The 55,679-nt window shown below is 62.4% G+C and carries 53 protein-coding genes (2 of these 53 only partly in view); 20 read left to right on the top strand and 33 right to left on the bottom strand.

What is annotated here, in order from left to right:
* From pdxA to GQ59_RS10175, 6 genes are all read right to left on the bottom strand, one after another.
* Window positions 1–237, bottom strand: the 5' portion of a protein-coding gene (gene pdxA / locus GQ59_RS10200; RefSeq protein WP_037080759.1) for a 4-hydroxythreonine-4-phosphate dehydrogenase PdxA. 780 nt of this gene lie to the left of the window's left edge; 237 of the gene's 1,017 nt are visible here — the first part of the coding sequence; its start codon is at window positions 235–237; the stop codon falls past the left edge of the window.
* 44 nt (window positions 238–281) lie between these two features.
* Window positions 282–1,226 carry a SurA N-terminal domain-containing protein gene (locus GQ59_RS10195; protein WP_152564292.1) on the bottom strand — a complete coding sequence of 315 codons (945 nt, stop codon included), beginning with the start codon at window positions 1,224–1,226 and terminating at the stop codon, window positions 282–284.
* Window positions 1,227–1,359: 133 nt separating this feature from the next.
* Window positions 1,360–3,687: an LPS-assembly protein LptD gene (locus GQ59_RS10190; RefSeq protein WP_037080757.1), complete on the bottom strand. Its 2,328-nt coding sequence runs from the start codon at window positions 3,685–3,687 to the stop codon at window positions 1,360–1,362.
* Window positions 3,687–4,775 carry an LPS export ABC transporter permease LptG gene (gene lptG / locus GQ59_RS10185; RefSeq protein ID WP_037080756.1) on the bottom strand — a complete coding sequence of 363 codons (1,089 nt, stop codon included), beginning with the start codon at window positions 4,773–4,775 and terminating at the stop codon, window positions 3,687–3,689. Before lptG ends, GQ59_RS10190 begins: the two co-directional genes overlap by 1 nt.
* Window positions 4,772–5,947, bottom strand: a complete 1,176-nt coding sequence (gene lptF / locus GQ59_RS10180) for an LPS export ABC transporter permease LptF (protein ID WP_037080753.1) — start codon at window positions 5,945–5,947, stop codon at window positions 4,772–4,774. Before lptF ends, lptG begins: the two co-directional genes overlap by 4 nt.
* A 114-nt stretch (window positions 5,948–6,061) precedes the next feature.
* Window positions 6,062–6,853: a phosphatase PAP2 family protein gene (locus tag GQ59_RS10175; protein ID WP_037080751.1), complete on the bottom strand. Its 792-nt coding sequence runs from the start codon at window positions 6,851–6,853 to the stop codon at window positions 6,062–6,064.
* Window positions 6,854–7,085: 232 nt separating this feature from the next.
* On the opposite strand from GQ59_RS10175, the gene GQ59_RS10170 reads away from it, so the two are divergent.
* Together GQ59_RS10170 and GQ59_RS10165 are read left to right on the top strand one after the other, a co-directional pair.
* On the top strand, window positions 7,086–8,579 hold the full coding sequence (locus GQ59_RS10170) for a leucyl aminopeptidase (RefSeq protein ID WP_037080749.1): 1,494 nt from the start codon (window positions 7,086–7,088) through the stop codon (window positions 8,577–8,579).
* A gap of 47 nt (window positions 8,580–8,626) precedes the next feature.
* Window positions 8,627–9,076 carry a DNA polymerase III subunit chi gene (locus GQ59_RS10165; RefSeq protein WP_037080747.1) on the top strand — a complete coding sequence of 150 codons (450 nt, stop codon included), beginning with the start codon at window positions 8,627–8,629 and terminating at the stop codon, window positions 9,074–9,076.
* 18 nt (window positions 9,077–9,094) lie between these two features.
* On the opposite strand, the gene GQ59_RS10160 is transcribed toward GQ59_RS10165, so the two are convergent.
* From GQ59_RS10160 to GQ59_RS10140, 5 genes are all read right to left on the bottom strand, one after another.
* The gene (locus tag GQ59_RS10160; RefSeq protein WP_037080744.1) at window positions 9,095–9,946 is read right to left on the bottom strand and encodes a polysaccharide deacetylase family protein; all 852 of its coding nucleotides are present in this window, start codon (window positions 9,944–9,946) and stop codon (window positions 9,095–9,097) included.
* A 150-nt stretch (window positions 9,947–10,096) separates the two neighbouring features.
* Window positions 10,097–10,633 (bottom strand): TadE/TadG family type IV pilus assembly protein, encoded by a 537-nt coding sequence (locus GQ59_RS10155; RefSeq protein WP_051903892.1) that lies wholly within the window; start codon window positions 10,631–10,633, stop codon window positions 10,097–10,099.
* Window positions 10,634–10,698: 65 nt separating this feature from the next.
* A complete protein-coding gene (locus GQ59_RS10150) occupies window positions 10,699–11,208 on the bottom strand; it encodes a TadE/TadG family type IV pilus assembly protein (protein ID WP_162183294.1) in 510 nt (169 codons plus the stop codon).
* A gap of 9 nt (window positions 11,209–11,217) precedes the next feature.
* Window positions 11,218–12,576 carry a TadE/TadG family type IV pilus assembly protein gene (locus tag GQ59_RS10145; protein WP_037080741.1) on the bottom strand — a complete coding sequence of 453 codons (1,359 nt, stop codon included), beginning with the start codon at window positions 12,574–12,576 and terminating at the stop codon, window positions 11,218–11,220.
* A gap of 157 nt (window positions 12,577–12,733) precedes the next feature.
* Complete coding sequence (locus GQ59_RS10140; protein WP_037081130.1) at window positions 12,734–14,617, bottom strand: ATP-binding cassette domain-containing protein; 1,884 nt, start codon at window positions 14,615–14,617, stop codon at window positions 12,734–12,736.
* A gap of 168 nt (window positions 14,618–14,785) precedes the next feature.
* Here GQ59_RS10140 and GQ59_RS10135 point away from each other — a divergent pair, with 168 nt between their 5' ends.
* Window positions 14,786–15,673 carry a trypsin-like serine peptidase gene (locus tag GQ59_RS10135; RefSeq protein WP_037080739.1) on the top strand — a complete coding sequence of 296 codons (888 nt, stop codon included), beginning with the start codon at window positions 14,786–14,788 and terminating at the stop codon, window positions 15,671–15,673.
* A gap of 84 nt (window positions 15,674–15,757) precedes the next feature.
* Here GQ59_RS10135 and GQ59_RS31025 read toward each other — a convergent pair whose 3' ends face one another.
* Window positions 15,758–16,534, bottom strand: coding sequence for a Crp/Fnr family transcriptional regulator (locus GQ59_RS31025; protein ID WP_152564291.1), 777 nt, complete (start codon window positions 16,532–16,534; stop codon window positions 15,758–15,760).
* A 157-nt stretch (window positions 16,535–16,691) separates the two neighbouring features.
* Between GQ59_RS31025 and GQ59_RS10125 the strand changes: the two genes are divergently transcribed.
* The gene (locus tag GQ59_RS10125) at window positions 16,692–17,411 is read left to right on the top strand and encodes a hypothetical protein (protein WP_037080736.1); all 720 of its coding nucleotides are present in this window, start codon (window positions 16,692–16,694) and stop codon (window positions 17,409–17,411) included.
* 132 nt (window positions 17,412–17,543) lie between these two features.
* On the opposite strand, the gene GQ59_RS10120 is transcribed toward GQ59_RS10125, so the two are convergent.
* Window positions 17,544–18,578 (bottom strand): GGDEF domain-containing protein, encoded by a 1,035-nt coding sequence (locus GQ59_RS10120; protein ID WP_051903891.1) that lies wholly within the window; start codon window positions 18,576–18,578, stop codon window positions 17,544–17,546.
* A 218-nt stretch (window positions 18,579–18,796) separates the two neighbouring features.
* On the opposite strand from GQ59_RS10120, the gene GQ59_RS10115 reads away from it, so the two are divergent.
* Window positions 18,797–19,486 (top strand): glutathione S-transferase family protein, encoded by a 690-nt coding sequence (locus tag GQ59_RS10115; RefSeq protein WP_037081126.1) that lies wholly within the window; start codon window positions 18,797–18,799, stop codon window positions 19,484–19,486.
* 97 nt (window positions 19,487–19,583) lie between these two features.
* Window positions 19,584–20,006: a nucleoside-diphosphate kinase gene (ndk, locus tag GQ59_RS10110; protein WP_007769585.1), complete on the top strand. Its 423-nt coding sequence runs from the start codon at window positions 19,584–19,586 to the stop codon at window positions 20,004–20,006.
* 91 nt (window positions 20,007–20,097) lie between these two features.
* Here the strand turns inward: ndk and GQ59_RS10105 are convergent, their stop codons facing one another.
* Both GQ59_RS10105 and GQ59_RS10100 read right to left on the bottom strand, forming a co-directional pair.
* Window positions 20,098–20,598, bottom strand: a complete 501-nt coding sequence (locus tag GQ59_RS10105) for a hypothetical protein (protein ID WP_037080734.1) — start codon at window positions 20,596–20,598, stop codon at window positions 20,098–20,100.
* The gene (locus tag GQ59_RS10100) at window positions 20,595–21,143 is read right to left on the bottom strand and encodes a CGNR zinc finger domain-containing protein (protein ID WP_037080732.1); all 549 of its coding nucleotides are present in this window, start codon (window positions 21,141–21,143) and stop codon (window positions 20,595–20,597) included. The genes GQ59_RS10105 and GQ59_RS10100 overlap by 4 nt, the downstream gene beginning before the upstream one ends.
* A 63-nt stretch (window positions 21,144–21,206) precedes the next feature.
* Between GQ59_RS10100 and GQ59_RS10095 the strand changes: the two genes are divergently transcribed.
* Window positions 21,207–22,103 (top strand): branched-chain amino acid ABC transporter permease, encoded by an 897-nt coding sequence (locus tag GQ59_RS10095; protein ID WP_037080730.1) that lies wholly within the window; start codon window positions 21,207–21,209, stop codon window positions 22,101–22,103.
* Here the strand turns inward: GQ59_RS10095 and GQ59_RS10090 are convergent, their stop codons facing one another.
* The 5 genes from GQ59_RS10090 to GQ59_RS31815 form a co-directional block, all read right to left on the bottom strand.
* Window positions 22,104–22,562: a molybdenum cofactor biosynthesis protein MoaE gene (locus tag GQ59_RS10090; RefSeq protein WP_037080728.1), complete on the bottom strand. Its 459-nt coding sequence runs from the start codon at window positions 22,560–22,562 to the stop codon at window positions 22,104–22,106.
* A gap of 70 nt (window positions 22,563–22,632) precedes the next feature.
* Entirely contained in the window at window positions 22,633–22,890 is a 258-nt protein-coding gene (gene moaD, locus GQ59_RS10085) for a molybdopterin converting factor subunit 1 (protein WP_037080725.1), read from the bottom strand.
* Complete coding sequence (pgsA, locus tag GQ59_RS10080) at window positions 22,887–23,474, bottom strand: CDP-diacylglycerol--glycerol-3-phosphate 3-phosphatidyltransferase (RefSeq protein ID WP_037080723.1); 588 nt, start codon at window positions 23,472–23,474, stop codon at window positions 22,887–22,889. Before pgsA ends, moaD begins: the two co-directional genes overlap by 4 nt.
* Before the next feature lie 97 nt (window positions 23,475–23,571).
* A complete protein-coding gene (uvrC, locus tag GQ59_RS10075; protein WP_037080721.1) occupies window positions 23,572–25,611 on the bottom strand; it encodes an excinuclease ABC subunit UvrC in 2,040 nt (679 codons plus the stop codon).
* Window positions 25,608–25,991: a hypothetical protein gene (locus tag GQ59_RS31815; protein ID WP_152564290.1), complete on the bottom strand. Its 384-nt coding sequence runs from the start codon at window positions 25,989–25,991 to the stop codon at window positions 25,608–25,610. Before GQ59_RS31815 ends, uvrC begins: the two co-directional genes overlap by 4 nt.
* 303 nt (window positions 25,992–26,294) lie before the next feature.
* Here GQ59_RS31815 and GQ59_RS10070 point away from each other — a divergent pair, with 303 nt between their 5' ends.
* Window positions 26,295–26,930 carry an outer membrane protein gene (locus GQ59_RS10070; RefSeq protein ID WP_037080719.1) on the top strand — a complete coding sequence of 212 codons (636 nt, stop codon included), beginning with the start codon at window positions 26,295–26,297 and terminating at the stop codon, window positions 26,928–26,930.
* A gap of 58 nt (window positions 26,931–26,988) precedes the next feature.
* On the opposite strand, the gene GQ59_RS10065 is transcribed toward GQ59_RS10070, so the two are convergent.
* The 3 genes from GQ59_RS10065 to GQ59_RS10055 are packed head-to-tail and all read right to left on the bottom strand — an operon-like array spanning window position 26,989 to window position 29,203.
* Complete coding sequence (locus tag GQ59_RS10065; RefSeq protein WP_037081124.1) at window positions 26,989–27,585, bottom strand: glutathione S-transferase; 597 nt, start codon at window positions 27,583–27,585, stop codon at window positions 26,989–26,991.
* Window positions 27,586–27,608: 23 nt separating this feature from the next.
* On the bottom strand, window positions 27,609–28,274 hold the full coding sequence (locus GQ59_RS10060; protein ID WP_037081122.1) for a ribonuclease T2 family protein: 666 nt from the start codon (window positions 28,272–28,274) through the stop codon (window positions 27,609–27,611).
* Between the two features lie 50 nt (window positions 28,275–28,324).
* Window positions 28,325–29,203: a 23S rRNA (adenine(2030)-N(6))-methyltransferase RlmJ gene (locus tag GQ59_RS10055; protein WP_037080717.1), complete on the bottom strand. Its 879-nt coding sequence runs from the start codon at window positions 29,201–29,203 to the stop codon at window positions 28,325–28,327.
* Window positions 29,204–29,286: 83 nt separating this feature from the next.
* Here GQ59_RS10055 and GQ59_RS10050 point away from each other — a divergent pair, with 83 nt between their 5' ends.
* The 3 genes from GQ59_RS10050 to GQ59_RS10040 all read left to right on the top strand — a co-directional run bounded on the left by GQ59_RS10050 (window position 29,287) and on the right by GQ59_RS10040 (window position 33,360).
* Window positions 29,287–31,425 carry a molybdopterin-containing oxidoreductase family protein gene (locus tag GQ59_RS10050; RefSeq protein WP_037080716.1) on the top strand — a complete coding sequence of 713 codons (2,139 nt, stop codon included), beginning with the start codon at window positions 29,287–29,289 and terminating at the stop codon, window positions 31,423–31,425.
* Complete coding sequence (locus GQ59_RS10045) at window positions 31,422–32,015, top strand: NUDIX domain-containing protein (protein ID WP_037080715.1); 594 nt, start codon at window positions 31,422–31,424, stop codon at window positions 32,013–32,015. Before GQ59_RS10050 ends, GQ59_RS10045 begins: the two co-directional genes overlap by 4 nt.
* Before the next feature lie 175 nt (window positions 32,016–32,190).
* A complete protein-coding gene (locus tag GQ59_RS10040) occupies window positions 32,191–33,360 on the top strand; it encodes an alpha-D-ribose 1-methylphosphonate 5-triphosphate diphosphatase (protein ID WP_037080713.1) in 1,170 nt (389 codons plus the stop codon).
* Between the two features lie 3 nt (window positions 33,361–33,363).
* Here the strand turns inward: GQ59_RS10040 and purN are convergent, their stop codons facing one another.
* Window positions 33,364–34,047 (bottom strand): phosphoribosylglycinamide formyltransferase, encoded by a 684-nt coding sequence (gene purN, locus GQ59_RS10035; protein WP_037080711.1) that lies wholly within the window; start codon window positions 34,045–34,047, stop codon window positions 33,364–33,366.
* Entirely contained in the window at window positions 34,044–35,117 is a 1,074-nt protein-coding gene (gene purM / locus GQ59_RS10030) for a phosphoribosylformylglycinamidine cyclo-ligase (protein WP_037080710.1), read from the bottom strand. Before purM ends, purN begins: the two co-directional genes overlap by 4 nt.
* Before the next feature lie 178 nt (window positions 35,118–35,295).
* Here purM and GQ59_RS10025 point away from each other — a divergent pair, with 178 nt between their 5' ends.
* The 5 genes from GQ59_RS10025 (at window position 35,296) to GQ59_RS10005 (ending at window position 41,841) form a co-directional block, all read left to right on the top strand.
* A complete protein-coding gene (locus GQ59_RS10025) occupies window positions 35,296–36,489 on the top strand; it encodes an AI-2E family transporter (RefSeq protein WP_037080708.1) in 1,194 nt (397 codons plus the stop codon).
* Window positions 36,490–36,496: 7 nt separating this feature from the next.
* The gene (gene hdaA, locus GQ59_RS10020) at window positions 36,497–37,216 is read left to right on the top strand and encodes a DnaA regulatory inactivator HdaA (RefSeq protein ID WP_037080707.1); all 720 of its coding nucleotides are present in this window, start codon (window positions 36,497–36,499) and stop codon (window positions 37,214–37,216) included.
* 68 nt (window positions 37,217–37,284) lie between these two features.
* A complete protein-coding gene (locus tag GQ59_RS10015; protein WP_371411987.1) occupies window positions 37,285–39,486 on the top strand; it encodes an RNA degradosome polyphosphate kinase in 2,202 nt (733 codons plus the stop codon).
* A 5-nt stretch (window positions 39,487–39,491) separates the two neighbouring features.
* Window positions 39,492–41,012, top strand: coding sequence for an exopolyphosphatase (ppx, locus tag GQ59_RS10010; RefSeq protein ID WP_037080702.1), 1,521 nt, complete (start codon window positions 39,492–39,494; stop codon window positions 41,010–41,012).
* Between the two features lie 136 nt (window positions 41,013–41,148).
* The gene (locus tag GQ59_RS10005; RefSeq protein WP_037080701.1) at window positions 41,149–41,841 is read left to right on the top strand and encodes a DJ-1/PfpI family protein; all 693 of its coding nucleotides are present in this window, start codon (window positions 41,149–41,151) and stop codon (window positions 41,839–41,841) included.
* Window positions 41,842–42,038: 197 nt separating this feature from the next.
* Here the strand turns inward: GQ59_RS10005 and GQ59_RS10000 are convergent, their stop codons facing one another.
* Complete coding sequence (locus GQ59_RS10000; RefSeq protein WP_037080699.1) at window positions 42,039–43,397, bottom strand: esterase-like activity of phytase family protein; 1,359 nt, start codon at window positions 43,395–43,397, stop codon at window positions 42,039–42,041.
* Window positions 43,398–43,525: 128 nt separating this feature from the next.
* Window positions 43,526–44,446 carry an AraC family transcriptional regulator gene (locus GQ59_RS09995; RefSeq protein ID WP_244447943.1) on the bottom strand — a complete coding sequence of 307 codons (921 nt, stop codon included), beginning with the start codon at window positions 44,444–44,446 and terminating at the stop codon, window positions 43,526–43,528.
* On the opposite strand from GQ59_RS09995, the gene GQ59_RS09990 reads away from it, so the two are divergent.
* Complete coding sequence (locus tag GQ59_RS09990) at window positions 44,445–44,852, top strand: DUF2000 family protein (RefSeq protein ID WP_037080697.1); 408 nt, start codon at window positions 44,445–44,447, stop codon at window positions 44,850–44,852. The genes GQ59_RS09995 and GQ59_RS09990 overlap by 2 nt on opposite strands.
* On the opposite strand, the gene GQ59_RS09985 is transcribed toward GQ59_RS09990, so the two are convergent.
* The 3 genes from GQ59_RS09985 to GQ59_RS09975 form a co-directional block, all read right to left on the bottom strand.
* The gene (locus GQ59_RS09985; protein WP_037080695.1) at window positions 44,824–45,141 is read right to left on the bottom strand and encodes a hypothetical protein; all 318 of its coding nucleotides are present in this window, start codon (window positions 45,139–45,141) and stop codon (window positions 44,824–44,826) included. The two genes, GQ59_RS09990 and GQ59_RS09985, sit on opposite strands and share 29 nt — an antisense overlap.
* Window positions 45,142–45,199: 58 nt before the next feature.
* Window positions 45,200–46,345, bottom strand: coding sequence for a ribonuclease D (gene rnd, locus GQ59_RS09980; RefSeq protein ID WP_037080693.1), 1,146 nt, complete (start codon window positions 46,343–46,345; stop codon window positions 45,200–45,202).
* Window positions 46,346–46,422: 77 nt separating this feature from the next.
* Window positions 46,423–47,670, bottom strand: a complete 1,248-nt coding sequence (locus GQ59_RS09975; RefSeq protein ID WP_037080692.1) for an MFS transporter — start codon at window positions 47,668–47,670, stop codon at window positions 46,423–46,425.
* A gap of 336 nt (window positions 47,671–48,006) precedes the next feature.
* On the opposite strand from GQ59_RS09975, the gene aspS reads away from it, so the two are divergent.
* Window positions 48,007–49,797, top strand: coding sequence for an aspartate--tRNA ligase (gene aspS, locus GQ59_RS09970; RefSeq protein WP_037080690.1), 1,791 nt, complete (start codon window positions 48,007–48,009; stop codon window positions 49,795–49,797).
* Window positions 49,798–49,867: 70 nt separating this feature from the next.
* On the opposite strand, the gene GQ59_RS09965 is transcribed toward aspS, so the two are convergent.
* Entirely contained in the window at window positions 49,868–51,022 is a 1,155-nt protein-coding gene (locus tag GQ59_RS09965) for a serine hydrolase domain-containing protein (protein ID WP_037080688.1), read from the bottom strand.
* Between the two features lie 246 nt (window positions 51,023–51,268).
* On the opposite strand from GQ59_RS09965, the gene GQ59_RS09960 reads away from it, so the two are divergent.
* Entirely contained in the window at window positions 51,269–51,589 is a 321-nt protein-coding gene (locus tag GQ59_RS09960; RefSeq protein ID WP_037080685.1) for a DUF1236 domain-containing protein, read from the top strand.
* 71 nt (window positions 51,590–51,660) lie between these two features.
* Here the strand turns inward: GQ59_RS09960 and GQ59_RS09955 are convergent, their stop codons facing one another.
* On the bottom strand, window positions 51,661–52,851 hold the full coding sequence (locus tag GQ59_RS09955; RefSeq protein ID WP_037080684.1) for an aq_1923 C-terminal domain: 1,191 nt from the start codon (window positions 52,849–52,851) through the stop codon (window positions 51,661–51,663).
* Window positions 52,852–53,107: 256 nt separating this feature from the next.
* On the opposite strand from GQ59_RS09955, the gene parC reads away from it, so the two are divergent.
* Window positions 53,108–55,390: a DNA topoisomerase IV subunit A gene (gene parC / locus GQ59_RS09950; protein ID WP_037080682.1), complete on the top strand. Its 2,283-nt coding sequence runs from the start codon at window positions 53,108–53,110 to the stop codon at window positions 55,388–55,390.
* A 2-nt stretch (window positions 55,391–55,392) separates the two neighbouring features.
* Here parC and GQ59_RS09945 read toward each other — a convergent pair whose 3' ends face one another.
* Window positions 55,393–55,679 carry the 3' portion of a type II toxin-antitoxin system death-on-curing family toxin gene (locus GQ59_RS09945; RefSeq protein ID WP_037080681.1) on the bottom strand. Its footprint extends 100 nt past the window's final position, so 287 of the gene's 387 nt are visible here — the last part of the coding sequence; its start codon lies off the right edge, out of view; the stop codon is at window positions 55,393–55,395.

Below are 55,679 nucleotides of genomic sequence, written 5' to 3'. Positions count from 1 at the left end.
TGGCAGCACGGGCAGGGCGTCCCCGAAGATCGACATCGCGCTGTCGCTATCCGCCTCGCGGATCGGCACGTCGAGGCCGAGCATCACGGCGCGGGCCCTGAGTACGGCCGGATCGCCGAGGAAGAGGAAAGGCGGCAGATTGTATGCCTGGCGCGAGGCCCAGGCGACAAGCGTGATATCGGGGCCGATGCCGGCAGGATCGCCCTGGGTCAACGCAAGCGGACGGTCGAGAGGCATTACGGCTCCGAAAATGACTTAAGTGTCGAGATCAGCGATGTATCTCAGCGATACTCGATCTGGGCCTTGCTGCGAAGGTCATCGAGATATTTCTTGTCGTTGGGGTCGGGAGCGCCCTTCTTTTCCTTGCCGAGATCCTCGGCGCGGAAGACGACTTCCGCCGCAAGATCGTCCGATACCTGGCGCTGTTTGCAGATGGCCAGGAACTCGACGCCGCGTTCGGTGACGCGGGTGCCCGTCGTGCCGCCATCGGCCGTCTTCTCGATCAGCGGCTTCCAGTCGGCCGGCAGTTCAGGGGCGAGAACGCGGCCGAGGTCGCGGATCGACACGTCCAGCATGGTCGCGGCGAAATCCTTGGATTGCTCGCAGCCCGGGAATTTGGAGCGCGCGGTGTTCGCTTCCTTCTGGCGCTTGGCGAGAATGGCGTTGCGCTTGGCCGGCGGCACGACAAAAATCACCTGCTGCAGGAAATATTCGGTCGTGACCGGCTTTTCCTTGTTCTCCATCATGCGCGTGACGAGTTCCTGGCTCGACATGCGACCGCGCGAACCGCCGTAGCGGGCGTTGACCAATCGTGGCCAACTCATCTGCACGGCGATGTAATTCTTGAAATGCTCGACACCGACACCGGCTTTATCGAGGATCTGGCTCATCTGCGCCACGCTCAGCTTGTTGCCGGCGGCAAACCGCTCGAACGCCTTGTCGACGTCCTCGGTGCTGACCGACATCTTCACGCGGGAAATTTCCTGGCGCTTCAGCGCTTCATCCACCAGCGCCTCACGCGCCGTCTTGGCATCTGCCTTCTGGCGCTGAAGGCGCAGGAAGGCGACGCGCCGGCCGACGTCGGTGCTGGTGATCGCCGTCCGGTTGACGACGGCCGAAACTTCGCTGGCGGCCTGGGCCTGCTGGGCGGCGGGCTGAATGACGACCGAGGCGGCCAAAGCGGCCGCGGCCAGCACCAGCTTACGCGTTGCGGTCATTGCGAACATGATACCAATCCCTTTTCCCGCCCCGGTGGGCACTTGAGCCCGACCGGCCTCGCATTTCATACTCTATTTGCGACCGCTTGCACAATTCTTGCGGCGAAACGATGACGGTCAGCCGATCGGACAAGCCGCTACGTCAGTAGCGGTAGTCCTGATCGAAACCCTCGGTCGAGCCGACGCTGATATCGCCGAGCGTGCGGAAGCTCAGGCGGGCGCTGACGGTCCAGTCGTTGGCCGCCGTGTCCGACGGCTTGTCCGAATAGGCGACCGTAAAGATCGTGCACTCGTCCGCATAGCTGATGCCGATGCCGCGCCGGACCAGTTCCTTGTCCGCGAGATCCCAGGTCGCCGTGCCGGCAAGCGCCCAGTTCTCGTTGATCCGGAAGCTCATCGAGTGCTTCAGCACGTCTTGCGCGTCGTCCGAGCCGTATTCCGGCTGAGCATCGACCTGCGTATAGACCAGCGTGCCGCTCACCCGCGGCGTCGTATAGCCAAGCGAGGCATCGGTGCGCTTGATCGCGAATGTCTTCTCGTCGAAGCGGGCGTTTGCTCCGATCGTGAAGCCCTGCGGCAGGTCGATGGCCGCCATCGCGACATAGTCGGACCGGCGCGTTTCAAGCCCGGAATTGGCGCCAGCCTGAACCAGGTCTTCGGTCGCGAACGAATTCTGCCCGGCAATCTGGTAGGACTGGCCGACAATGCTGCGCACGCCCATGCCGTTGGCGAACGTACCTGTATAACGGAGCCCGACATTGGCGCGCGTACCGCCTTCGACACGGTCGAAGCCCGAGAACTTGTCGCGCTCGAAAAGGCTGGTGGCGTCGAAGACGAAGCTCTGCGCATCCTCGTTCGGCAATCCGCCGGCCATCTGCTCGTCGGGACGCGCGAAGATCTGTGCAATCGGCTCGATGATATGGCTGCTGTTTTCGGTGGTCAGCAGGATCGGATAGCGCGCCTCGAGACCGGCCGTGAGCATGTAACGGCCGTTGGCACCTTCAGACTCCATGTCGCCGAAATAGGCACCCGGCGTGCCGGAACCGGTATGGCGGATGCCGTCGCCGCGGGCGGCGAGGATCGGCGTCAGCAGCAGTCCGTCGAGCGTGTTGAAGGTGCGCTTCCATTCCGCTTCCACGGTCAAGCGGCTGTAGCTGCCTTCAAGACCCGGGAAACGATTGGTCGTGCCCTCCCTGTACCAGTCGTCTTCACGACGGGACAGGTTGGTAATGTTGGAAGTGATCGAAAGCTCGCCGCCGAGGATAGGTTCCGGCGCGTAGTAGGTGTAGTCGAGCGAGGGATAGACAATCGCCTGCTTCTGTTCGGCCGTGTTGCTATATGTGTCGTCCTGGATGTTGAAATAATAGTTGTGCAGGTCGAAATAGTTCCGTGTCCCCAACCCGGTGAGATAGATGTCGTTGGTGAACGTGCCGCCGCCGACGCCCGTCAACTTGTAGGTCCGCGAAAAGTTGTTGTCGCTCTGGGTCATGACGTTCCAGCCGAACGTCCAGCGCGGATTGATCTTGAACTCGCCCTTGGAGGCGGCCATGAGGCGGTTATCCGCAGCCCGGTCGCTGGTATTCGGATCGAAGGCTTCCGGATCGTTCTGATGGATACCGGCGAAGCGGAACGTATGTTCGCCTGTCTCGAACTTGTTGCGGATCTCGCCCTGAAGCAGCAGCCCCTGGTTGGAATAATAGGTAGGGCTGAGAGTCGCATCCATGCTCGGCGAGAACACGTGATAGTAGGGCACCGTCACGCCGAAGCCGAGATTGTCGCTCGCGCTGTACTGAGGGAACAGAAGGCCCGACTTGCGCTCGACCGTTTCGTCCGGCACCTCGATCGCGAAGGGCAGGCGACCGATCGGCAGGCCGAACAGTTCGAACTGGGCGTTTTCAAGCCGGATCGTATGGGTCTGGCCATTGCGGACTACCCGTTGCGCCTTGACCTGCCAGAGCGGAGCCTTGCCCGGCGTTTGGGCGCAGGGAAGGCATGCGGTGTAGACGGTATTGTTGAGCACCATCAGGTCGCCGGGCTGGCGCTCGGCGCTCTCGGCGGCAAGGCGGGTATTGTCGGTGGTCTCGACGCGAAGCGCGTTGATGAAACCTTCGCCGAAGCTGTCGGTGACGTCCATCTGCTCGGCATAGACGCGGCTGCCGCCCGGCTCGATCAGCTCGATATTGCCGGTCGCCATGACGCGGCCGCTCTTCTGATCGTACTGAACGCGCTGCGCCACCATCTTGTAGCGGTTGTAATAGATCTGCACGCCACCGGTCGCGGTGACCACCTCGGCGTCCTGATTGTAGACGAGCTCATTGGCGCGCAGCAGCATCTTGGCGCCGTCCGCTGCCTGAGGCACCAGACCCTGAGCCTGCACGACCGTTGCGGATACGCCGAGTACGCATACAGACACACCTGTCAGCAGGGCGGCGGCGAGCCGTCTTATATGTTTGCGGTCACTTACCGCCACTAGCCATCCTCCTGATGAAGCAGAATCGTCGTCCCCAGTGCCGTCGCGACGATCACTGGAATCCAGACCGCCACGAAAGGAGGAATTGCCCCGCTGCTTCCGAATGCCTTCACAAGCACCGTGACGACATAAAGCACGAAGCCAGAAACTATTCCACCCAGAATCACGGAGCGGGACTGGGCGAACCGACTGAATTTTAATGAGACTGTTGCAGCAATGAGAGTCATTGCCACGAGCAGGATCGGCAGCGAGAGCAGCGAGTGGTACTGCGTCTCCAGCGCCTTTGTGGGAATGCCGAAAGATTTGCTGACCTCGATTTTTCTGGAAAGATCAAAAAACGCAACAGTATCAGGCTGCGCCAGGCTCTCTTGGATATATTCCTGCTTCAACTTGGTGCGAACCTGTGCTGTCTCGCGACGCACCGGAATTTCGCCCGGCCGGTTTTCCAAAACCTCGTTAAGCAGCCAGTAACCATCTTCCAATTTTGCGGTCTTGGCGTCCAGCCGCATGACCACGCGGCCGTCCTTGTCGAACTGGAAAGCCACGACGTCGACAAGCCGCGTTCCCTTTTCCTGATAGCTCTTGGCGCCTATGACCGTATCGTCGTCGCCGCTGATCTGGCGGATCCAGGGAATGAAGGTGGACGCACGCGAGCGGTTGCTCGCTTCGCGCCAGCTTGCCTCCATGGAAGCGGATTCGCGCTGGCCCCAGGCGGCGAGAGGATTGATCACAAGCAAGGTTGCGAGCCCCATCAGAAACGCTCCGATGACGAAGGGCGAGATGAACTGCCAAACGGAAATGCCGGCGGCGCGCGTCACCACCAGTTCGTAGCGGCGGTTGAGTGCGATCAGCACCGTCATGCCGATAAAGAGGCTGAGCGTCGGGATGGTCTGCTGCAGGATGAGCGGCACGCGCATGGCGGTCATCGCCAGCCCGGCCGAGACCGTGTAGCCGCTGAAGCCGGACATGCGGCGGCTGGTTTCGCTGAAGTCGGCGAGGAAGATGATGGCGCCGACGCCGAGCAGAAACCACAGCGCTGTGATGATATAACGACGGAAGAAATACCGGCCGAGCGTTGTGAAGATCATGCCGTACCTCCACCCGAAGTCCGCGAGGCGGGCATGCGCCGCTGCAGGCTGCCGGCCAGGCGGGAGATGCCGCGAGCGATGAAGCGCGGCGCCGAGAACTGCCGGTTGGTGGCAAGCATGAAGATCGCGATCAGCGAGAAGACGATCGGCACCGCGTAGGGGAGCGGGGTGTAGAGCGGGTGGCGTTCGACCATGTTGGTGGCCGAGAACCCGAGCCAGCGCACGCCGAAAGCGAGGAAAAGCGCAAACACCATCGGATGGACCCGGGTCTGCCGGTGCGAGCGGGTGCTGCCGGCAATGACCAGCGAGATCAGCGCGAAGGTGATCGGGAAAAGCCAGTCGGAGAGGCGCCTGTGCAGTTCCGACCGATAGGCGTCCGGCGATTTCTGATAGACCGGATCGTTCGGATCCGGGTTCAGAAGGAAGGCGAGGCTGCGGTCGGTCGAATATTGCGGCAGACCGCCTTCCGCCTTCGCCATCGCCGACAGATCGAAGGCGTAGGAGACGAACTTGATGATCGAAATGCGTCCGTCGGGGGATTTGCGGTGGACCTCGCCGTCACGCATGGTGAGCGAGGTACCGCTTTCGTCGATCGATCCCTCGCGGGCGTAATAGATGAGGTCGAAATTCGGGTCGCGATAATCGACGACGAACAGGCCTTTGAGCACCCGGCCGGAATGACGCTCCGAGATCTGCACGTAGAGCCCCGGCTCGATGCTGCGGAAGGTTTTTTCCTCGATGACCGAGGAGAGCAGGTCGGCGTAAGCGGCGGCGACCATCTGGCGGGCCGCGACGCGAGACGGCGGCTCGACGAAATTCGTCACCAGGAACGAGAAGACACTAAGCGCCAGCCCGAGCATCAGCACCGGCCGGTAAATGATGCTGCGCGACGCGCCGGCAGCGTCGATGACGGGCAGCTCCGAATCGTTGTTCATCGCCGTCAGCGTCTGGGTGATACCGATGACGAGCGCGAAGGGCAGCACGACGGGGATAATGGTCGGCAGGATAAAGGTGGCAAGGGTCGCGAACGAGCCCATCGACTGGCCGGTGTCGGTGACCAGGTTGATGCGTCCCAGCACCTGGATGGTCCAGATGATGGTGAGCACCGGCAGGAGCGTCACCAGGAACATCTGAAAAATCCGGCGCAATATGTAGACTTCGAGAAGCTTCATTCCGGCCTAGATACCTTGCACAACGTCACCCGGGGAGTGGTGACAGCTAGTTACCCCGAGACGACGGTCGCGCCTATCTAAGCGATTGAGATCAGCTTTGCGACAGGGGCTGCGTCACAAATTTGTTTGCGAATTCCGTTTTCTTCTTCGCTGTGACATTTCGAAACACGCAGCCACCGCTGCATAGACCACCACCGACGACAGCCAGCCAAGCGTCACGTCCGAAAAGTAATGGCCGCCGAAGGAGGTCCTGAGCGCCGGCGAGATCAGCGAGATGGCGATCAGCGGCGGGCCGAGCACCGGACGCAGCGGTTTCGGCAGTAAAACGATGAGGCAGGCCAGCCACCCGGCGCCCGCCGCCTCGCCGGAAATGAAGGAACAATTGCCGGCGCAGGCGCCGCCGAAATCGCCCGCCGGCGTGAACACGTCCTTGCCGCCGAAAAGGTCGGTCTCGTAGGGGCGGGGCCGGTTGGAGACCTGCTTCAGGATCAGGTTGACCAGCACATAGGGGCCGATCAGGAAGGAAATCAGGGCGATCGAATAATCCCGCGTCTTGCGCGGGCTGTACGACTTGCCGTGGTGTTGCAGGTTGGCGATCAGCCGGTAGAGGAGATAGATCGCGACAAGCGCCGGCAGGTAGAAGAGAACGCGGCGGATCAGGACGAAGACGGTTTCGCCACCATAGGGAAAACTGCCGCAGACCCGGCCTTGTTCGATAGCCTCGCCACAGGCGGCTTGGGCGAAGAAGGCGCGCGCCACGGCAAGGTCGATCTGGGGTGCCAGGTAAAAGACCGCCAGCAGCACCCACCAGAGTGCCATCAGCATAATGAACCATCCCTTCGGTCTGGCGAAGAATCGTCGAACGGCGGCAAGCCGGTCGGAGACGGTAGGGGAGGGCGAGGTCATGCGAATTGATCCGGTGGTCATCAGGCGGCGCGACCCTAGAGCAAGACGCGCGGAATTTGAACAGGGCCGTCTGCCGATAGCCGGGAATGTCCGCGCCCGAAATCGGGCTTTTTGACGCGTCGGGACAGGGGACCCGATTCCGGGTTGACGCGGTTGTGACTTCTCGCCCTTGCGCTTCAAGCCGAAACGGCGATGATCGCCGCGTTCCCTTCGAAAGCCTCCTGGAGTCGCAATGTCCGTGAAATTCGATATCTCCTTCGCCAAGTCCGCCAAGATCGATGGAGGCCTTGCCATCCAGCTCAAGCTTGCCGGCGACGGGCCTGCGGCGGGGGCCGCCGAGGCCGACCCCGCCGGCATCGTGACCCGGGCGGCGGAGATCGCGAAGTTTTCCGGCAAGCCGATGTCGACGCTGGACCTTATCGCGCCGCAGGGATCTCCCGCCGACCGGCTGGTGGTGCTGGGCCTCGGCAAGGCCGAGACGCTGACCGCCTACGACTGGCTGAAGGCGGGCGGAATTGCCGCTTCCACGGTCAAGTCGATGACCAGGGTGGCGATCTTCACGGATGTGCCCGGCCTGGCCGTCGGCGCTGCCGAACTGGCCGGCTTCGCGCTCGGCATGCTGCTGCGGGCCTACAGTTTCGACACCTACAAGACGAAGAAGGGCGACGACGAGGAAAAGGCGCCGAAGACGGTGAAGGTGACGATCGTCACAGCCGAGCCTGCGGCCGCCAAGAAGGCTTTCGCCGAATCCGAAGCTATTGCCGGCGGCGTGCTTTTGGCCCGCGAACTCGTCAACCTGCCGCCGAACGTGCTCGGGCCGGTCGAGTTCGCGGACAAGGCCAAGGAACTGGAGAAGCTCGGCGTCGAGGTGGAGATCCTCACCGAGAAGGAGATGAAGAAGCTCGGCATGGGCGCGCTTCTCGGCGTGGCGCAGGGGTCAGTCCGGCCACCGCGGCTTGCCATCATGCAATGGAAGGGCGGCAAGCCGAAGGATGCGCCGGTCGCCTTCATCGGCAAGGGCGTCGTTTTCGATACCGGCGGCATTTCGATCAAGCCGGGCGCCGGCATGGAGGACATGAAGGGCGACATGGGCGGCGCCGCCGCCGTAATCGGCCTCATGCATACGCTCGCCGCCCGCAAGGCCAAGGTCAACGCGATCGGCATTCTCGGCCTCGTCGAGAACATGCCTGACGGCAATGCCCAGCGGCCAGGCGACATCGTCACCACCATGTCGGGCCAGACGATCGAGATCATCAACACCGATGCGGAAGGCCGGCTGGTGCTTGCCGATGCGCTTCACTATTGCAACGATCGCTTCAAGCCGCGTTTCATGATCAATCTCGCCACCCTGACCGGCGCGATCCTTGTGGCGCTCGGCAATCTGCAAGCGGGGCTGTTCTCCAACGACGACACGCTGGCCGGCCAGTTGGCCGGCGTCGGGGACGTCACCGGCGAGCGCCTGTGGCGCATGCCGCTCGGCAAGGAATACGACAAGCTGATCGATTCGAAATTCGCCGACATGAAGAATACCGGCGGGCGTTATGCCGGATCGATCACCGCAGCGCAGCTGCTCAAGCGCTTCGTCGGCGAGACCCCCTGGGCGCATCTCGACATTGCCGGCACCGCTATGAACTCGCCGTCGAGCGAAATCAACCAGTCCTGGGGATCCGGCTACGGCGTCCGGCTGCTGGACGAACTCGTGCGGACGCACTACGAGGTGGGTTGAGAACCCATATTTGTCGGGTTCAACGAAAATATGGGTTCTCAACCGTGATGACCGAAGTTCTCTTCTATCACCTGACCGAATCGAAGCTCGAGGAGGCGCTGCCGGCGCTTCTCGAAAAGAGCGTCGAGCGCGGCTGGAAGGTGGCGGTGCAGACGAGCGGCGATGTGCGTCGGGATTTTCTCGATGCGCATCTCTGGACCTTTCGCGAGGACAGTTTTCTGCCGCATGGCACCGACGCCTCGCCGATGGCCGAGGCGCAGCCGGTGCTGCTGACCTCCGCCCCCGAAAACGGCAACGGTGCGACTGTCCGTTTTCTGGTGGATGGTGCCGAGCCGCCCCCGATCGCCGACTATGACCGCATCGTTTTCATGTTCGATGGCTACGATACCGTCCAGCTCGACAATGCCCGCGCCCAGTGGAAGAAGCTGAAGGGCGAGGGGCATGCGCTGACCTACTGGCAGCAATCGGAAGAGGGGCGGTGGGTCAAGAAGGCCTGACCCCGCGCATTCTGTCCTTCAGTTCAGCCAGGCCATCATCATCGACGAATTGCTGTGGCGCAGGCGAACGACCTTGTAGCCTTCTGCGCCCAGCTGGGTGAGCAGCGCCGGCAGCATGGCGGCCGTGCGGGAATGTATGTCGTGCAGCAGGATGATGCCCTTGCCGTGCGCTCTCAGCGAACTCATCGTCCGCGTCGCGACGGCGGCCGGCGAGACGCCGAAATAATCCTTGGAATCCACCTGCACGTCCAGCACAACCATGCCGTTTGAGGCGACCCAATGGCGCAGGCGCCTGGTGTCGGCGAGATAGGGGAAGCGGAAGAAGCCGGCATCCTCATGGGTGACGCTGGTCACCGCATCGCGCCCCTTTTCGATTTCGGCCACGGCCGCATCGAAGGAAAGGTGCTGCAGGTCGGCATGACGATAGGTATGGCTGCCGATCGTGTGGCCGGCATTGACCACCTTGCGGGCGATCTCCGGATGGGCTTTGGCCATCTGCCCGACCATCAGGAAGGTCGCCTTGACGTCGTATTCATCGAGGATGGAGAGGATCTTCTCCGTCTTCTTCGGCATCGGGCCGTCGTCGAAGGTCAACACGACTTCCTTGTCGGCGAGTTTCAGGTCGGAAAGCGACGAGGCGGTGAGGGTGCGGCCGGAAAGGCTGCCGGGCTTGTTGAAACGACCCCAGGCGACCGGCGTCAGCGCTACCGGCGAATCCGCCTCGGCCTTTTTGTAGGAGTTGGATGAGGAAAGCCCCTTGGCGGGCGCAAATGACGTGGCAAGCGAGCCGCTCTCGGTCTGGCTGCGACCGGCGCAGGAGGAAAGAAGGCACGCAACGGCGGCGGCGACACAAAGGACGCGGACAAACATGGGAGCGACTCGGCTAAAAAGTGACTAAGGAGTTGAAGCGACGTCACATTCGCCGATTATGGTTAATGGCTGGTTATGATGGGTTGTCCACCGCATGCAACCTGCGAAACGGACCGCAAGGACGGCTTCTGCCGGATTGCAGGCCCCGGCCTACTTCTTGGTGATTTTGTCGCCGACCCGCGGACGGGAGATCGCCTTGCCGACAAAGCTGTATTCACCTGAGCCGGTGACGCTGGAAAACAGCGAGGTGAAAGGCGTCGCCATTGCATAATTCACCTGCACGACCACGAGTTGCACGTTGCTTTCGATCAGGTCCGCGGGGATTTCGAAGGCGGGTGGGTCCCCTGATGCCTGCGCGTTCGCTTGAAAGGCCGACGACCAGTTGACCTTCGCGTTGCCAGCGGCGTCGAAGTCTACGAGGGCCACCTGGATTGCGAGTGCGCTGCTGTCGAAGGGGATGAGAATGGAGGCGGTCCCCTGGAGAAGGGTATTGAGCTCACTGTTGCTCCAGCTCGGTTCCTGGGAGACGATGTCGCTTGCCACTTCCGCGATCTGGTTGATCTTCCGCTTCACCATCAGGCCTTCTCCGAGGTCGACGGTGCCGGCGAACAGCAGGGCCATTATCGGCAGAAGCAGGGTGAACTCGATGCCGGACTGGCCTTTGCGGTCGGCGAGCAGGGCTCGCACGCTTCTTTCGCGCCGGTTCCCTTGCCTGTGGTCGGGATCATGCCTTGGTGCCATCGCGCGATTTCTCAAAAGGGTTCATTTCTGAAAATCACGGAAGCGGAGAGCACATAGGTGCCATCGGCGAGTGTGTTGACGTCTGCGCCGATAGCGGCCAGCAGGCTGTCCCAGGGGAGGAAAGCCTGGATCATCACGTAGTCCCCCGACCCGGCCGGAGAAAAGCTCTCGGTTACGGACAGAACACCACCGCTGACCGGCGACTTGAAGCTCATCGACGAGAAATCGGACATCGTGGTGGTCGTGACCAGGAGTTCGTCCTCGCAACTGAAGGCGAGCGCCATACCGTCGCAGACATTGCTCTTGAACGCGGCGAGATCCCAGCCGTTAGAATAGGCGCTGCCCACCCGGACGGAACGGGCGGCCATATGCAGGGCCGAATCGAGCGCGCTGTCGACGAAGAACATCAGCGCCATATCGAGAATGCAAAACAGGAAGACGAAGAACGGCAAGACAAGCAGTGCAAACTCGACCGCGGCCGTTCCCTGCTCGTTCCATAAGAGGGCTTTGAAACGCTGCATCGGCGTCATCTAGTTTGTCAGCCTTACCTTGGAGAGATACTGCTTGAAGAGCGAGGACAGGCCTTCCTCGATTTCCTCGGCCGAGTTCGCCTGCAGGAAAAAGTCGCCGCTCGTTGCGCATTCCTCGAGGGCTTTGGGGATATAGGCAGTCCGGGTGCTGTTGTTCTGGCCGGAAGCGACCGTGCCACCCCAGATCGAACTGAAGCCGCTGCTGCTCATCGTCTTGCCGAGCGTCGCATTGTAACCCCAGTCCCAGGTCATCGGCAGGTATTCGGTGTAGAGAACCCCGATTGTGGCGTCGAGGTCCTTCACCTGCTTGCACCATTTGGAATTGATCGGCGTGACGACGGTCTGCAGCGAGCTTTTTGCTGTCGGGAAGCGGATGCCGGAGTTGCTTTGTAGCACCCAGTTGCGCTCGGACTGGACGCCGTCCGTCAGAACCAACACGAGTTTCAGCGGCGCATCCTTGGTGGTTCCGTCTCCGGCCGTTCCGATCATGGGCTTGAGGGCCGTCAGGGAGGTGTCGAAATATGTCGCGTCTTCGGAGGTCGCGCTCGTCATGCCGCTGGTTTTGCTGTTCAGCTTCGTGCGAGCAGCCGAGGTTGAGAAGGTCGGCGACAACACTTGGGTCACGGTCTCGCCAAGGGTATAGAGGCCGACCCTGATACGCTCATGGGCTGTGTCTGCCGTGTCGATGAGGTCCAGCACTTCTCGCGCGGCGTCCACCGAGACATCGGCCCGCAGCTTGATGTTCATCGCGACCGACAGGTCGTAAACATTGCTATAGGTCTTGCCCTTGTAGGTGAATGGCGACCCTTCCGGCGTATGGCACGCAAACGCGCATTTGGCCGGTGACGACATCAGGCTGGACTGACCGGCGCTCGTCGCCGCAAGCAGCATCGACGCGGATTTGTCGAGTACGATATGGACGTCGAGATAGGCGCGGCCTGGACCCTCCACCGACGAGGAGGTGGCCACGCCGACGCCGTCTATGCCGGCAATGTTGAGCAGCGTCGTGGGCACCGTTGCGCGGGCCGTCGCGGTGATCCGACGGTTCGATGTGTCGATGTCGATTTCTTCGAGCGCATAACCGCCGCTTCCGAGATCGGTCTGGGCAGCGAACCACTCCTGAATGCGCTTCTTGAGCGCGGCATTGTCCAGTGTTCCCACGCTTTTTACTGCGCCGAGCAAGGCGGTATCGAGATCGGCCTGCATCTTCGAACGGGCGTTATAGGCCCGCACGTAGTCGAGGCTGGCGCCGACTGCGGTGATCAGCGGCACGAGCAGCAGAGAGAACATGATGGCAATATTGCCGCGGCGATCCGCAAGCAGGCCAGAAAGAGCGTGAAGCCGACGCGGATTGGACATAAGGCCGGAAAATCATCCCTGTGAATAATCGGCCAACACTATAATGTATTCCTAATTTAATGATTAATCGCATTGCGAGTGGCGGGTTCCCGGCGGCGCCGCCAAGTATATCGCGGGTCTGGTCGGCAAGAGGGCAATACTCGCCACCGGAGCAAAGTCAGCTCGCCATAGCCTCTTCGTACTCCGACGACAGCATCAGCCATTCCTCTTCGGCGGCGGAGAGCTTTGCGGCGGCTTCTCCGCGTTCCTTGGCCTTCTGGGCTGCCTTGGCGGGAGTTTTTTCGTAGAGGGCGGGGTCCGCAAGTTCCTTATCAAGAGCCTTGATCAATTTCTCCAGCTTGGCGGTTACGGCCTCGATTTCGTTGATCTTTTTCTTGAGCGGCGCCAGCGATGCGCGCTTTTCGGCATTCGCCTTGCGCTGGTCGGCCTTCGAGGACAGATCTTCGGTCAGCTCAACTGTTTCGTCTTTTTTTTTGCCGGAGCTGACAATCAGGTTGCGGTATTCCTCCATGTCGCCTTCGAAATTCGAAACGGTGCCGTTGTTGACCAGCCACAAACGGTCGACGGTGGCCTCTATCAGGTGACGATCGTGGCTGATCAGGATGACGGCGCCCTCATAGTCGTTGAGCGCTTCGATGAGCGCCCGGCGGCTGTCGATGTCGAGATGGTTGGTCGGTTCGTCGAGGATGAGGAGGTTTGGCGCGTGGAAGGCGGCAAGGCCCATCAGCAGGCGTGCCTTTTCGCCGCCGGACAGGTCCTTTGCGGCCGTCGCCATCTTTTCCGTCGCAAGCCCCATCTGCGCCACGCGGGCGCGAACCTTGGCCTCGGGCGCGTCCGGCATCAGCCGGCGCACATGGGCGACGGGCGAATCCGCCGGCACCAGGTCGTCGAGCTGGTGCTGGGCGAAGAAGCCGATCTTCAGGTTCGGCGCCAGGCGGATATCGCCGCTCTCCGCCTTGAGGCGGCTTGCGATGAACTTGGCGAAGGTCGATTTGCCGTTGCCGTTCGAGCCGAGCAGCGCGATGCGGTCGTCATTGTCGATGCGCAGCGTTATGTTCTTGAGGATCGGCTTGCCCGGTTCGTAACCGACGGCGGCGTTCTGGATCGCAACGATCGGCGAGGCGGGCTGTTTTTCCGGCTCGGGAAAGGTGATCGGCTGGACATGATCCTCGATCACCGCGGCGACCGTGCCCATGCGTTCCAATGCCTTGACGCGGCTCTGCGCCTGTCGTGCCTTGGTGGCCTTGGCCTTGAAGCGGTCGATGAAGCTCTGCAGGTGCTTGCGGGCCGCCTCGTTCTTGGCCTTGGCCTTAGTCTGCAATTCGTCGGCCTCGGCCTTCTGGCGCTCGAACTGGTCGTAGCCGCCGCGATAGAAGGTCAGCTTCTTCTGGTCGAGATGCACGATGGCGTTGACCGCGTTGTTCAACAGGTCGCGGTCATGACTGATGATGATGACGGTGTGCGGATAACGCCGGATATAGTCCTCCAGCCACAACGTGCCTTCGAGATCGAGATAGTTGGTCGGCTCGTCGAGCAGCAACAGGTCTGGCTCGGCAAACAGGACGGAGGCAAGCGCCACGCGCATCCGCCAGCCGCCCGAGAAGGACGAGGCCGGACGCGACTGCGCCTCCTGGGAGAAGCCGAGGCCGGCGAGAATGCTGGCGGCGCGGGCTTCCGCCGAATGGGCGTCGATATCGACGAGCCGCATCTGGATGTCGGCGATGCGGTGCGGGTCGGTGGCCGTTTCCGACTCGATCAAAAGTGCGGCGCGCTCTTTGTCGGCGGAAAGCACGATTTCGATCAGCGAATCCTCTGTGCCCGGCGCCTCCTGCGCCACCTGGCCGAGCCGCGCGTTCTTCGGATAGGAGACCGAACCGGTTTCCGAGCCCAGCTCGCCGGTTATGACCTTGAACAGCGTGGATTTGCCGGCGCCGTTGCGGCCGACGAGCCCCGCCTTGGTGCCCGCGGGAAGCGTCACGCTGGCATTGTCGAGGAGGAGGCGCCCGGCGATGCGGGCGGAAAGTTCGGTAATCGTGATCATGGCGGCGGTTTTGGCCGAAACACCGTTTGTTGGCAAGGGCGGCCGACGGGTTGGTATCCGCTGTCCCGAGGGAAACAGAAGGAAATTGCACGCTCTGGTAGATGATTGAGGCGGCGCTGCCGTCGGCCGCGATGGCGCGACCGAACTTCAATCGGGAGAGCAAATGTCATGAGAGTGAGAAGATGGACGTGGTGGACGCTGCTGTCGGCATCCGCGCTGATGATGCCGCTCGACGCGGGAGCGGTGGAGTTTACCTGCTGGGATCCCGGCGGCGCAGGGTCGGCCAATGCCGCCACGGAATACTGGACGCCGGAAAGAATTGCCGCGGCGATCCCTGAGCGCGAAATGATCGAGACCTTGCCCACAACCGGGTTTCCGCGCGACGGCGGAGATACCCTCACGGGGGATGCGGAGCGCGCGCCGATCGACCAGGCGCCCTACAAATTCGGCGGCCAGTTGCTCTACACGCGTGGCGGGGCCGATTATACCGCCAGTGCCCAATTCGTCGCGGATGCGAATATCGTCATCGGCGCCGCCCACAGTCTCTGGAAAGGCGGCATGGCGGCGAGCAACATCCACTTCTACCAGGGATATTCCAACGGCGGCGGAACGCTCTACCACATGGACAGGGCAGCCGTGCTGTTACGCTGGACCGAGGTCGCGGACAACGATCCGAGCCTCGCGCGGTCGCAGTTCGACTATTCGGTGATGCGCACCACCGCGGCATCCGCCGTCGGCAAATATGAACTCGGCATCGACGGCGCCCGTGTCGATGAAAATGTGACGATCACCGGCTACCCGGCAAGGTTGGAGGACGGCGAGTATATGTATCGGGAAATCGCCCGTATCGTGGTGCAGGCCGGCACCTCCTACGACGCCCGCCCGCATCCCATGTATGGCGGCGGCGCAAGCGGCGGGGCGTGGTTCGTGACCGCCAACAACGTCTACAAGGCGGTCGCCGTTGTCTCCAGCGGCGCGCCGGACGGCGTTTTCGGTCCGAGCTTTACCGCGGATACAGCCGATCTGATCGCCATCGTCAAGAACGGCTGCCCGTAAGCCGGCTCATCCGGCCTGGGCGTTCGGGGGCGGCGTCGGGCATTGCAGCATTGGTCCCGTGCCCCACAGAGGCGTCCGCGTCATTCAGGCCGCAGGGTCTGAATGACGCGAGATGATCTGCAGCGATCGCTTGTTGAAAATGACGATGCGGTGCTGCAGCACGCCGATCAGCCGCTCGCTCTTCCAGGCCTGTAGCTGGGCATTGATGCGCGGCCGGCTGGCATTGATCAGCTGGCCCATGCGGCTCTGGGATATCGGCTTTTCGATGAGGATGCCGTCACTGGTCGACCGCCCGTGCGCGGCGCCGAGATTGAGCAGAAGGCGCGCAAGGCGGGTCTCCAGCGGGTAAAGCGCCATTCCTTCTGCAAACATCATGGTGCGGTGAAGCTTTCGGGCGATCGTGCGTATCAGGTATGAAGACACGTGCGGGATTGCCGAGAGTTCGTTGAATGTCTTCCGATCGATTTCAAGCAGCCGGGTCGTTCCGCAGATCACCGCGTTCGAGGAATGCCGGTAGTTGAGAGCGAACTCGATCTCGCCGACGGCATCCCCCGGCTGAAGTTCGGAAAAGATCACTTCGTTACCTTCCTCGGATATAAAGTAAAGGTATATTCCGCCAGAAATTACAATATAGATAGTATCGCAAGGATCTCCACTCATGAACAGTGTCTGTCGATCCTTGTATGTATTTATATTTATTCTGTTGGAGAACGCCGAGACAACCACGTCATCGGCAGCGCTGAACAGTTCCATTTTTCTTATCTCGTCCGAGATTTTCTGGCTCTTCGTTGTTTTCATCTTCTCCGTGACCACCCTGAGATCGGAAACGCCGTCACCATCCGTCGGGTTGATATCTATCAACAATGCAAACCAGGGTTGTTACCTGCGTTACATATTTCGGGATTTAAATATCTTAGGTTGTGTTTGTGCAAATGGCGTTCCACGGAAACGGGTGCCGGAAGCACAGACGCCGTCACCGCGTGGTGTGGTCGCGGCAACCTGAAAGAGGAGAGGTATTATGACCATCTATATGGGCCAGAACGCGATCAAGGCCTTCGGTGCACAGGCCGCTGGCCAGCCCTACAGCCTCACGGTTCTCAATGAACATTCGAAATGGCAGCAGTTCGCGCTGTATCAGACGATCCCCCAAATCATCGGGCCGTCGGTCGCCCCGTCGTCGCTGGCCTGGATGGTCGGTGGTGCCGCCGCTGGCAGCGCCACTCAGCCGAGCATGTCGTCATTCAACTGGACGATCGATTATGCCGCGACGGTAGGTCATATTCAGCAGCTTGGCTCTGCGGGTTCGCCCCGCTCGTTCATGACGGCGAGCACGACCAGCGTGATGATCGACACTCACAATACGGTGCCGGTCACCTATCAGGGACCGTTCCCCTGGGGTGCCCCGGGCTTTCCGGCGGAGCCTACCGACGGTGTCAAGGGTTTGATCGTCGTCAAGGCCGACAACACCATTCCGGATGTGCTGGTGCAGGCCAGCAAGAACACCTACCTGAATGTCGGCATCGCCATGGCCGGAAAACCGACGATCGCAGTCCAACTCGAACCCGGCATCACCTATCAGTTCACGCCCAAGCCGAAATACTACATCCTCGCCGGCGCCTTCGTCGAAGGACAGGTGATCGACACGGCCACGACTTCGGCAGCGTATGAAGTGAGCTTTGACGGCGTCACGGATGTTGCGGTCCGGTTTACGCAGCAGAACCAGTTCATGCCGGCATAACGCTCCGGCTGTCTGCTTGGGCTTCTCAACGGGGATCGCTGGTCGGACGTTACCCCAGCCGGCAACCGGTCGTCGTTCGAAATGGAAGACCGTGGGAAACCGCGGCCTTCTCGTTCGGGAAATATATCCCTCCTAAGACGCCCGTTTCTGCCCGCCGCCGTGAAGCGCGACGATCAGGCGCGGATTGGCCTTGGCCGCTTCAAGGGCCGAGCCGGCCTGCAGGCGGAGTTCCTGTGGGGAAAAGGCGTCTGCGGCGAGTGCTGCGCCGACCGACAGGCCGATGCCGCTCGTGCCGTCGGACGCGGCGAAGACGAGATTGTCGGTGATCGAGGCGATCAGCCGCTCGGCGATCGGCTGCACGCTGTCGCGGCTGACATCGCGGAAGACGAAGGCGAAATCGCCCTTGCCGATGCGCGCCAGGAAGTCGTTCTTCTTGATCGCCTTGCGGAAGATCGAGGCGGCCTTCTTGACGATCCGGTTGACGGCGGGATCGCCGTAGGTGCGGGCGAGGTACGGAAGGTCGGTGATCGTCACCAGGAAGAGGGCGGTATCGCGGCTGTCGGCATCGACGCCGTAAAGCGCCTCCAGCCGTTCCGCGAGCGCCGCATGGTTCGGCAGCGAGGTCAGCCGGTCGCGCAGCGTCACCGAGCGGGCAACCGATGCCTCGTGTTCGGCCTTGACGAGGCGATCGGCACCGGCGCGAAGAATGGCTTCCAGCTCGGTTTCGGCGACCACGGCATCGGAGAGCGAAACGCTCAAATATTCGATCTCGGCCAGAATATCCTCAGGCCCGGCGGTGCTGTCCTGGCGCAGGCTGCGGGCGACGGTTTCCAGCACGCGGCTGAAACCCTTCTTCTGGGTCACGCCGCTTGCCATCTTGTCCCGGAGTTCCAGCAGCAGCTTTATTTCCTGATCGCGACCCCTGACGGGCAGGAGCGCGACAAAAGCCGGGAGCTGATGGCGCTGCCCCATTTCGTCGAGCACCGTCTGGGAAGGACCGGCGGGAAGCGCCAGAACTTCGCGCGAAAGGGCGGGGTCGCCGCCGAGGAGCGCCTCGTGGAAAAGCTCGTAATTGCGCGGCAGGCCGCTCACGTCCAACTTTGCCATGAGCTGGACGACAGCCTGCAGGCCGCGATCCTGTCCCGTTCTGCTCGCTTCGCCCGCCATCTCTCGTCCCCACAGGTTGATCCGGTTTGTTCGATTGTGCGACAAGCCATGCGGCCCCGGCTTTTAACATTTGCTAAAAATGACGGGATCGTCGGGAGTTACGGTTAAGGGATCGTCCAGACAGCCGATCGAATGCGATCCATGAAATTTCCTGACTGGATTCAAATCAGAATTTGCTTTCAATATCGTCGGCCGAACATCCGGATCAGGAGCCTGCCGTGACCCGTATTCTCTATTCGCTCTGCGGCGCCGACGAGAGCCGCCCGTTTTCGCCCCATTGCTGGAAAGTCGTGCAGGCGCTCGCCCACAAGGGCCTCGATTTCATCGAGAAGCCGACGCCGTTTACCGAGATCCCCAGCCTCGAAGGCGGTTTCTCGAAGACGGTGCCGATCCTGAGGGACGGCAACGAGCTGATCCGCGACAGTTTCGAGATCGCGCTTTATCTGGAGGAGACCTATCCGGACCGGCCGACGCTGTTCGGCGGGCCGGCCGGCAAGGCGCTTGCCCGTTTCGTCGAGGGTTTTTCCCAGATGGTGGTGCATACGGCGATCACCAAGATTGCGGTCAAGAACATTCATGACATGCTCGGCGAGACGGATCAGGTCTATTTCCGCGCCAGCCGCGAAGCCCGGCTCGGCAGGACGCTGGAAGAGATGGAAGCGAGCCGCCAGGCGGAGATCGACGGTTTCGCGCCGAAGCTGGAGCCGATCCGTCATGCGTTGAAATATCATGACTTCATCGGCGGCGACGGCCCGCTTTTCGTCGACTACATCCTGTTCGGCGCGCTGCAGTGGATGCGCGTCACCGCCGGCGCCAAGGTGTTTTCCGACGACGACCCGGTGGGGTTGTGGTTCGAGCGCTGCCTCGACCTGCATAATGGCGTCGGGCGCAGTGTGACAGCGGCGTGAAATTGCCCGAACCCCCTTGTTTCCAGTGAAAGGGGCGGGTAAAGACCGCCCACTTTCCCCCTTAGTCACGGGGCCACAGGAAACGAAGGATAGAACAATGGCGATTGAACGCACGTTTTCGATGATCAAGCCGGATGCCACCAAGCGCAACCTCACGGGCGCCATCACCAAGGTGTTTGAAGACAATGGCCTGCGCGTCATCGCTTCCAAGCGCGTCTGGATGAGCAAGCGCGAGGCAGAAGGCTTCTACGCCGTTCACAAGGAACGCCCGTTCTTCGGCGAACTCGTCGAAGGCATGACCTCCGGCCCGACCATCGTTCAGGTTCTGGAAGGCGAAAACGCCATCCTGAAGAACCGCGAGATCATGGGCGCCACCAACCCGGCCAACGCCGACGAAGGCACCATCCGCAAGACCTTCGCCCTGTCGATCGGCGAGAACTCGGTTCACGGTTCGGACGCTCCGGAAACCGCCGCCCAGGAAATCGCCTACTGGTTCTCGGAAACCGAGATCGTCGGCTGATTTAAGCCGCGTCTTGACGACGACTGTTATGAAAACCGGGGCCTTGGCTCCGGTTTTTTATTGCCCGGCCTCATGAAGCGATAGCGGCCGTTCATGCCGGGCAGTCGGCATCCCGGCCATAGTCCACCGTGCCATCCGGCTTAAAGACGTCCGGGTTCCGCTCGTAGCCGGCTCCGAGTACCAGCGGCTTGCTGGGAAGCACCGATTGGTCGACGTCCGAGACGAGCTGGGTCTTCAATTCCTGCAGCGTCCGTCCGCCTGCATCCACCAGCCGGATATCCACGGAATAGGGCTTGTCCTTGCGCACGCAGCGGACATTGGGGCTCTGCAGGGTAATCTTGTCCCATGCGGGGAAGATCTTTTCGTTGATGACGATCGGGTCGCCGCCTGCGGGGTCCTCGAATTTGGCGATCGCCACGGTGCCCTCCGGGATCGGCCCGGTCTTCTTCAGCGTCACCAGATAGGTGGCGCTGGCGACCCTGTAGTTGAACACGAAGATATGCCCGCTCACCTCGACCAGCTTTTCGGTTTCCCGCTGGCACGCGGCAAGGGCGAGGGATGCAAGGCCGAGAACCATAAACCGGCGCATCATGACGCGGCCTCCTTCTTCCTCCGATGATAGTGGCGGTTGGCTTTGACGCGATTGCCGCATACCGCCATGTCGCACCACGTGCGGCTGCGGTTTTTGCTGCGGTCTATGAACAGCCAGCCACAATTGCCGCAGATCTTCATCCGCGAGATTTCCGTATCGGCAAGCAGCCTGAGCGCCGAATGGGCGGTCGCCGCCTCCAGCGAGTTCTTCCCGGCGCGGCGCAGGATGATGGCCGTCGCTTCGAGGAAATCGGCAAGCAGCGTCTGGGCGTCGTCGCCCAGCACCCGGGCTCGAAAATAGCGGTCGATCGCTTCGCGCATCACGATGAACGGCGTGCGGTTCTCGGGCTCCACCGGCGCGAGATCGCCGAACAGTGCCCGCTCGGCGGAGAATTTTTCGGCTGCCTTCGGAAAGGCGTCCATCTGTGGCAGTTCGGCGAAACGATCGATGCTGCGTGTCGCGTCGAAGCGCAGGATGACGCTGTTGGCGACATCCAGCGCCAGCGCGCCTCCGGCAAACCGATGCGGGGTCCAGGAAAAGCTCATGCGATATTATAACTGGTAAAAAACCGTTGACCAGTTATATTCGATATCCCTATCGGAGTGCCCATGGCCTATCTGCTGCAGCAACTGGCGAACGCGGTTCCGCTGGCGGCGCTCTATGCGACGCTTGCCTTCGGATATGCGATCGCTTTTGCCGTGACGCGAAGGGCGGACATCACCTATGGTGCGATCTTTGCCTTTTCCGGGCATCTCTACCTGCTCTTTGCCCATTTCGGCTGGGACCGGCTATGGTTGATCCTGCCCGCCGCACTGGGGCTTGGTGCTGCGGCCGGGATCGCCGGGGGCATCGGGGCGGGAGTCACGATCGGACAGGTGGTCATGCGCCCGCTTGCAAAGATCTCGCCCAATGCGGTGATCGTCGCCTCGCTCGGCGCGCTGATGGTGCTGATGGAGGGCGCCCGCATCGCCGCCGATACCCGCGAACTCTGGCTGCCGCCCTTCCTCAACGACGCGATCGTCTTCTGGCACGCAGACGGCTTTCCGGTGACGCTGACCCTGATCCAGCTCGTCAACGTCGCCGTGATGCTGATGGTCATCGGCCTGGGCTATCTGGTGCTGGCGCGCACCCATTGGGGCCGCATGTGGCGGGCGGTCTCCGACGACCCTTTGGCGGCCGAACTCTCCGGCACCAGTTCGGCGCGGGTTTTCGTCGTGGCTTATGCGGCGGCGGCGCTCTACGCCGCGATCTGCGGCGTGCTCGCCACCTCCCACTACGGCACGATGGATTTTGGCGCCGGCCTGCTGTTCGGCCTGAAAGTGGTGCTGATCGCCGCGGCCGGCGGTCATTCCAATCCGCTGCGTGCCGCCGTCGGCGCCGCCGTCATCGGCTTTGCCGAAACGCTCTGGAGCGGCTACGGCCCGATCGTCTGGCGCGACCTGGTGATCGTCGCCTTGCTGGTCATGGTTTTGGTGATAAGCCGGCGGGAGCGGGTGGTGCCGTGATCACCGCCACCTGTCGCGCGCAGTGTCGTCCGCGTCCTTGGCGGCGATCCAGTCGCCTTGGGCGCCGTCGGCTGCATGTTCCTTCTTCCAGAACGGGGCCGAGGTCTTCAAAAAATCCATGACGAAATTGGCACCGTCGAAGGCCGCCTGCCGGTGCGGGGCGGCGGCGATGACCAGCACGATGTTCTCGCCGGGCATGATCTTGCCAAAACGGTGGATGGCGGTAAGGCCGAGCAGTGAGAAGCGATCGATCGCCAGTTCGCCGATGCGGAGCATCTCCGCCTCCGCCATGCCCGGATAATGTTCGAGTTCGAGTGCCGACAATGCACCCTGTTCGTCTCGGCAGAGGCCCGTGAAGGTGACGACGGCGCCGATATTCTTGCGGCCGGCGGTGAGGGCGGAAATTTCGGCCTGCAGATCGAAGTCGGTGGATTGGACGCGGATGGTGGGAGCGGTCATGGGCAGCCTCTTCCTCTCCCCGCTGGGGAGGAGTGGGGTGTTCCGCAACTGGCGCCGGCCCCAGTCATCATCACCCGCCCGTCATCGGCGGAAAGATGCCGATCTCGCGCGCGCCGGCGATCGGCTCACCGTGTTCGACATGTTCCTGGTTGATGGCGACGCGGATGACGTCGGGGAACTGGAGCGCGTTCTCGTATTCTTCGCCAAGCGTCGTCAGATGTGCGAGCAGGTCATCGACCGTGACGACGCCTGCCGGCAGGTCGAGATCCTCCTCGGATTTGCCGATCCGTTCACGCACCCAGGCGAAATAGACGAGTTTGACGGTCATTCTTCGTCCACCAGATGTTTGACGCCGGCCTTGAAATAATCATAGCCCGAGTAGAAGGTCAGGATCGCGGCAAGCCAGAGAAGCACGATGCCCATCTGGGTCGTGTAGGGCAGGATCTTGTCGCCGGCAGGTCCGGCCAGCAGGAAGGCGATCGACACCATCTGGATCGTCGTCTTCCATTTGGCGATGCGCGTCACCGGCACGGAGACCTTCAGCGCAGCCAGATATTCGCGCAGGCCCGAGACCAGGATTTCGCGGCAGAGGATGGTGATTGCCGCCCAGAGCGACCAGCCGGCGATCGTCTGGTCGGCGGCGAGCAACAGCAGCACCGCGGCGACCAGCAGCTTGTCGGCGATCGGATCGAGCATCCGGCCGATATTCGACGTCTGGTTCCAGATGCGGGCGAGATAACCGTCGAGATAGTCCGTGATCGACGCGACGGCGAAAAGCACCAGCGCCGTCCAGCGCGCGACATCCGAGCTTTCAAGCTGCCCCTCGACGAAAAAGCAGCCGACGATGATCGGCACCGCCACGATGCGCGCATAGGTCAGAAGATTGGGAATATTGTATGCGCGCGACGCCATGGAGAACCTTCCGGATGTTTGCTCCTAGTTGATGCCTCACGAGGAAGGCGTCAACATGTTCCGGCGGCTTTTTTACCACCGATTGCGTCGGGCCGATTTAACCCGCCCGGTTCTCGTGAAAATGATTGTAGATCTGCTTGGCGACGGCCTCCGAAATTCCCTCGACCGCCATGAGGTCGGTCAGGCCGGCGCGCGACACCGCCTTCGCCGTGCCGAAATGCTGCAGCAGCTTGCGCTTGCGGCCGGGTCCGATCCCTGAAATCTCGTCGAGCGGGTTCTTGACCATCTCCTTCTTGCGCCGCGCCCGGTGCGAGCCGATCGCGAAGCGATGGGCCTCGTCGCGCATGCGCTGAATGAAATAGAGGACCGGATCGCGCGGCGGCAGCGAGAAGTCTGACCGTCCGTCGGCGAAGAACCGCTCGCGACCGGCGTCGCGGTCGACGCCCTTGGCGACGCCGATCGCGGTCACCACGTCGCGGATGCCGAGTTCGTCGAGAATGGCGCGTACCGCGCTCATCTGTCCCTGGCCGCCGTCGATCAGGATCACGTCCGGCCAGGCGGGGAAGGCGCCATCGGCCGCATCCTCGGCGCTGGCGCCGGCAGCAGCGGTGCGGTCCGGAATGCCCTCTTCCTTGAGGAGGCGGCTGAAGCGGCGGGTCATCACCTCGCGCATCATGCCAAAGTCGTCGCCGGGGGTGATGTCGGTCGATTTGATGTTGAACTTGCGGTACTGGCTCTTCACGAAACCTTCCGGCCCCGCGACGACCATGCCGCCGACCGCATTGGTGCCCATGATATGCGAGTTGTCGTAGATCTCGATGCGACGCGGCACGAAGGACAGACCGAAGGTCTCGGCAAGCCCCTGCAGCAGGCGGGCCTGCGACGAGGTCTCGGCAAGCCGGCGACCATGCGCCTCGCGGGCATTTGCCAGAACATGGTCGGTCAGGTCCTTTTTCTCGCCCCGCTGCGGCACCGAAATAGTGACCTTATGATTGGCCTTTTCGGAAAACGCCTGGGCAAGCAATTCCTGTTCCTCGACGGCTTCGGACAGCAGGATCTGCTTCGGCACCGGCTTGTCGTCATAGAACTGCGCGAGGAAGGCGTTGAGCACTTCCGGGCCGGAAAGCTGCGGATCGGCCTTCGGGAAATAGGCGCGGTTGCCCCAGTTCTGGCCGGTCCTGAAGAAGAACACCTGGATGCAGGAGAGGCCGCCCTCGTTGTAGATGGCGAAGACATCCGCCTCCTCGACGCCGGCCGGGTTGATGCCCTGATGGCTCTGGACGTGGCTGAGCGCCGCCAGGCGGTCGCGATAGACGGCGGCGCGCTCGAAATCCAGGTCCTCGGAGGCTTCTGCCATCTGGCGGGCGATCGCCGATTTGACGTTCTGGCTCTTGCCCGACAGGAAATCCTTGGCTTCGCCGACCAGCGCCGCATAACCCTCGTCGCTGATCTCGTGGGTGCAGGGCCCCGAACAGCGCTTGATCTGAAAGAGCAGGCAGGGGCGGGTGCGGGTCTCGAACACGCTGTCGGTGCAGGTGCGCAACAGGAAGGCGCGCTGCAGCGAATTGATGGTGCGGCCGACGGCGGCTGCCGAGGCGAAGGGGCCGAAATAATCGCCCTTGCGCGCCCGCGCGCCGCGATGCTTGAAGATCGCCGGTGCCCGGTGGTCGCCGGTGATCATGATATAGGGGAAGGACTTGTCGTCGCGCAGAAGAACGTTGAAACGCGGCCGCAAGCGCTTGATGAGATTGGCTTCGAGCAGCAGCGCCTCGGTCTCCGTCCGCGTCGTGACGAATTCCATGTGGGTGGTTTCGCGCACCATCTTGGCGATGCGGTTGGAATGGACGCGGCCCTGCGCATAATTGCCGACGCGCTTCTTGAGGCTGCGCGCCTTGCCGACGTAGAGCACGTCCTGCGCATCGTTGAACATCCGGTAGACGCCCGGCGCATTCGGCAGGTGCTTGACGAATTCGGCGATCAGGTCGGCGCCCTTCAGCCCGCTGTCGTTCTTCCAGCCTTCGTTCCAGTCGATCGACGCGGCGGGGCCTTGGGCCGGCTCGGTGACCAGCACATCGTCGTCGTCTTCTTCCGTCTCGTCATAGAGAACGCCGCCGTCGGGCAGCTTCGTTCCGTTCATTCCATAGTCTCCGCCGGATATAGAGATCCGGCCATCACCGATTCGAACCGTGCGCCCATGACATGTGCCGGAGACCGGCAGCTTGTCAAAATATTGCGCTGAAGCGGCCCGATTCCCTGCACGAAGGCCGCTGCCGGAGAAATAGTGTGTTGAGGCAGATTTTGAAAGCGCTGGCGAGAATTCCGCCCCGTGCTCTTGACGAAAGCCGAAATGCCCGTTCCGTCGGTGGAATATTTCAGGCAGAAATCCGGCGGCAGGGACCACCAGCGTCCGGCCGTGCGCCTGCGGGGAGGGGAAATACGTCGGTGTTTCTGCTCAGATTTCGGTTTTTGCAGGTGCCGGATCCGGTTTTGCTGCGAATACAAGTCGACTTTGGCCAATGGCGTCCGCGTCCGTCCGCACCGGCAAGTGTATTGACTGAGTTGTGCTTTAGATTTAAGAAGTAGTTTATAAATGTAAAAATATTTATATTCAAGGTAAGCATTGCTTAAGGTTAATCAAACGTGTGTTGCGGTACAGCAACATCCAATTTTGGCCTTCTCCGCGCCACAATCAATTCACATTTCGGCTCTTTCTATTCCTCAATTGACCTCCACATTCCGTTTCAGCGGGCAGGGAACCAATATGTCGCCAACCATGTTGTGGCGGCGAATTCCCGGCGCAGCAGTAAAAGGAGAAAATGTATGCGTACTCTCATCGCAACTCTGATGGCCTCGGCAGCCAGCTTCATCGCCATCTCTGCGGCCAATGCCGCTGATGCCGTCGAACAAATTCCGCAGGCCCCGGTTGCAGTCGAAGAGCCGGCCCCGGCCGCCAGCTGGCAGGGTTTCTATCTCGGTGGTTACGGTCAGTATGACTGGGGTCGCTTCGGGAGCGGCGACCGTGACGGCCAGTTCGGCGGCGGTGCCTATACGGGCTACAACTTCCAGAGCGGTTCGATCGTATACGGCGTCGAAGCAGACGTCGGCTACAATGGCACGAAGAGCACCACGGATGATGGCTTTGAAGGCAAGGCCGGCTGGAACGGCTCTGTTCGCGGCCGCGTCGGTTACGACCTCAACCCCTTCCTGATCTACGGTACGGCCGGTGTTGCCCTGCAGGACAACGAACTGCGCGACGCGACTTCGTCCGACAACAAGACCGCCGTCGGTTACACGGTCGGTGCCGGTGCCGAAGCCTTCGTCACCAACAACATCACCGCTCGTGTCGAATACCGTTACACGGATTTCGGTTCGGATAGCTACTCGCTCGATTCCGGTTCGGTTTCGAAGGGCTTCGACGATCACAGCGTCAAGGTCGGTATCGGCGTGAAGTTCTAATTTCGATAGCCTTAACAGGCTGGGGAAAGCCCGGGCTTCGGCCCGGGCTTTTTTTGTTTCAGGCCGCCGATTTCATGGCGGTATAGGAGGCGAAGCGCTTGGTGAAGACGTCCGGCCAGGAGGCGAGCTCTGGTCGGCCTTCGGCCCATTGCCCGTTGAAGCGCAGATCGAGGTAACCGATCAACGCGGCCAGCGCGAAATGGCCGCCATGCAGCTTCTTGCCTGTCTTCGGCAGATTGTTCTCCAGGTGATCGAGGCCGCGCACCACCTTGCTCCACTGCTTGTCGATCCACGGCTGGTGGACCTTGTCCTCGTCGCGCGAGCGGCGCTCGTAGATGATCGCCAGCAGGCAATCCATCATGCCGTCGCAAAGCGCCTCCAGCACCTCGGCCTCGGTCCGCTTCGCATCCTTCTTCGGATAGAGCTTGCCGCCCGACTGGCGATCGAGCCAATGCATGATCGCGATGCTGTCGTAGATCGGCGGCTCGCCATCACGGATCAGCACCGGGATCTTGCCGAGCGGGTTGTTGCTTACGAGTTCCGGCGGGGCGGCGTTGGTGTCGGTCTTCACTTCAGTGATCTCGATGCCGAGATGGCGCGCGGCCATGCGCACCTTGGCGGAATAGGGCGAGGCCGGGGAATACAGCAGCTTCATGGTCTTGTCCTTCTCGATAAATGTCATCGTGCCGGCGGCAGGGTGATCTGGCTGATCCGGCAGCCGTCACGATCGACCTCGGCACAATCGCGAAACTGCAGGTCCTTGGTGAGGCAGATGCGCACCTCCTCCAGCTGCCGGCCCTCGCAGCTTGTCGAAATGCCGCGCCGGCTCATGCCCGGATTGACGGCGAGGAACTTGTCTTCGATCTGGTCGGCCGACAGCGTCAGGGCCGTGTCGCCGCGGGACAGGTCGGCAGGAAGTTTGACCCGCGAAAAGGCCTCACGCAGCTTGCCGAAATAATCACGCTGGCTCAGCCCGGTGCAGCTTCCGTGCTTGCGCCACTGATGGCCGATCAGGCCCATCGACGGCATGATGTCGAAGAGTGGTTGGCCGAGCGATTGCGGCACGCGGCCCGGTTCCTTCGTTTCGCAGAAATCCGGATAGCCTTTTTCGTATTGCGGCCACAGCCCGTGGACGATGAAGCGGAAGTCCTTGTCCGTGCTGCATTGCTGGTCGTTCTTGCCACCGCTCTGTGAAGCGCAGAAGGTTGGCGACCAGGAAAGCGACAGGACGTAGAAATCGAACTGCCCTGCATGATCCTGCCGATTGTCCGATCGGCGCTCCTGGGCGGAGGCAGTGGATGCGAAAAGCGCGAGAAAAAGGAAAGCGATAAATCGGTTGGTCATCGGCCGGCCCCCTGCAATGCGCGGCACCATGGGCGGGAAGCCCCGCCCGGTCAAGACTCCGAATCGGGGTCGTTGTCGATGGTCTCGCCGGTCAGCCAGAAGGCTCGTTGCGAGGCGAACCGATCATGCGCCAGGATGGTTTTCAAGGTCGGCAGGAACGTGTGCAACTCGTCCTTCAGCGTGAAGGGCGGGTTGACGATGATGAGGCCGGAACCGGAGAGCCCCGTCGTCTCGCGGTCGCTTTGAACGGTAAGTTCGGCGCACAGCATTTTCGGGATGTCCAGCGCCTTCAATTCGTCGTGGAAGGCCCTGAGCGGCGCGCCCTTCTTGATCGGATACCAGAGGCAGTAGGTGCCGCTCTGGAACCGGCGCCAGGCGGTCGACAGGCCTTTCACCAGCCGCCTGTATTCGCCTTCTTCCTCGAAAGGCGGATCGACGAGCACGATTCCGCGCTTCTCCTTCGGCGGCAGATGGGCGCCGAGCGCCAGCCAGCCGTCGAGTTCGGTGGCGCGCACCTGGAAATCGCCTTCGAACAGATTGTGCAGGCGGTTGAAATCTTCGGGATGCAGTTCCATCGCCGACAACCGGTCCTGCGGGCGGAACAGCATGCGGGCAAGTTTCGGCGAACCGGGATAGAGTTTCAGAGCGCCGGTCGGGTTCAACTCCCTCACCGCGGTCAGATAAGGCTCCAGCAGATCTGCGACCTTTGCCGGCAGTTCCGCTTCCATCAGCCGGCCGATTCCGTCGCGCCACTCGCCGGTCTTCTGCGCCTCGTCCGAGGAAAGGTCGTAGAGCCCGATGCCGGCATGGGTATCCAGCAGGCGAAAAGCCTTGTCCTTGTTCTGCGCATAGCGGATCAACCGCGCCAAAACCGCGTGTTTGAGGACATCGGCAAAATTGCCCGCGTGATAGATGTGCCGGTAGTTCATCGTTGCTGGTATCTCGCTTGAATTAAATTGATGCACTGCAAATCACGCTTTTTGCGGGCGTCAGCTTGCAATATAGAAAAGCCATGAACGTTGCGACCCCGATTACCGCGAAAACCGCCCTCGGCCACAATTCCGTCGGACACACCGTCTGTCCGCACGACTGTCCATCGGCTTGCGCGCTGGATATAGATATCACCGCCGACGGCAAGATCGGCCGGGTGCGGGGTGCCGCCGACAACACCTATACCGCCGGCGTCATCTGCGCCAAGGTCGCCCGCTATTCCGAGCGGCTCTACCATCCCGGCCGGCTGATGCACCCGAAGCGCCGCTTGGGCGCCAAGGGCGAGGGGGCCTGGCAGGAGATCCCCTGGGAGGCCGCTCTCGATGAGATCGCCGACGCCTTCGTCAAGGCCGAGGCGAAACACGGGTCGGAGGCGGTCTGGCCCTATTTCTATGCCGGCACGATGGGCCAGGTGCAGCGCGACTCGATCGAGCGGCTGCGGCATGCGAAAAAATACTCCGGCTTCTTCGGCACGATCTGCACCAACATGGCCTGGACCGGCTACGTGATGGGCACCGGGGCATTGCGCGGCCCCGATCCGCGCGAGATGGCGAAATCCGATTGCGTGGTGATCTGGGGAACCAATGCCGTCTCCACCCAGGTCAACGTCATGACCCACGCGGTCAAGGCCCGCAAGGAACGCGGCGCGAAGATCGTCGTCATCGACATCTACGACAACCCGACGATGAAACAGGCGGACATCGCGCTCACCGTGCGCCCCGGCACCGATGCCGCACTCGCCTGCGCCGTCATGCACATCGCCTTCCGCGATGGTTATGCCGACCGGGATTACATGGCCAGATATGCCGACGATCCGATTGGCCTCGAGGCGCATCTGAGGACCAGGACGCCGGAATGGGCCTCCGCCATCACCGGCCTGTCGGTCGAGGAGATCGAGACCTTTGCCCGGCTTGTCGGCACGACCCAAAAGACCTTCTTCCGCCTTGGTTACGGTTTTGCCCGCCAGCGCAACGGCACGGTCGCCATGCATGCAGCGCTGTCGATCGCAACCGTGCTCGGCTGCTGGCAATACGAGGGCGGCGGCGCCTTCCACAACAACGGCGAGATTTTCAGGCTCAACAAATCCGAGCTGATGGGCACCGCCTATGCCGATCCGGAGATCCGCCAGCTCGACCAGTCGCAGATCGGCCGGGTGCTGACCGGCGATGCGGAAGCCCTGCGTCATGGTGGGCCGGTGACCGCGCTCTTGATCCAGAACACCAATCCGATGAACGTCGCGCCGGAACAGCGCCTCGTCCGCCAGGGTTTCTTGCGCGACGACCTGTTCGTGGCGGTGCACGAGCAGTTCATGACCGATACGGCCGCAGTCGCCGACATCGTGTTGCCGGCGACGATGTTCGTCGAGCATGACGATCTCTACCGTGCCGGCGGTCAGCAGCATATCCTGCTCGGGCCGAAGCTCGTCGAGCCGCCGTCGACAGTGCGAACCAATCTCTTCGTCATCGAGGAGCTGGCAAAGCGCCTCGGCATCGATCATTTCCCCGGTTTCGGCCTCGACGAGCGCCAGCATATCGACCGCATCCTCGAAGCCAGCGGCTGGGGCGCCTACGAGGATCTGGCGCGCGACAAATGGATCGACGCGCAGCCGGATTTTGAGACCGCCCATTACATCAAGGGTTTCGGATATCCGGACGGAAAATTCCGCTTCCGGCCGGACTGGGCGAACGGCCCGTCGCCGGACAAGCCGCCGAAGAACGTCGGGCCGCTGGGACCGATCGCCGAACTGCCGGTCTTCCCGGATCAGGTCGATGTCATCGAAGTGGCCGACGAAGCACACCCGTTCCGGCTGGCAACTTCGCCGGCCCGCAGCTTCCTCAATTCGTCTTTCACCGAGACGAAAAGCTCCTACGAGCGGGAAGGGCGGCCGGAAGTGATGATCGAGCCGACCGATGCGGAACGCCTCGGTATCGTTGACGGCGATATCGTCCGGCTCGGCAACACGCGCGGCGAGATCCGCCTGCATGCGAGGCTGGTTGCCGGCGCGCGGCCGGGCGTGCTGATCGCCGAGGGGCTGTGGCCGAACCACAAGCATCTCGACGGCGAGGGCATCAACGTGCTGACCGGCGCCGACGCCGTGGCGCCCTATGGCGGCGCGGCCTTCCACGACAACAAGGTATGGCTTCGCAAGGACTTCGCATGAGCGAGCAGAACGACCGGGTGAGCGTCGTCAGCGAAAAGACGCTGTCGAACGGCTGGACGCGGCTTTCGAGCTACGAACTCGATTACACCGATCGGAGCGGCGAGACGCACCGCCTGCATCGCGAAATCTACCATAAATCCGAGGCCGCCTGCATCCTTCTCCACGATGCCAGGCGGGACATGGTCGTGCTGGTGAAGCAGTTCCGGCTGCCCGCCTATCTCACCGGCAAGCCGGGATGGATGGTCGAGGTGCCGGCCGGGCTGCTCGATGAGGACCATCCGGAGGATGCGATCCGGCGCGAGGCGATGGAGGAAACCGGGTACCGCTTGCGGGATGTGCGGTTCCTCTTCAAGGCATTCATGTCGCCGGGCGCGATCACCGAACTCGTCCATTTCTTCCACGCGCCGATCGATCTCACCGACCGGGTGAACGGTGGCGGCGGTCTGGCCGAGGAGCACGAGGATATCGAGGTGCTGGAATTGCCGCTCGACGAGGCCGCCGCGATGATCGGTAATGGTGAAATCATCGATGCCAAGACGATCATGATGCTGCAATGGGCGGTGATAAACCGGGCGTCCTTCACCGTCTGACGTCGGGGCGGTGCCGCCGCGCAGGCTTGAAACGCCGATCAGCGCGTTCGCCTGTTGTTTCAGACGCCGTGTGATTGTGACTTGACCTTGTGCCGCGCCGATTTCACATGAATGTCACGAATGGCGGCTAAGCGCTGCCTCTTGATAATCATCCTTATATGGTCAGGAGATAGCCATGTGGCTCGGCAATTTCACCCTCGTTCTGCCGGACGAGGTGGTGGACGCAGGTTCCGTGCGGATTGAAGATGGCGTGATCGCCGAGATCCGCCCAGAACCAGTCGCGGGCGCCGTGATCGACGGCGGCGGGCGGCTGCTGATGCCGGGCTTCGTCGATCTGCATGGCGACATGATCGAGCGCGAGATCGCGCCGCGGCCGAACGCCCAGATGCCGATCGACTTCGGCATCCACGAACTGGACAAGAAGCTCGCCGCCGCCGGTGTCACCACGGCTTACGCAGCAGTCTCCTTCGCCACCGAAAGCGTCTACGGCCATGTCCGCTCGCTGGAGACGACTTCGGCCGTCATCGAGGGCATCAACCGCCTGCGCGACAATCTCTTGATCGACCACCGCGTCCACGCACGGTACGAAATCACCAATGTCGGCGCCGCCGCGACGCTGGAACGACTGCTCAAGGCCGACGAGATCGACATGGTATCGCTCACCGACCACACGCCGGGCCAGGGCCAGTACAACAACATCGCAGCCTATGTCGCCAGCATTTCCGAGCGCCGGGCGATTTCCGAGGAAATGGCCGCCGAGATCGTCCAGAAGCGTATTGCCATGCGCGACAATCCGCAGATCGAAGTCAGGCTGAAGGAAATCGTTTCGCTCTCCTTGCAACACGGCCTGTCGCTTGCCTCCCATGACGATGACAGCGTTGAGAAAGTGGCCGAGATGTTCGATCTCGGCGTCACGATCAGCGAATTCCCGGTAACCTTGCCGGCGGCCGAAGAGGCGCGCCGACGCGGGCTCTGGACGCTGATGGGTGCGCCGAACGCGCTGCGTGGCAAATCCATGTCCGGCAATCTGAGCGCACTCGACGCCGCCAAGGCCGGCCTGCTGACGGTGATTGCTGCCGACTACCATCCGGCGGCTTTCGTGCCGGGTGTCTTCAAGCTGGCGGACGTCTCCGAAGGCGGCCTGCCGGCGGCCGTCGCCATGGCGACCGGCAATGCCGCCCGTTCCGCCGGCCTGACCGATCGCGGCGAGATTGCCGTTTGCCAGCGTGCCGATCTGGTCGTGGTGGAAAAGGGCGACGTGCACCGCATCCGCGCCACCTTCCGCGCCGGCCGCTTCGTCTATAGCGACGGCACGCTGCACCCGCTCCGGGCGCTGGCCGCCTGACGTTCAGATACCCGCGGAAAAAATCCGCTGATCCGCGCCATCGGTCGTTGTGCCGGGTGAGGTGATCGTCCGGCCGCCCTCCATCCGCACCTTGCCTTCCGCCAGCAGCTTCAGCGCCAGCGGGTAGAGCTTGTGCTCGACGGTCAGCACGCGGCCGGCCAGGGTCTCGGGGGTGTCGTCGGCAAGCACCGGGACGGCGCCCTGGGCGAGGATAGGGCCTTCGTCCATGCCCTCGGTGACGAAATGCACGGTGCAGCCGGCGATCTTCATGCCGGCCTCGATGGCGCGTTCATGGGTATGGAGGCCCGGGAAGAGCGGCAGTAGGGCAGGATGGATGTTGAGGATGCTGCCATCGTACCGGCTGATGAATTCCGCGGAGAAAAGCCGCATGTAGCCGGCGAGGCAGAGGATGTCCGGCTGGACCTCGTCGAGGGCTGCGAGGATCGCCGCCTCGTGTTCGGCCTTGCCGGGAAAACCCTTGCGTTCGAAAACGAAGGTTTTGATGCCGCGCGCCTGCGCCTTCTCGATGCCGCCCGCCGAGGGCTTGTCGGAGAAGACCGCGACGATTTCGGCCGGGAAATCCGGTGCGGCGCAGGCATCGGCGAGCGCCAGCATGTTGGAGCCTCCGCCGGAAATGAATACGGCGACGCGCTTTCTGCGCGCCGTTTCAGCCGCGGGTGCGCTCATAGGCCAAGCGTGCCCTGGTAGAGCACGCCGGGGCCGCCTTCGGCGCGTTCGACCATGCGGCCGAGCGGAACAACGATCTCGCCTTCACCGGTCAGGATATCGGTGACCGCCTGGGCGTTCTCGGGCGCGACCACGACGATCATGCCGACACCGCAGTTGAAGGTGCGCAGCATTTCCTTCGGTTCGACGCCGCCCGTTTTGGCGAGCCAGGAGAAGACCGGCGGGACGGGGATGGAGTCGAGGTCGATTTCGGCCGCAAGGTTCTTCGGAAGCACGCGGGGAATGTTTTCGGGAAAGCCGCCGCCGGTAATGTGGGCAAGCGCCTTCAGGGCGCCAGTCTCGCGGATCGCCTTCAGGAGCGGCTTCACGTAGATGCGGGTGGGGGTGAGAAGAGCCTCACCCAGAGTCATGCCCTCACGGAAGGGAGCGGGTGCATCCCAGGCGAGGCCCGAAAGCGTCACGATCTTGCGGACGAGCGAGAAGCCGTTCGAATGGACGCCCGACGAGGTAAGGCCGAGGATGACGTCGCCCGAAGCGATATCGCCGACCGGCAACAACTGGCCGCGTTCGGCGGCACCGACCGCGAAGCCCGCCAGATCGTAATCGCCGTCGGAATACATGCCGGGCATTTCGGCGGTCTCGCCGCCGATCAGCGCGCAGCCCGCCTCGCGGCAGCCGGCGGCAATGCCGGAGACGATCGCCGCACCCTGGTCCGGGTCCAGCTTGCCGGTCGCGAAATAGTCGAGAAAGAGCAGCGGCTCGGCGCCCTGCACCACCAGATCGTTGACGCACATTGCGACGAGGTCGATGCCGACGGTATCGTGGAAATTGGCGTCGATGGCGATCTTCAGCTTCGTGCCGACGCCGTCATTGGCCGCGACCAGGATCGGATCGGTGAAGCCGGCGGCCTTCAGATCGAACAGGCCGCCGAAGCCGCCGATCTCGCCGTCTGCGCCGGGGCGGCGGGTCGAGCGCACGGCCGGCTTGATCTTCTCGACCATCAGATTGCCTGCGTCGATATCGACGCCGGCATCGCTATAGGTGAGACCGTTCTTGCCCGCCTCGCTCATCGTTCATCTCCAATGATCGTTATAGCGGCCCGCAATTGCACGACATGGCGCCGGATGCAAGCGTTCGACGCGGTTTTGAAGGCTTTTCACAGGCCTTGCGGCACCACTTCCAAACCCTTGACCTGGGTTGCGGGCTTCCCTATCCCTTTTTCGCCCGGGCAATTCAGAGGAAGCGGCGATGCCATATCATATCAGCGGCGCGAGCCTGAAGCGCTACGTCTTCTTCTGGCTCGGCGTTCTCATCGTCTTCGTCGTCTTCCTGTGGTTCTTCCGCTCGATTCTGCTTCCCTTCGTCGCCGGCATGGCGCTTGCCTATTTCCTCGATCCGGTGGCCGACTGGCTGGAACGGCGAGGCTTGAGCCGGCTGATGGCGACGGTGGTGATCCTCGTCTGTTTCGTGCTGGTCTTCGCTTTGTCGCTGATGTTGGTGATCCCCATCATCATCAACCAGTTCACCGAGTTCGCCGCCGCGCTGCCGGGCTATATTTCCCAGCTGCAGCAGATCATATCGAGCCCGGAAAGCTCGTTCCTGCCCCATTGGATCAGCACCCAGATCGAGACGGTCAAGCAGAATTTCTCCGAAGTGCTGAGCCAGGGCGCCGGTTTCATCGGCTCGCTGCTCGCCCAGATCTGGAATTCCGGCAAGGCCATCATCGACGTCGTGTCGCTCTTGATCGTCACGCCCGTCGTCGCCTTCTATATCCTGCTCGACTGGGACCGGATGGTCGCCAAGGTGGATAGCTGGGTGCCGCGCGACCAGGTGGCGACGGTGCGCGAGATCGCCCGGGAAATGGACGAGTCGGTCGCCGGTTTCATTCGCGGCCAGGGCTCGCTCTGCCTCATCCTTGGGATCTTCTATGCCGTCGGCCTCTCGGTCGTCGGACTGAATTTCGGGCTTCTGATCGGCTTCATCGCCGGCATGATCAGCTTCATTCCCTATATCGGCTCGCTGATCGGCCTGGTGCTTTCGGTCGGCGTGGCGCTGGTGCAGTTCTGGCCCGACTATCCTTGGATCCTGGCCGTCGCCGGCGTTTTCTTCGTCGGCCAGTTCATCGAAGGCAATATCCTGCAGCCGAAGCTTGTCGGCGAAAGCGTCGGCCTGCATCCGGTCTGGCTGATGTTCGCGCTTTTTGCCTTCGGCGCCATATTCGGCTTCGTCGGCCTGCTGATCGCCGTGCCGGCCGCGGCCGTTGTTGGCGTCCTTGTCCGTTTCGTCCTGTCGCGGTATCTTGACAGCGACATCTATTTCGGGCGGGCGGCGGAACTCCCCTGGGAAGAGGCCGAACGGTCGCATGTGCTGGAACATGCCGAAACCGGCGCAGCGATAGCCCCGAACAACCCTCACGCGAATGACTCTCAGAAGAGCATTTGAAAGACCTATGACCGAGACGAGCGAGCGCGAGCGGCGCAGGCAAGAGCAGTTGCCGCTGCAATTCACCCATGATGCGGCGAGAACCCGGGACGACCTCCTGGTGTCCGAACGCCTGGCCGCGGCCGTCGCGATCGTCGACGAATGGCCGGCCTGGCCGTCGCCGGTCGTCGTGCTGGCCGGCCCGGTGGGATCGGGAAAATCGCACCTGGCGCATATCTGGCGGGAAAAGGCGGGGGCTGCCGACATCCATCCCGTCGCCGGCTCGAATGCCGCGACGATGGCGGCGGCAGGTCCGGTCCTGTTCGAGGATGCCGAACGCCGCGGGTTCGACGAGACCGAACTCTTCCATGTCATCAACAGCGTGCGCGAGAACGGCCATAGCCTGCTGATGACCTCGCGCCTCTGGCCGGTTTCCTGGGGCGTCACCCTGCCGGACCTCAAATCCCGGCTGAAGGCGGCGACGGTCGTGGAGATCGGCGAGCCGGACGAGGACCTGCTGGCCCAGGTGATCGTCAAACTGTTCGCCGACCGCCAGCTTTATATCGACGACAAACTGGTCGGCTACATCGTCAACCGGATGGAACGGTCGCTCGGTGCGGCGCAGACGATCGTCGAGCGGCTGGACCGTCTGGCGCTGGCGCGCGGCACGCGGATAACCCGCCCGCTGGCGGCCGAAGTGCTGAACGATTTTGGGAATTCCGGAACCGGAGCCGGCGCCGACGATTGACTGTGACAATTCCCTCGTCAAACTGTAGTCGGCCCTCATGGTTGGCATGACCAAGGGTTAGCATTGGGATGGATGAGATGGATTCGATCACGACTGAAACGCGCGAACCTGGTCTGGAAGCGGCCAATACCGACTTCGACCTGATGACCAGTCCGGACCGGTTCATCAATCGTGAATTCTCCTGGCTGCAGTTCAACCGCCGCGTCCTTGAGGAAACGCTGAATACCGCCCATCCGCTTCTGGAGCGGGTTCGCTTCCTGTCGATCTCGGCGGCCAATCTCGACGAATTCTTCATGGTGCGCGTCGCGGGCCTCGAAGGGCAGGTACGTCAGGGCATCGTCATTCGCAGCCCGGATGGCAAGACGCCGGCCGAACAGCTCGACAACATCCTGCAGGAGATCGACAACCTGCAGATGGAGCAGCAGGCCTCGCTTGCCGTGCTGCAGCAGTATCTCGCAAAGGAAGACATCCTGATCGTCAGGCCGGCGGCGCTGTCCGCCGAGGATCGCAACTGGCTGGCGAACTCCTTCGACGACGAACTTTTCCCGGTCCTCACGCCGCTGTCGATCGACCCGGCCCATCCGTTCCCGTTCATCCCGAACCTCGGCTTCTCGATGGGCCTGCAGCTGCACAGCAAGCACGGCAAGGAGCCGATGACCGGCCTGTTGCGCCTGCCGACCACGCTCGACCGCTTCATCCGCCTGCCGGATCTCAACAACGCGATCCGCTATATCACGCTGGAGGATGTGGTCGGCATGTTTACCGACCGGCTCTTCCCCGGTTACGAGGTCAAGGGAGCGGGCACGTTCCGCATCATCCGCGACAGCGATATCGAAGTCGAGGAAGAGGCAGAAGATCTGGTGCGCTTCTTCGAGACGGCGCTGAAGCGCCGCCGCCGCGGCAAGGTCATCCGCATCGAGACCGATTCGGAAATGCCGGCGTCGCTCCGTCAGTTCGTGGTGCAGGAACTCGGCGTGCCGGAAAACCGCGTCGCGGTTCTGCCGGGCCTTTTGGCGCTCAACACCATGTCGGAGATCACCAAGGCGCCACGCGACGACCTGCGCTTCGAGACCCACAATGCCCGATTTCCCGAGCGGGTTCGCGAACACGCCGGTGACTGCCTTGCAGCCATCCGAGAAAAGGACATGGTGGTCCATCACCCTTATGAGTCCTTTGACGTGGTTGTGCAGTTCCTTCTGCAGGCGGCCCGCGACCCGGACGTGCTCGCCATCAAGCAGACGCTCTACCGCACCTCGAACGACAGCCCGATCGTCCGAGCGCTGATCGACGCGGCCGAGGCCGGCAAGTCGGTGACGGCGCTTGTCGAGCTGAAGGCCCGATTCGACGAAGAGGCGAACATCCGCTGGGCGCGAGACCTGGAGCGCGCCGGCGTGCAGGTCGTCTTCGGTTTCATCGAACTGAAGACCCATGCCAAGATGTCGATGGTGGTGCGCCGCGAGGACGGCAAGCTCAGGACCTATTGCCATCTCGGCACCGGCAACTACCACCCGATCACCGCCAAGATCTATACGGACCTGTCCTTCTTCACCTGCAACCCGAAGATCGCTCACGACATGGCGAACATCTTCAACTTCATCACCGGTTACGGCGAGCCGGCCGAGAGCATGAAGCTGGCGGTTTCGCCCTACACGCTCCGGCCGCGCATCCTGCGCCATATCGAGGAGGAGATCTGCCACGCCCAGGAAGGCAAGCCGGCGGCAATCTGGATGAAGATGAATTCGCTGGTCGATCCGGAGATCATCGACGCCCTCTATCGCGCCAGCCGCGCCGGCGTCGACATCGATCTCGTCGTGCGCGGCATCTGCTGCCTGCGCCCGCGGGTGGCCGGCCTCTCCGACAATATCCGCGTCAAGTCGATCGTCGGCCGCTTCCTGGAACACAGCCGCATCTTCTGCTTCGGCAACGGTTTCGGCCTGCCGTCCGACAAGGCGCTCGTCTATATCGGCTCCGCCGACATGATGCCGCGCAACCTCGACCGCCGGGTCGAGACGCTGGTGCCGCTCCTCAATCCGACCGTGCACGAGCAGGTTCTATCCCAGATCATGCTGGGCAACCTGATTGACAACCAGCAGAGCTACGAGATATTGGCCGACGGCACGTCGCGGCGCATGGAAGTTCGCAAGGGCGAGGAACCTTTTAACGCGCAGCACTATTTCATGACCAATCCGAGCCTCTCGGGGCGCGGTGAAGCCCTGAAGTCGAGTGCTCCGAAACTTATCGCCGGCCTTGTGTCGGGACGCAAGAAATAGGCAATATGGTACGATCAGAAGCCCAGGGGCGCCTTCCGGGGATCGCTCCTGTCTCCGTCATCGACATCGGCTCGAACTCCGTGCGAGTCGTTATCTACGAAGGCCTGTCCCGCGCGCCGACCGTCCTCTTCAACGAGAAGGTCCTGTGCGGCCTCGGCAAGGGATTGGGTTCGAACGGCCGCATGGACGACGAGGGTGTCGAACGCGCCCTGCTGTCGCTGAAGCGCTTCCGGGCGCTCTCCACCCAGGCGCAGGCAACCAAAGTCTACGTGCTGGCGACCGCGGCCGCCCGCGAAGCGTCGAACGGCCCGGATTTCATCCGCCAGGCGGAGGAGATTCTCGGCCAGCAGGTCCAGCTTCTGTCCGGCGAGGAGGAGGCCCGGTATTCGGCGCTCGGCGTCATCAGCGGTTTCCATGACCCGGACGGCATTGCCGGCGACCTCGGCGGCGGCTCGCTGGAACTGATCGACATCAACGGCAAGGAATCCGGCAAGGGCATCACCCTGCCGCTCGGGGGGCTGCGGCTGTCGGAATCCTCCGGCAATTCGCTTTCCAAGGCGCGCACCTTCGCCCGCAAGCAGGTGAACACGGCGCGGTTCCTGGAAAACGGCGCGGGCCGCACCTTTTATGCCGTCGGCGGCACCTGGCGCAACATCGCCAAGCTGCACATGGAGATGAGCAAGTATCCGCTGCACATGATGCAGGGCTACGAGCTGTCTCTCGAGGATATACAGAAATTCCTCGAAGAGGTGATTGCCGCCAAGGACAGCAAGGACCCTGCCTGGCAGGCCGTCTCGAAGAGCCGCCGTTCGCTGCTGCCTTTCGGTGCGATCGCCATGCAGGAAGTCCTGGCGGTGATGAAGCCCGCCAGGGTGAGCTTCTCGGCGCAGGGCGTTCGCGAAGGCTATCTCTATTCGCTGCTTTCCGACGAAGAGAAGGCAGGCGATCCGCTGCTGGTCGCCGCCGACCAGCTCGCCATCCTGCGCGCCCGCTCGCCCGAACACGCCCGCGAGCTCGCCGACTGGACCGGCCGCATGGTGCCGGCTTTCGGGATTGTCGAGACGGAAGAGGAAAGCCGCTATCGCCAGGCCGCCTGCCTGCTCGCCGATATCAGCTGGCGCGCCCATCCGGACTATCGCGGCCTGCAGGCGCTGAACCTGATCGCCCACTCCTCCTTCGTCGGCATCACCCATGCCGGCCGCGCCTATCTGGCGCTCGCCAACTACTACCGTTTCGAAGGCCTGCACGACGACGGTGCGACCGGGCCGCTGGCGACGATCGCCACGCCCCGCCTGCTCGATCTCGCAAAGCTGCTCGGCGGTCTGCTCCGGGTTGTCTACCTGTTCTCGGCCTCGATGCCGGGCCTCGTCGACCACCTGAGCTTCCGCCCGTCATCCGAGCCGGATCTCGACCTCGAATTCGTGGTGCCTTCCGCCTACCGCAATTTCGCCGGCGAGCGGCTCGACGGCCGCCTGCAGCAGCTGGCGAGGCTGACGGGCAAGCGGCTGGCGTTCCGGTTCGAATAGGGCGGGCTCGCGGGGAGGGCAGGAGAGCGGCTGCTTTGCGGCAGGGCAGTGGAAATTGTCAGGTTGCGTCCAACAGTATTTTCTCGTGTATGCTCGCGAACCAACATCACCCGTTTAATCGGCTGAGCAAGATTCGATGTCTCTGAACGCGCACCCACGTGAGATCGGCTTTGTCCTGTTTAGCGGACTGACCCAGCTCGATTTGACGGGGCCTTGGGAAGTTCTGACGCGGCTGCCCAATACCCGTTGCCATCTGCTGGCTGACGGACGCGCTCCTGTTCGAAGTGCGAGCGGACTGAGCATCGTCCCAAGCATGCTGCTTGAAGAATGCGGTCAGCTCGACATCGTGGTTGTTCCGGGCGGGCCTGGCCATTTGGATGCGATGCAGGACGAACGCCTTCTTTCGTTTCTACGGCGCCAGGAGCCCGGCTGCCAGTTCCTGATGGCAGCCTGCACGGGCACGTTGGTGCTTGCTGCCGCTGGTCTGCTTCAGGGCTACGAGTGCACCACTCACTGGACGGCGCTGCATCGGCTCTCAGCTTTTGGAGCAATTCCCGTAAACCGGCGGGTCGTATTTGACCGGACGCGAGCCACCGGTGGCGGCGTGACGGCAGGTATCGACCTTGGCCTGGTCATGGCCGCCAAGCTGGCAGGTGAAGAGGCCGCGCGGAAAATCCAGTTGATGATGGAATATGCGCCTGAACCTCCATTCGCCGGATCGCCCATGACCGCCGACCCTGCGACGGTTAGGGCGCTGGAACCACCAGCCGATGTCACGGACCAGATAAGAGCCATTGATGCCGGCGCGATATCCAGACTTCGGGGGTAATGTCGGCTCGCATAGCGGCTGCGGGCCTGCGACAGAGCCAGGCTTTTCTGCGATCTCGACCAAGGTCTCAAACGCAGTGCCAACGGTGGTCCGGCCGGAAGCCGCCCCGGCGCTCACGATACCCGGATCTGCGGTCCCCCAAACGAAAAGAGCGCCCGGCTTTCACCGGACGCCCTTCTTTGAAAACGCTTCCCCGCTTACTTAGCAGCCAGGAATTCACCCACTTCGAGCACGCTGAACTCGTTGTTGTCGGCCTTGTCGACGGCGCGGCCGGCGGAGAAGGGCAGGTTGTTGTCGTTGCCGATGATGATGTGGGTGGCGTCGATGACGTCGACGTTTTCGATTGTCACGAACGGCATGTCGTAGACGCCGGCGACGCTGCCGGCCTTCTTCTTGTTGTCCGGGTCCTGGATGTTCATCAGGTCGATATAGCCGATCTTGCGGACCGCCTTGCCGACATTGGCGTCGGTCATTTCGATCTTGTAGACGCGCTTGTGCTTGGCAGGTGCGTTGAAGCAGGTCGGCTCCGGCTTTGCCGGGTCGGCGCAGGGCTTGTCGGCGGTGCCGGCGCCGTTGTCGCGTTCGATGACGAGCGCGGTGGTCGCGTCGATCATGTTGAAATCGCCGATCGCCTCGCCGCCCTTGGAGAGCGGGTAGAGCCAGGAGCGGCCGGTCCACTTCTTGGAGGCAACGTCGAACTCGACGACGCGCAGCGCGGTCAGCCCGTCTGCGTCTTCGACCTTGCCGTCTTCCTTGTAGAGCGGGCCTTCGAGCAGGCCGTAGAGCTTGGCGCCGTCCTTGGACATTGCAAGGCCTTCATAGCCGCCGGAACGCTTCACGTTGAAGACCGGTGCCTTGGCGGCCGGGTTGGCCTGCAGCTGGACGAGCGGGCTGTCGGGAGACGTGACCGGCTTGCCGTCCACGAGCGTCGATACGACGTCGGTCAGGCGACCCTGCATGTCGACCTTGATGATGTAGGGGCCGAACTCGTCGCCGAGCCAGAAGCCGTCGGCAACCGGCTGGATCGATTCGATGTCGAAATCGGCGCCGGTGAGGTAGCGCGTTTCCGAAGCTTCCGTGACGATCGGGAACGGCGCGATCTTGTTCGGGTCCGAGAGGAAGACGTTCTTGACGACTTCGGCCTTGTTGCCGGCCCAGTCGAATTTCATCTGGTGGAGGAACAGCATCGCGTCGGAGGAATTGCTCTTGCCGCCGAAACCGTTGTCCGACAGCGTCCAGAACGTGCCGTCAGCCATGGTCTTGATGCCGGAAAAACCCTGGATCGGCTGGCCGTCGAGCGGCAGCTTGACGTCCGTCACGCGGGCGCCGTCCTTGCCCGGCAGGGTGCCGAGGGCTTCGGTGCGCTTGCGGTCGGCGGTGGTGAACTTGCCGGAGGTCTTGAGGAATGCCGGCGCATCGGCCGGAGCCGCGACGACCGTGTTGGCGGGCAGGATCGCCTGGCCGGTGAGCTTGGCCGGGAAAACCTTGTCGTCAGCGGAAGCGGAGCCGCCGATCAGCGCGGCGAGCGCGACGGTAGCAAGCAGAAAGCGAGTCATGGGATCACCTGTTGGTTGGCGTGTCGAAGACGCCAACCGGTTAAGGCGAGTGCATGACGGTGAGGTGATGGAAGATTGACGCTTCGATGAAGCTTTGATGACGGTAATTTCACAAATGCCACGGCAACTTAGGCGCTACGCTTAAGCGCCATCCAGCGGCCCGGCGTCATGCCGAATGTCTTCTTGAAATGACGGGTGAAATGGGCCTGATCGGCAAAGCCCGTATCGACCGCGATATCCGCCAGGCTGCCGCCTTGCGACAGCAGGGCCTTTGCCCGGTCGAGCCGGCGCATGACGAGATAGCGGTGCGGGCTGGTGCCCAGAAGGTTCCGGAATTGCCTGGCGGTGGTGTAGCGGTCGAAGCCGCTCACCTCTTCGAGCTCTTCGGAGGAGACCGTCCGGTCCGTGTTCGCCTGCAGGTAATCGCGGCAGCGCAGCACAGCCTCTTGCGCGCGCGGCGTGCCCGCCGCACCGCCCCTGCCATCCGCATGGCGCCAGAGGCTTGTCGCAAGCCGGGCGATCAGGTCGTCGAGCAGCAGGTCCTGCGGCTCGGCTTCGAGATCGTCCAGGGCTTCGGAAAGACACTGCCGGAATTCCGCATCCGCGATGATCGGGTCGGGCACGAAGGGCAGGCCGCGCGACCCGCCGGCTGCCTCGATCAACCGTTCCGGCGGCAGGTAGAGCATGCGGTAGCGTAGCCCGGCGTCGGTGCCGGCCGCCCCGTCATGCACCTCGTCCGGATGCAGCACGATGACATTGCCGGGCAGGCTGGCGCGGGCGGCACCGCGATACTGGAAGGTCTGTACGCCGGAAAGCGTCAGCCCGATCGCATAGGTGTCGTGGCGATGCGGCTCGAAACCAAGCCCGTGGAACCGTGCCTCGATCCGCTCGATGCCGCGCGAGGAGGGCGCCTGGACGATGCCGTCAGGCGCGCCTCTTGCGCTGCCGTCAGATGTATTTGCGGCGTTGCACGAACGTTCAAGACCCACGGCATCGGCTGCCGTTATCTCGTCAGTTCTCGCATAACCTTCGACGGAGTTGTTCTTCATGTTCGATACCAAGATCGCGATCGTGCTTCGCGATGACCTCGCCCCCTGGCAGGAGCTCAACGTGACCGCGTTTCTGACGAGCGGCATCATCGCGCAAAATCCCGCGATCATCGGCCAAGCATATCGGGATGCGGCGGGTCATGTCTACAATCCGATGAGCATCCAGCCGATCGTGGTGTTGACCGCCGACAAGGAGACGCTGCGCACCATCCACCGGCGGTCGCTGGAACGGGAGGTGACGACGTCTGCCTATATCGAGGAAATGTTCTCGACCGGCCATGATGCGGCCAACCGCGAGGTGTTCGCACAATTCTCGCCGGAGGATGCGAAGTTGGTGGGCATCGCGATCAGGACCGAGAAGAAGATCGTCGACAAGATCACCAAAGGGTCGAAAATGCATGCGTGACGGCGACGAAGGCCGTCCTCGGAATGATCCAGAGTGCCGTGATCGGCGTGGTCGAGGCCACGACATAGGCGGCGATGCTGAGGAGCAGGTAGTTGAGCCAGGCGACGTGCTTCGCCGTCATCAGGCCCGGCAGGGCGACGAGCAGGTTGGCCGCGCAGATCACCCGGACGATCGGGCGGTTCCAGAGCGGTGAAAAGACCCCGAACCCTGCCGTTTCCATGAGGACAACGAGCAATAACGAGAGCAGGGCGACGACGGCGATCAGGACATTCGATGTCGGGCAGCGCATCGGTCGCTCAGGCCTCCAGCTACGCGAAGTTCGAGGCAAGCGGTCAAGGGCATAACCCTTAAAGCTCCACCGCCTCGACCTTCTTGTTGACGAAGCGCAGGGCCACGCCGCCGCTGATCAGTTTCAAGGCGGTTTCTCCGAAAAGGTCGCGGCGCCAGCCGTGCAAGGCTCCGACATTGGCTGCCTCGCCCTCGGCGGCGATCCTTTCGAGATCGTCGGTATTGGCGATGATCTTGGCGGCGACACCCTGCTTGTCGGAGATCAGCTTCAGGAGAACCTTGAGCAGCTCCACGGCGGCGGCGGTGCCTTCCGGGACATGCACATGTTTCGGCGCATGCGGCATCTCGGTCTTCGGCAGGGCGAGAGCGGCATTGACCGCTTCGATGATGGCGGCGCCGGAGGCGGAGCGCTCCCAGCCCTTTGGAATGGTGCGAAGCCGCGACATGGCTTCCACGTCCTTCGGCTGCTGCTGGGCGATCTCGTAGATCGCGTCGTCCTTCAGCACGCGGGAGCGCGGCACGTTGCGGCTGCGTGCTTCGCGCTCGCGCCAGGCGGCGACGTATTTCAGGACGGCGAGTTCGGTCGGCTTGCGCAGCCGCGACTTGAGGCGCGCCCATGCGTCGTCCGGATGCAGGTCATAGGTGCCGGGAGATTCCAGCACGGCCATTTCCTCGGTCAGCCACAGCGCCCGGCCTTCCCGTTCCAGCTGAGCCTTGAGGAACAGGTAGACGTCGCGAAGATGGGTAACGTCGGCCAGCGCGTATTCGAGCTGCTTGTCGGAAAGCGGCCGGCGGCTCCAGTCGGTGAAGCGCGAGGACTTGTCGATATGGACGTCCTTGATGCGGCTGACGAGCTGATCGTAGGAGACCGAATCCCCGAAGCCGCAGACCATGGCGGCGACCTGGGTGTCGAAGATCGGATGCGGCACCAGATTGCCGAGATGGTGGATGATTTCGATATCCTGGCGGGCGGCGTGAAACACCTTGGTGACGGCGGGATTGGCCATCAGCTCGAAGAAGGGTTTCAGGCTCAGCCCCTTGGCGAGCGGATCGACGAGAACTTCCACCGTCGGGCTCGCCATCTGGATGAGGCACAGCTCGGGCCAGAAGGTCGTTTCCCTGAGGAACTCGGTGTCGATGGTGATGAAGTCCGATTGGGCCAGCTGGATGCAGGCTTCTTCGAGTGCGGCGGTCGTCTGGATCATCGTTTCATTCACGTGAGGGTGATCAACCTTCCTTCTCCTTCCCGCCGCATATGTCAATACGCAACGGTGTTTAACCTTTACTCCCGCTCGTCTTTATCGGGTCTATCGGGCGGGCCGGCGAGCCTGTTGAAATAGGCCGATGTCCGGAGCAATGCCCGGAAGCGCCCGGAACGCTCCGACGGGGGAACGGAGGGACGCGCCCGCATCCGCCTCAACGTAAAGATCATGAAGCCGAGGAAGATGAACGATGTATAGGCGAAAAAGGCGCGTGGTCCGCAATACTGCAGCAGGATCGAGGCGAGCAGCGGCCCGACCGTCGCTCCGACAGACCAGTAGAACAGGAGGCCGGCCGAAACCAGCGCATGCTCGCCGGGCTTGGCGTAATCGTTGCCATGCGCCGAGCACAGCGAATAGAGCGGCATCGAGAAGGCGCCGAACAGGAAGACGCTAACGATATTGGCGGTCTCGCTGGTGCCGGCACCGAAGGAGAGGTAGGCGCCGGTGACGATCGAGCCGATCGTCGTCCACAGGATGACGCGGCGCCGGTCGAGCCTGTCGGAATAGATGCCGAGCGGATATTGGAGCACCACGCCGCCGACGATGCCGGCGCTCATGAAGGTGGCGATCGAGGTGATGCTCATGCCGATCTCTGCCGCATAGATCGGCCCGATATTGCGGAAGGCTGCCATCGACAGGCCGACCGAAATGACACCCACGACCGCGAGCGGCGAGATACGCCAGACAGCCTTCAGGTCGAAGGAGATCGTTTCCGGCGGCGCCGGGCTCGACTTGTCGGCGATCGAGATCGGCACCAGCGACAGGATCAGCGCAATCGCGATGATGTTGAAGATGACCGGCCCTTCTATGCCGACGGTCGGGATGATGTATTGCGCCACCGTCACCGAGCCGAGGTCGACGAAACGGTAGATGGAGAGCGTGCGCGCCCGGTTGGCATTGGTGACCTTGGCGTTGATCCAGCTCTCGACCGTCGCAAACAGGCTGGCGACCGCAATGCCGATCACGAAGCGCATCGCGAACCAGAAAGTCGGGTCTATGATCATCGACATGCCGATCGAAGCCGATGCGGTGACCGCGGCCATCGCCGAGAAGGTGCGGATATGGCCGATCTGCCGGAGCAGCCGCGTCACGTACATGCAGCCGAAGGCGAAACCGATGCTGTAGCCGGCGCCGATCATGCCGATGGTCGAGGGCGAAAACCCTTCGGCCGAGCCGCGCAGCGCGATATAGGTGCCCTGCAGTCCGTTGCCGCCGATCAGGATGCCTGCAGTGACAAGGAGGGGGATCAGGGGACGGATATGGCTCATGGGGGAGGGCTTTGCGCGGGAATCGGGAGAGTCGCTGGATGGTTCTACCGTTTTATATCCCGAACCATCGGCAGGGCCAGCGATAAGCGACACGCCTGGTCTTTCTAATGTGAACCCCTCATGGAGAGGGCGATACGCGGCCTGTTCGGGGCTGCCGGGGCATGCTGGCCGCCGCCAGATATCCCTCCGTCCCTTTGCGGCGTTTTGGGCGGCAGATCGGTTCTGCCTTGACAAAGCATGTCCATCATGCGCTTTTCCCGCCGATTTTCCATAAAGCCGGCAGGCCGTGCTACGCACGCCGAAAGACCGCAAAACTTAACCGTCCAGGATACTGAAATGCACCGTTACCGCAGCCATACCTGTGCCGCCCTCAAGAAGTCCGACGTCGGATCGACCGTCCGCCTGTCCGGCTGGGTGCATCGCGTGCGAGATCACGGCGGCGTGCTGTTCATCGACCTTCGCGACCATTACGGCATGACCCAGGTCGTCGCCGATCCGGACAGCCCTGCCTTCAAGACCGCCGAGATCGTCCGCGGCGAGTGGGTCATCCGCATCGACGGCCTCGTCAAGGCGCGCTCGGAAGACACCGTCAACAAGGGCATGGCGACCGGCGAGATCGAACTCTACGCCCAGGAAATCGAGGTGCTCTCCGCCGCCAAGGAACTGCCGCTGCCGGTATTCGGCGAGCCGGATTATCCGGAAGACGTGCGCCTCAAGTACCGCTTCCTCGACCTGCGCCGCGAGACCCTGCACAGGAACATCGTCAAGCGCACCCAGATCATCTCCGACATGCGCCGCCGCATGGGCGAGATCGGCTTCGCCGAATATTCGACGCCGATCCTGACCGCTTCGTCCCCGGAAGGCGCTCGCGACTTCCTGGTGCCGAGCCGCATCCATGAAGGCAAGTTCTTCGCGCTGCCGCAGGCGCCGCAGCAGTACAAGCAGCTGCTGATGGTCGCTGGTTTCGACCGCTACTTCCAGATCGCCCCCTGCTTCCGCGACGAAGACCCGCGCGCCGACCGCCTGCCGGGCGAGTTCTACCAGCTCGACCTGGAAATGAGCTTCGTCACCCAGGAAGACGTCTGGAACACGATGGGTCCGGTCATGACCGGTGTGTTCGAACAGTTCGCCGAAGGCAAGCCGGTCACCAAGGACTGGCCGCGGATTCCCTATGACGTGGCGATCCGCAAATACGGTTCCGACAAGCCGGATCTGCGCAACCCGATCGAGATGCAGGCCGTCACCGAACATTTTGCCGGCTCCGGCTTCAAGGTGTTCGCCGGCATGATCGCCTCGAACCCGAAGGTTGAAGTCTGGGCCATCCCAGCCAAGACCGGCGGTAGCCGCGCATTCTGCGACCGCATGAACGCCTGGGCGCAGTCGACCGGCCAGCCGGGCCTCGGCTACATCTTCTGGCGCAAGGAAGGCGACAAGCTCGAAGGCGCCGGCCCGCTCGCCAAGAACATCGGCGAAGAGCGTACTGAAGCGATCCGCACCCAGCTCGGTCTCGACGACGGCGACGCCTGCTTCTTCGTCGCCGGCGACCCGGCCAAGTTCTACAAGTTTGCAGGCGAAGCCCGCACCCGCGCCGGCGAGGAGCTGAACCTTGTCGACCGCGATCGTTTCGAGATGTGCTGGATCGTCGACTTCCCGTTCTACGAATGGAGCGAGGAAGAAAAGAAGCTCGATTTCGCCCACAACCCCTTCTCCATGCCGCAGGGCGGCATCGAGGCGCTGGAAAACCAGGATCCGCTGACGATCAAGGCGTTCCAGTATGACGCGGTGTGCAACGGCTTCGAAATCGCTTCGGGCTCGATCCGTAACCAGTCGCCGGAACTGATGGTCAAGGCCTTCGAAAAGGTCGGCCTCAGCCAGGCGGATGTCGAGGACCGGTTCGGCGGCATGTACCGTGCGTTCCAGTACGGCGCGCCTCCGCATGGCGGCGCCGCTTTCGGCATCGACCGTATCGTCATGCTGCTCGTCGGCGCCAAGAACCTGCGCGAAGTGACGCTGTTCCCGATGAACCAGCAGGCCCAGGATCTGCTGATGGGCGCCCCGTCGCCGGCAACGCCGCAGCAGTTGCGCGAACTGGCCATCCGCGTCGTGCCGACGCCGAAGAAGGACTGAGTTCTCTGTAGAACGTAAAAAGCCCGGCCAAGCGCCGGGCTTTTTGATTCAATCTCTGAGGATGACCGGCCTAAAGATCGGCGGCGACGGCTTTTTTCAGGTCCAGCGTGAACTGACCCCACATGCCTTCGAGGGTGGTGTTGGTCAGTCCCACAAGCGTGATTTTCTTCGTCAGATCCATGAACCAGTGGTGGCCGTAGACGCCGCCCCATTGCAGCGAACCGGGCGAAACCGGCAGGCCTGCCTTTGCCGGATCGAGCACGATCGCCCAGCCGAAACCGAACCCGAAGCCCGGCCGCGTCGGCTCCAGCAGATCGCCGATCTGGTTTGTCGTCATCTGCCGGACCGTCTTTTCAGAGAGCAGCGGCGCGCCGCCCTTGGCGATGGTTTCGAGCACTGTCAGCACGTCTAAGGCGGTCCCGGCCATGCCGCCGCCGCCGGAATGGAAGGAGGCGGGGTTGAAGATCCGGTCCGGCGCGAACGCCACCGATCCGTCGAGCGCACGGACCTTTTCCGTCTCGCCCATGCGCTTCGGTTCGGGTGAACCGTCTACGTAAGGCGCCGCGAGCCGGCTGCGGTCGGTGACGGTGAAGCCGGTATCGGAAAGGCCGAGCGGCCGCATGACCAGTTCGGCGACGGCCTCGCCGAGGCGTTTGCCGGTCTCCTTTTCGATGACGCCGCCGAGCACGTCCATCGAGACCGAATATCGCCAGCCGGTGCCGGGGGCAAAGAGCAGCGGCACCGAGGCGATGCGGCGCAGGTTCTCTTCGAGCGAGAGGCCCGGCTGATCGACGCCATCCGACACGCCGGCGCGAGCATAAGGGCCGTCTTCCAGTTCGAAACTATAGCTGAGGCCGGACGTGTGGGTGAGGAGATGCCGGATGAGGATCGTCGCTTCGGACCCGTCTTCGAGCCGGGGCCGGAAGTCGGGCAGCCATTTCGTCACCGGGTCGTCGAGGCCTATGCGGCCCTGTTCGATCAGTCGCATGGCGGTGATGGTGACGATCGGCTTGGTGATCGAGGCCAGGCGGAAGATTGTGTCCTCGCTGGCCTTCAGGCCCGCTTCCCTGTCCGCCAATCCGGCGGCGCGGCGGTAGACGATCTCGCCGTCCCTGGCGACCATCACCACGGTGCCGACGAGCCGCCTGGCGGCAAGGGCATCATCGATCGCCGCGTCGATCGTGGGGCAGAATATCCGGGTCGATGGTTGGATTGGCAAATTCATGGGGTAAAACCTCCGCTAAAGACATCGTTATCTAGGGGCGCCTCGCAGAGGGACGATCCTGTGAGTGACAAAAAAACATCTGCCCATGCCCGGTTGTCGCTCCCAGCCTCGTCACCCAATGGTGCCGCTCGCGCCCGCCTGGGGCGTCAGGATGCCGTCCAGGCGTCCCGTGCGTCAAGCGAATAGGGGGAACCATATCCGCGCGCTTGTGTTGTTAGAACAGCAGAAGCACAGGGAGAAAAAGATATGCGCAAGACCCTACTGGCCGCATCGGCGGTCCTGATCGCACTCTCGGGCGCGGCTTACGCCCAGACGACGATCGTCACCCAGGATCCGGTCACGACAAATTCGACGGTCATCCTGCCCGGCCAGGTCCGAACCTACGTCATGGAGCAGAGCGTTCCTTCAATCTCCTACGAGGGAGAGATCGCTGTCGGCGCCGCCCTTCCGGAGACGGTAGAAGTGCGCAGGGTGGATGGTTACGACGATTATGCCTACACGGTCGTCAACGATCGACGCGTTATCGTCAATCCGCAGACCCGAACCGTCATCCAGGTTCTGGAATAATTTCATCCGGCTCTTTAGAGCAACAAAAAACCCGGCGGGCGATCGCCGGGTTTTTTCATGTCGGGTGGGCCTCAGTCGTTGGCGGTGACCTTGACGCCGAGAACCTTGGGCAGCGTGTTCGGCGCGCCCATCGCGGCGCCCATGATCATCGGGAAGGGAACGGCATCGGCCGGCTCGGCAGTGATCGTGAAGCTGCCCGGCTTGTCGAGATAGGTGTTGACGGCAGCGCTCACCATGTTCTGCAGTTCCGGCACGTTGTACTGCGCCAGCATCAGGGGCGTCATGCCCTTCAGCATCTGCGCCATGGCTTCGCCCGTGGTACCCTGGCTCTTGCCGGCGTAGTCGAGGGCCCGCTTGGTGATGCCGGCATCCTCGAAGCGGATTTCGGCGCTGTTGAAGGTGAGGCGCTGCATCAGGCCGAGCATCGCAAGGCCTGCGGCCTGCTGGGCCTCTTCCTTGTTCGGATTGGCTTCCATCGCCTTGGCGGTCTCGTTCGCCGACTTGATGAAGTCGAGCGTGTAGCCGGACATGCTGAAGGCGAGGTTGAATTTGCCGACCTTGGCAAAATCGAGAGCGTATTCGTCGATATCGAGCGTGCCGTCCTCGAGGGTCCAGGCGCCGGACATGACAACCTTGCCGTCAAGCGAGGTGACGCCGAGCTGCTGCAGCGTGTCCTTGGTCTGCGCGTCCTCGACGAGGCTGAGGTCGCTCTTGATGCCGTTGACCTGGAGGTCGAAGCCGACGGAGGAATTGTCGTCGGCAACCTCGGTGGTGACGTTGGTCTCGTCGACCGAGAAGGCCGGCTTGCCGTCGATGGTGGCCGTTATCTTGCCGACATGGGCTTCGTCATAGAGCAGGATCGCATCGAGGCTGTCGCCGGTCGCATTGGCCGGCACGGTAAGGCCGCTGATCGAGATGTCCGAGGCGGTGAAAGCGGTCTTGTCCTCGGTGGCGTTGACGTTGTCGAACGTGACCTTCTCCACCGTGTAGCCGCCGTTATCCTCTTCGACGCCCTGGAACTTGACCGTGCCGAGCGGCAGGCTCTGCTTGCCGGCCTGGATCAGGAACTTGGCATTGGTGAGCGTGACGTCCGAACCGCTGACGGTGGCCTTTTCAGCCGAGAAGCCGCCGCCGCCCTGGACCGAAAGCGCGCTGTTGATCTTGGCGACGAGATCGTTGCCGTCGAGCGCGAATGCCGGGCCGGCGAAAGTCGAAAGTGCTGCGCCGGCGAGCAGAAGTCGGGCCTTGGTGGAGTATTGCATCGAAGTTCCTCCTGGCGGGCAATGTCCGGCCCGCGATCGTTTAGGGTTTGTCTATAGTTCGGTCTGCTTGTTCGCGGCACCTTATAGGCAAGCCGGGTAAAAGGTTTATGGCTGTGTTCCACATTCCTTTCGTCAAAATTGCGGCTGACGATTCAGGGTAAACCAAACACTGATTTCCGCTTGGGAACAGCCTTCATCCACAGGCTGTCGCCCTTACTTTCTTGCCGAGAATCAGGCTTTCCGCTAGTCAAGGCCCATGGGAAAAAATCTGACACCACCTTCCGGCGACGGCGGCGACAACATCCTGCCGGTCGATCTGAAAGCAGCGCTCGAAGAGCGTTACCTCGCCTATGCGCTTTCCACAATCATGCATCGTGCGCTGCCGGACGTGCGCGACGGCCTTAAACCCGTCCACCGCCGCATCGTCTACGCGATGAGCGAGATGGGCCTGCGCCCCAACGCCGCCTTCCGCAAATGCGCAAAGATCGTCGGCGAGGTGATGGGTAATTTCCATCCGCACGGCGACCAGTCGATCTACGATGCGCTGGCACGCCTTGCGCAGGATTTCTCCCAGCGTTATCCGCTCGTCAACGGCCAGGGCAATTTCGGCAATATCGACGGCGATAGTCCTGCCGCGATGCGTTATACCGAGAGTAAGATGACGGCGGTTTCCGAACTGCTGCTCGAAGGCATCGACCAGGACGCGGTGGATTTCCGCGACACCTACGACGAATCGAATTCGGAACCCGTCGTCTTGCCCGGCGCCTTCCCGAACCTGCTGGCGAACGGCACGTCGGGCATCGCGGTCGGCATGGCGACGTCGATCCCGCCGCACAATGTCCACGAACTCTGCGATGCGGCGCTGCACCTGATCAAGAACCCGGCGGCGACCGTCGAGGACCTGATGGCGGATCCGGCCGAGCCCGCGAAGGGCGGCATCGAAGGCCCCGATCTGCCGACCGGCGGCATCATCATCGACAGCCGGGAATCGACCGTCGAGGCCTACAAAACCGGCCGCGGCGGTTTTCGCGTCCGCGCCCGCTGGGTGATCGAGGATCTCGGCCGCGGCGGTTATCAGATCGTCGTCACCGAAATTCCGTTCCAGGTGCAGAAGTCGCGCCTGATCGAGAAGATCGCCGAACTGCTGCTCGCCCGCAAGCTGCCGCTTCTCGAAGACGTGCGCGACGAATCGGCCGAAGACGTCCGCGTCGTGCTGGTGCCGAAGAGCCGCACGGTCGATGCGACCCTGCTGATGGAATCGCTGTTCAAGCTTTCCGAGCTGGAAACCCGCCTCCCGCTCAACATGAACGTGCTCTCCATGGGCCGCGTGCCCAAGGTGATGGCGCTCAACGAAGTGCTGCTGGAATGGCTGGCGCATCGCCGCGACGTGCTGGTGCGCCGCTCGCGCTTCCGGCTGGCCGCGATCGACCGGCGGCTGGAAATCCTCGGCGGCCTCTTGATCGCCTACCTCAATATCGACGAGGTGATCCGCATCATCCGCGAGGAGGACGAGCCGAAGCCTGTGATGATGGAGCGCTGGTCGCTCTCCGACATCCAGGTCGAGGCGATCCTCAACATGCGGCTGCGCGCCTTGCGCAAGCTCGAAGAGTTCGAGATCCGTACCGAGCACGAGAACCTCACCAAGGAGAAGGCGGATATCGAATCGCTGCTCGCCTCCGAGGACAAGCAGTGGCGGGTGATCGAGCACGAGATCCAGGACGTCCGCAAGAATTTTGCCAAGGGCCGCGGCAAGCCCTATGCGCGCCTTACGACCTTCGCCGACGCACCGGATGCCGATATCGACGCGATCAACCAGGCGATGATCGAGAAGGAACCGATCACCGTCGTCGTTTCCCAGAAGGGCTGGATCCGCGCGCTGAAGGGCCATATCTCGGATACCTCGACGCTCACCTTCAAGGAAGGCGACGGGCCGAAGATCGCGTTTACGGCACAGACGACCGACAAGCTGCTGCTCGTCACGACCGGCGGCAAGGTCTATACGCTCGGCGCCGACAAATTGCCGGGCGGCCGAGGCCATGGCGAGCCGATCCGCATCATCGTCGACATGGAGAACGACCAGGACATCCTGACCGCCTTCGTCCATGAGCCATCGCGCAAGCTGATCGTCGCATCGACCGCGGGCAACGGTTTTGTCGTGGCCGAAAGCGAGATGATCGCCAATACCCGCAAGGGCAAGCAGATCATGAATGTCGCCATGCCGGACGAGACGAAGCTGGTTGTGCCGGTCTCGGGCGATCACGTTGCGGTCGTCGGCGAGAACCGCAAGCTGCTGGTCTTTCCGCTGACCCAGTTGCCGGAAATGACCCGCGGCAAGGGCGTGCGCCTGCAGCGCTACAAGGATGGCGGCATTTCCGACATCCGCTGCTTCACCATGGCCGACGGCCTTTCCTGGGAAGACAGCGCCGGCCGCTCGTTCACCCGCAACAAGGACGAGTTGCTGGAATGGATCGCCGACCGCGCCACCGCCGGTCGCGCCGTTCCGAAGGGTTTTCCGCGAAGCGGGAAGTTTGCTGGGTGAGATCAGGTAAGGGGAATGGTGTGATCGCGCAGGAAACGCGTCGCACCTTCTTCGTCGATCTCGCCGGCGGCGACCGCGAGAACGAATTTGTAGAGAATGGTTTCATCGGTTTCGATGAAGTAGCCGTTGCCCATCAGGAACACGCCTGCGGCGACGATGGCGATCCGTTTATTGCCATCGATGAAGGCGTGGTTCATGGCCAAGCCTAAGAGATATGCAGCGGCCAGTTCAATTAAGTCATTGCAGCCGTAAGCGACTTTGTCGAGCGGCCGCATCAAAGCTGATTCCA

It is taken from the genome of Neorhizobium vignae, assembly GCF_000732195.1.
Lineage (GTDB): Bacteria > Pseudomonadota > Alphaproteobacteria > Rhizobiales > Rhizobiaceae > Neorhizobium > Neorhizobium vignae.
This window is presented reverse-complemented; position numbering and strand designations above follow the sequence as displayed.

What these genes read in the sequence shown, in the direction of transcription:
- GQ59_RS09960 (WP_037080685.1), top strand. Translation starts at nt 51,269, where the DNA reads ATGCGCAAGACCCTACTGGCCGCATCGGCGGTCCTGATCGCACTCTCG.
- purM (WP_037080710.1), bottom strand. Translation starts at nt 35,117, where the DNA reads ATGAGCGAGGCGGGCAAGAACGGTCTCACCTATAGCGATGCCGGCGTC.
- GQ59_RS10100 (WP_037080732.1), bottom strand. Translation starts at nt 21,143, where the DNA reads ATGAGCTTTTCCTGGACCCCGCATCGGTTTGCCGGAGGCGCGCTGGCG.
- uvrC (WP_037080721.1), bottom strand. Translation starts at nt 25,611, where the DNA reads ATGAACGGAACGAAGCTGCCCGACGGCGGCGTTCTCTATGACGAGACG.
- GQ59_RS10025 (WP_037080708.1), top strand. Translation starts at nt 35,296, where the DNA reads ATGCCATATCATATCAGCGGCGCGAGCCTGAAGCGCTACGTCTTCTTC.
- GQ59_RS10015 (WP_371411987.1), top strand. Translation starts at nt 37,285, where the DNA reads ATGGATGAGATGGATTCGATCACGACTGAAACGCGCGAACCTGGTCTG.
- pgsA (WP_037080723.1), bottom strand. Translation starts at nt 23,474, where the DNA reads ATGGCGTCGCGCGCATACAATATTCCCAATCTTCTGACCTATGCGCGC.
- GQ59_RS10120 (WP_051903891.1), bottom strand. Translation starts at nt 18,578, where the DNA reads ATGGCGGGCGAAGCGAGCAGAACGGGACAGGATCGCGGCCTGCAGGCT.
- GQ59_RS10145 (WP_037080741.1), bottom strand. Translation starts at nt 12,576, where the DNA reads ATGTCCAATCCGCGTCGGCTTCACGCTCTTTCTGGCCTGCTTGCGGAT.
- purN (WP_037080711.1), bottom strand. Translation starts at nt 34,047, where the DNA reads ATGAGCGCACCCGCGGCTGAAACGGCGCGCAGAAAGCGCGTCGCCGTA.
- GQ59_RS09965 (WP_037080688.1), bottom strand. Translation starts at nt 51,022, where the DNA reads ATGAATTTGCCAATCCAACCATCGACCCGGATATTCTGCCCCACGATC.
- GQ59_RS09985 (WP_037080695.1), bottom strand. Translation starts at nt 45,141, where the DNA reads ATGCGCTGCCCGACATCGAATGTCCTGATCGCCGTCGTCGCCCTGCTC.
- aspS (WP_037080690.1), top strand. Translation starts at nt 48,007, where the DNA reads ATGCACCGTTACCGCAGCCATACCTGTGCCGCCCTCAAGAAGTCCGAC.
- GQ59_RS10045 (WP_037080715.1), top strand. Translation starts at nt 31,422, where the DNA reads ATGAGCGAGCAGAACGACCGGGTGAGCGTCGTCAGCGAAAAGACGCTG.
- GQ59_RS09975 (WP_037080692.1), bottom strand. Translation starts at nt 47,670, where the DNA reads ATGAGCCATATCCGTCCCCTGATCCCCCTCCTTGTCACTGCAGGCATC.
- GQ59_RS10040 (WP_037080713.1), top strand. Translation starts at nt 32,191, where the DNA reads ATGTGGCTCGGCAATTTCACCCTCGTTCTGCCGGACGAGGTGGTGGAC.
- GQ59_RS10140 (WP_037081130.1), bottom strand. Translation starts at nt 14,617, where the DNA reads ATGATCACGATTACCGAACTTTCCGCCCGCATCGCCGGGCGCCTCCTC.
- GQ59_RS10055 (WP_037080717.1), bottom strand. Translation starts at nt 29,203, where the DNA reads ATGAACTACCGGCACATCTATCACGCGGGCAATTTTGCCGATGTCCTC.
- GQ59_RS10050 (WP_037080716.1), top strand. Translation starts at nt 29,287, where the DNA reads ATGAACGTTGCGACCCCGATTACCGCGAAAACCGCCCTCGGCCACAAT.
- GQ59_RS10170 (WP_037080749.1), top strand. Translation starts at nt 7,086, where the DNA reads ATGTCCGTGAAATTCGATATCTCCTTCGCCAAGTCCGCCAAGATCGAT.
- GQ59_RS10070 (WP_037080719.1), top strand. Translation starts at nt 26,295, where the DNA reads ATGCGTACTCTCATCGCAACTCTGATGGCCTCGGCAGCCAGCTTCATC.
- GQ59_RS10105 (WP_037080734.1), bottom strand. Translation starts at nt 20,598, where the DNA reads ATGATGCGCCGGTTTATGGTTCTCGGCCTTGCATCCCTCGCCCTTGCC.
- lptF (WP_037080753.1), bottom strand. Translation starts at nt 5,947, where the DNA reads ATGAAGCTTCTCGAAGTCTACATATTGCGCCGGATTTTTCAGATGTTC.
- GQ59_RS09995 (WP_244447943.1), bottom strand. Translation starts at nt 44,446, where the DNA reads ATGAAGAACAACTCCGTCGAAGGTTATGCGAGAACTGACGAGATAACG.
- GQ59_RS10005 (WP_037080701.1), top strand. Translation starts at nt 41,149, where the DNA reads ATGTCTCTGAACGCGCACCCACGTGAGATCGGCTTTGTCCTGTTTAGC.
- GQ59_RS10065 (WP_037081124.1), bottom strand. Translation starts at nt 27,585, where the DNA reads ATGAAGCTGCTGTATTCCCCGGCCTCGCCCTATTCCGCCAAGGTGCGC.
- GQ59_RS09955 (WP_037080684.1), bottom strand. Translation starts at nt 52,851, where the DNA reads ATGCAATACTCCACCAAGGCCCGACTTCTGCTCGCCGGCGCAGCACTT.
- ndk (WP_007769585.1), top strand. Translation starts at nt 19,584, where the DNA reads ATGGCGATTGAACGCACGTTTTCGATGATCAAGCCGGATGCCACCAAG.
- GQ59_RS10000 (WP_037080699.1), bottom strand. Translation starts at nt 43,397, where the DNA reads ATGACTCGCTTTCTGCTTGCTACCGTCGCGCTCGCCGCGCTGATCGGC.
- GQ59_RS09990 (WP_037080697.1), top strand. Translation starts at nt 44,445, where the DNA reads ATGTTCGATACCAAGATCGCGATCGTGCTTCGCGATGACCTCGCCCCC.
- GQ59_RS10150 (WP_162183294.1), bottom strand. Translation starts at nt 11,208, where the DNA reads ATGCAGCGTTTCAAAGCCCTCTTATGGAACGAGCAGGGAACGGCCGCG.
- GQ59_RS10195 (WP_152564292.1), bottom strand. Translation starts at nt 1,226, where the DNA reads ATGTTCGCAATGACCGCAACGCGTAAGCTGGTGCTGGCCGCGGCCGCT.
- GQ59_RS10090 (WP_037080728.1), bottom strand. Translation starts at nt 22,562, where the DNA reads ATGACCGCTCCCACCATCCGCGTCCAATCCACCGACTTCGATCTGCAG.
- lptG (WP_037080756.1), bottom strand. Translation starts at nt 4,775, where the DNA reads ATGATCTTCACAACGCTCGGCCGGTATTTCTTCCGTCGTTATATCATC.
- GQ59_RS10060 (WP_037081122.1), bottom strand. Translation starts at nt 28,274, where the DNA reads ATGACCAACCGATTTATCGCTTTCCTTTTTCTCGCGCTTTTCGCATCC.
- ppx (WP_037080702.1), top strand. Translation starts at nt 39,492, where the DNA reads ATGGTACGATCAGAAGCCCAGGGGCGCCTTCCGGGGATCGCTCCTGTC.
- GQ59_RS10125 (WP_037080736.1), top strand. Translation starts at nt 16,692, where the DNA reads ATGACCATCTATATGGGCCAGAACGCGATCAAGGCCTTCGGTGCACAG.
- moaD (WP_037080725.1), bottom strand. Translation starts at nt 22,890, where the DNA reads ATGACCGTCAAACTCGTCTATTTCGCCTGGGTGCGTGAACGGATCGGC.
- parC (WP_037080682.1), top strand. Translation starts at nt 53,108, where the DNA reads ATGGGAAAAAATCTGACACCACCTTCCGGCGACGGCGGCGACAACATC.
- hdaA (WP_037080707.1), top strand. Translation starts at nt 36,497, where the DNA reads ATGACCGAGACGAGCGAGCGCGAGCGGCGCAGGCAAGAGCAGTTGCCG.
- GQ59_RS10095 (WP_037080730.1), top strand. Translation starts at nt 21,207, where the DNA reads ATGGCCTATCTGCTGCAGCAACTGGCGAACGCGGTTCCGCTGGCGGCG.
- GQ59_RS10165 (WP_037080747.1), top strand. Translation starts at nt 8,627, where the DNA reads ATGACCGAAGTTCTCTTCTATCACCTGACCGAATCGAAGCTCGAGGAG.
- rnd (WP_037080693.1), bottom strand. Translation starts at nt 46,345, where the DNA reads ATGATCCAGACGACCGCCGCACTCGAAGAAGCCTGCATCCAGCTGGCC.
- GQ59_RS10160 (WP_037080744.1), bottom strand. Translation starts at nt 9,946, where the DNA reads ATGTTTGTCCGCGTCCTTTGTGTCGCCGCCGCCGTTGCGTGCCTTCTT.
- GQ59_RS10135 (WP_037080739.1), top strand. Translation starts at nt 14,786, where the DNA reads ATGAGAGTGAGAAGATGGACGTGGTGGACGCTGCTGTCGGCATCCGCG.
- GQ59_RS10175 (WP_037080751.1), bottom strand. Translation starts at nt 6,853, where the DNA reads ATGACCTCGCCCTCCCCTACCGTCTCCGACCGGCTTGCCGCCGTTCGA.